The 57,671-nt window shown below is 47.8% G+C and carries 54 protein-coding genes and 1 riboswitch (2 of these 55 cut by a window edge); of the genes, 42 read left to right on the forward strand and 12 right to left on the reverse strand.

The annotated features are described in order from the left end of the window. A protein-coding gene (locus OM416_RS23455; RefSeq protein WP_264933531.1) for a VOC family protein crosses the window boundary here: on the reverse strand, nucleotides 1-233 show its 5' portion. The gene continues 154 nt to the left of window position 1, outside the view; the window shows 233 of its 387 coding nt (coding positions 1-233); its start codon is at nucleotides 231-233; its stop codon lies beyond the left edge, outside the window. 174 nt (nucleotides 234-407) lie between these two features. Between OM416_RS23455 and OM416_RS23460 the strand changes: the two genes are divergently transcribed. Beyond that, nucleotides 408-917: a hypothetical protein gene (locus tag OM416_RS23460; protein WP_413775820.1), complete on the forward strand. Its 510-nt coding sequence runs from the start codon at nucleotides 408-410 to the stop codon at nucleotides 915-917. Nucleotides 918-1,341: 424 nt separating this feature from the next. Here OM416_RS23460 and OM416_RS23465 read toward each other — a convergent pair whose 3' ends face one another. After that, nucleotides 1,342-2,577 (reverse strand): MFS transporter, encoded by a 1,236-nt coding sequence (locus OM416_RS23465; RefSeq protein ID WP_264933533.1) that lies wholly within the window; start codon nucleotides 2,575-2,577, stop codon nucleotides 1,342-1,344. A gap of 388 nt (nucleotides 2,578-2,965) precedes the next feature. Here OM416_RS23465 and serS point away from each other — a divergent pair, with 388 nt between their 5' ends. Then, complete coding sequence (gene serS / locus OM416_RS23470) at nucleotides 2,966-4,264, forward strand: serine--tRNA ligase (protein WP_264933535.1); 1,299 nt, start codon at nucleotides 2,966-2,968, stop codon at nucleotides 4,262-4,264. 230 nt (nucleotides 4,265-4,494) lie between these two features. On the opposite strand, the gene OM416_RS23475 is transcribed toward serS, so the two are convergent. Next, nucleotides 4,495-4,698: a hypothetical protein gene (locus tag OM416_RS23475; protein WP_076253873.1), complete on the reverse strand. Its 204-nt coding sequence runs from the start codon at nucleotides 4,696-4,698 to the stop codon at nucleotides 4,495-4,497. Between the two features lie 180 nt (nucleotides 4,699-4,878). Between OM416_RS23475 and OM416_RS23480 the strand changes: the two genes are divergently transcribed. From OM416_RS23480 to sdaAA, 24 genes are all read left to right on the forward strand, one after another. Beyond that, a complete protein-coding gene (locus tag OM416_RS23480; protein ID WP_264933539.1) occupies nucleotides 4,879-5,985 on the forward strand; it encodes an Ig-like domain-containing protein in 1,107 nt (368 codons plus the stop codon). 160 nt (nucleotides 5,986-6,145) lie between these two features. Then, nucleotides 6,146-6,697 (forward strand): GrpB family protein, encoded by a 552-nt coding sequence (locus OM416_RS23485; protein WP_264933541.1) that lies wholly within the window; start codon nucleotides 6,146-6,148, stop codon nucleotides 6,695-6,697. A 13-nt stretch (nucleotides 6,698-6,710) separates the two neighbouring features. Next, entirely contained in the window at nucleotides 6,711-7,106 is a 396-nt protein-coding gene (locus OM416_RS23490) for a DUF2809 domain-containing protein (protein WP_264933730.1), read from the forward strand. A gap of 32 nt (nucleotides 7,107-7,138) precedes the next feature. Next, the gene (locus tag OM416_RS23495) at nucleotides 7,139-7,696 is read left to right on the forward strand and encodes a GNAT family N-acetyltransferase (RefSeq protein ID WP_264933543.1); all 558 of its coding nucleotides are present in this window, start codon (nucleotides 7,139-7,141) and stop codon (nucleotides 7,694-7,696) included. Between the two features lie 51 nt (nucleotides 7,697-7,747). Then, nucleotides 7,748-8,077, forward strand: a complete 330-nt coding sequence (locus tag OM416_RS23500; RefSeq protein ID WP_264933545.1) for a DUF952 domain-containing protein — start codon at nucleotides 7,748-7,750, stop codon at nucleotides 8,075-8,077. Nucleotides 8,078-8,146: 69 nt separating this feature from the next. Continuing rightward, nucleotides 8,147-8,737: a DUF1572 domain-containing protein gene (locus tag OM416_RS23505; protein ID WP_264933547.1), complete on the forward strand. Its 591-nt coding sequence runs from the start codon at nucleotides 8,147-8,149 to the stop codon at nucleotides 8,735-8,737. Continuing rightward, on the forward strand, nucleotides 8,734-9,327 hold the full coding sequence (locus OM416_RS23510) for a histidine phosphatase family protein (RefSeq protein ID WP_264933549.1): 594 nt from the start codon (nucleotides 8,734-8,736) through the stop codon (nucleotides 9,325-9,327). Before OM416_RS23505 ends, OM416_RS23510 begins: the two co-directional genes overlap by 4 nt. Then, a complete protein-coding gene (locus OM416_RS23515; protein WP_264933551.1) occupies nucleotides 9,328-10,161 on the forward strand; it encodes a DUF2785 domain-containing protein in 834 nt (277 codons plus the stop codon). Between the two features lie 44 nt (nucleotides 10,162-10,205). After that, on the forward strand, nucleotides 10,206-10,922 hold the full coding sequence (gene pxpB / locus OM416_RS23520) for a 5-oxoprolinase subunit PxpB (RefSeq protein ID WP_264933553.1): 717 nt from the start codon (nucleotides 10,206-10,208) through the stop codon (nucleotides 10,920-10,922). Further along, a complete protein-coding gene (locus tag OM416_RS23525) occupies nucleotides 10,919-11,950 on the forward strand; it encodes a biotin-dependent carboxyltransferase family protein (RefSeq protein WP_264933555.1) in 1,032 nt (343 codons plus the stop codon). Before pxpB ends, OM416_RS23525 begins: the two co-directional genes overlap by 4 nt. Then, a complete protein-coding gene (locus tag OM416_RS23530; protein WP_264933557.1) occupies nucleotides 11,950-12,738 on the forward strand; it encodes a LamB/YcsF family protein in 789 nt (262 codons plus the stop codon). The genes OM416_RS23525 and OM416_RS23530 overlap by 1 nt, the downstream gene beginning before the upstream one ends. 5 nt (nucleotides 12,739-12,743) lie before the next feature. After that, a complete protein-coding gene (locus OM416_RS23535) occupies nucleotides 12,744-13,202 on the forward strand; it encodes an NUDIX domain-containing protein (RefSeq protein ID WP_264933559.1) in 459 nt (152 codons plus the stop codon). 650 nt (nucleotides 13,203-13,852) lie between these two features. Next, complete coding sequence (locus OM416_RS23540; RefSeq protein ID WP_062837223.1) at nucleotides 13,853-14,269, forward strand: pyridoxamine 5'-phosphate oxidase family protein; 417 nt, start codon at nucleotides 13,853-13,855, stop codon at nucleotides 14,267-14,269. A gap of 479 nt (nucleotides 14,270-14,748) precedes the next feature. After that, on the forward strand, nucleotides 14,749-16,998 hold the full coding sequence (locus OM416_RS23545) for a bifunctional 2',3'-cyclic-nucleotide 2'-phosphodiesterase/3'-nucleotidase (RefSeq protein ID WP_413775821.1): 2,250 nt from the start codon (nucleotides 14,749-14,751) through the stop codon (nucleotides 16,996-16,998). A 216-nt stretch (nucleotides 16,999-17,214) separates the two neighbouring features. Next, nucleotides 17,215-18,252 carry an EAL domain-containing protein gene (locus tag OM416_RS23550; RefSeq protein ID WP_264933562.1) on the forward strand — a complete coding sequence of 346 codons (1,038 nt, stop codon included), beginning with the start codon at nucleotides 17,215-17,217 and terminating at the stop codon, nucleotides 18,250-18,252. Nucleotides 18,253-18,447: 195 nt separating this feature from the next. Beyond that, the gene (locus OM416_RS23555) at nucleotides 18,448-20,544 is read left to right on the forward strand and encodes a methyl-accepting chemotaxis protein (protein ID WP_264933564.1); all 2,097 of its coding nucleotides are present in this window, start codon (nucleotides 18,448-18,450) and stop codon (nucleotides 20,542-20,544) included. A 360-nt stretch (nucleotides 20,545-20,904) separates the two neighbouring features. Continuing rightward, complete coding sequence (locus tag OM416_RS23560; protein ID WP_264933566.1) at nucleotides 20,905-22,197, forward strand: arsenic transporter; 1,293 nt, start codon at nucleotides 20,905-20,907, stop codon at nucleotides 22,195-22,197. A gap of 563 nt (nucleotides 22,198-22,760) precedes the next feature. Continuing rightward, nucleotides 22,761-23,687, forward strand: a complete 927-nt coding sequence (locus OM416_RS23565) for a phosphate ABC transporter substrate-binding protein (RefSeq protein WP_264933568.1) — start codon at nucleotides 22,761-22,763, stop codon at nucleotides 23,685-23,687. Nucleotides 23,688-23,828: 141 nt separating this feature from the next. After that, nucleotides 23,829-24,737: a phosphate ABC transporter permease subunit PstC gene (gene pstC, locus OM416_RS23570; RefSeq protein ID WP_264933570.1), complete on the forward strand. Its 909-nt coding sequence runs from the start codon at nucleotides 23,829-23,831 to the stop codon at nucleotides 24,735-24,737. A gap of 2 nt (nucleotides 24,738-24,739) precedes the next feature. Beyond that, the gene (gene pstA / locus OM416_RS23575) at nucleotides 24,740-25,627 is read left to right on the forward strand and encodes a phosphate ABC transporter permease PstA (RefSeq protein ID WP_264933733.1); all 888 of its coding nucleotides are present in this window, start codon (nucleotides 24,740-24,742) and stop codon (nucleotides 25,625-25,627) included. 12 nt (nucleotides 25,628-25,639) lie between these two features. Next, nucleotides 25,640-26,395, forward strand: a complete 756-nt coding sequence (pstB, locus tag OM416_RS23580; protein WP_264933573.1) for a phosphate ABC transporter ATP-binding protein PstB — start codon at nucleotides 25,640-25,642, stop codon at nucleotides 26,393-26,395. A gap of 193 nt (nucleotides 26,396-26,588) precedes the next feature. Beyond that, a complete protein-coding gene (locus OM416_RS23585; protein ID WP_264933575.1) occupies nucleotides 26,589-27,644 on the forward strand; it encodes a phosphotransferase enzyme family protein in 1,056 nt (351 codons plus the stop codon). 362 nt (nucleotides 27,645-28,006) lie between these two features. After that, a riboswitch (glycine riboswitch) is annotated at nucleotides 28,007-28,130 on the forward strand. Nucleotides 28,131-28,382: 252 nt separating this feature from the next. Beyond that, entirely contained in the window at nucleotides 28,383-29,072 is a 690-nt protein-coding gene (sdaAB, locus tag OM416_RS23590) for an L-serine ammonia-lyase, iron-sulfur-dependent subunit beta (RefSeq protein ID WP_264933577.1), read from the forward strand. After that, the gene (gene sdaAA / locus OM416_RS23595; protein ID WP_264933579.1) at nucleotides 29,062-30,027 is read left to right on the forward strand and encodes an L-serine ammonia-lyase, iron-sulfur-dependent, subunit alpha; all 966 of its coding nucleotides are present in this window, start codon (nucleotides 29,062-29,064) and stop codon (nucleotides 30,025-30,027) included. Before sdaAB ends, sdaAA begins: the two co-directional genes overlap by 11 nt. A 168-nt stretch (nucleotides 30,028-30,195) precedes the next feature. On the opposite strand, the gene OM416_RS23600 is transcribed toward sdaAA, so the two are convergent. Further along, complete coding sequence (locus OM416_RS23600; protein WP_264933581.1) at nucleotides 30,196-31,962, reverse strand: alpha-glycosidase; 1,767 nt, start codon at nucleotides 31,960-31,962, stop codon at nucleotides 30,196-30,198. Nucleotides 31,963-32,187: 225 nt separating this feature from the next. Between OM416_RS23600 and OM416_RS23605 the strand changes: the two genes are divergently transcribed. From OM416_RS23605 to OM416_RS23625, 5 genes are all read left to right on the forward strand, one after another. After that, nucleotides 32,188-32,871: a response regulator transcription factor gene (locus OM416_RS23605; RefSeq protein ID WP_264933583.1), complete on the forward strand. Its 684-nt coding sequence runs from the start codon at nucleotides 32,188-32,190 to the stop codon at nucleotides 32,869-32,871. Nucleotides 32,872-32,927: 56 nt separating this feature from the next. Beyond that, a complete protein-coding gene (locus OM416_RS23610) occupies nucleotides 32,928-34,433 on the forward strand; it encodes a sensor histidine kinase (protein WP_264933585.1) in 1,506 nt (501 codons plus the stop codon). Nucleotides 34,434-34,519: 86 nt separating this feature from the next. After that, the gene (locus OM416_RS23615) at nucleotides 34,520-35,434 is read left to right on the forward strand and encodes an ABC transporter ATP-binding protein (RefSeq protein WP_264933587.1); all 915 of its coding nucleotides are present in this window, start codon (nucleotides 34,520-34,522) and stop codon (nucleotides 35,432-35,434) included. Further along, the gene (locus tag OM416_RS23620) at nucleotides 35,431-36,147 is read left to right on the forward strand and encodes an ABC transporter permease (RefSeq protein WP_264933589.1); all 717 of its coding nucleotides are present in this window, start codon (nucleotides 35,431-35,433) and stop codon (nucleotides 36,145-36,147) included. The genes OM416_RS23615 and OM416_RS23620 overlap by 4 nt, the downstream gene beginning before the upstream one ends. Nucleotide 36,148: 1 nt before the next feature. Continuing rightward, a complete protein-coding gene (locus OM416_RS23625; protein WP_264933591.1) occupies nucleotides 36,149-36,883 on the forward strand; it encodes an ABC transporter permease in 735 nt (244 codons plus the stop codon). A 92-nt stretch (nucleotides 36,884-36,975) separates the two neighbouring features. Here OM416_RS23625 and OM416_RS23630 read toward each other — a convergent pair whose 3' ends face one another. Further along, nucleotides 36,976-37,536 (reverse strand): acyltransferase, encoded by a 561-nt coding sequence (locus OM416_RS23630; RefSeq protein ID WP_152682940.1) that lies wholly within the window; start codon nucleotides 37,534-37,536, stop codon nucleotides 36,976-36,978. 300 nt (nucleotides 37,537-37,836) lie between these two features. On the opposite strand from OM416_RS23630, the gene OM416_RS23635 reads away from it, so the two are divergent. Beyond that, nucleotides 37,837-40,545 (forward strand): PAS domain S-box protein, encoded by a 2,709-nt coding sequence (locus OM416_RS23635; protein WP_264933596.1) that lies wholly within the window; start codon nucleotides 37,837-37,839, stop codon nucleotides 40,543-40,545. A gap of 138 nt (nucleotides 40,546-40,683) precedes the next feature. Here OM416_RS23635 and OM416_RS23640 read toward each other — a convergent pair whose 3' ends face one another. Next, nucleotides 40,684-41,637: an L-lactate dehydrogenase gene (locus OM416_RS23640; protein WP_145325640.1), complete on the reverse strand. Its 954-nt coding sequence runs from the start codon at nucleotides 41,635-41,637 to the stop codon at nucleotides 40,684-40,686. A 542-nt stretch (nucleotides 41,638-42,179) separates the two neighbouring features. Between OM416_RS23640 and OM416_RS23645 the strand changes: the two genes are divergently transcribed. Both OM416_RS23645 and OM416_RS23650 read left to right on the forward strand, forming a co-directional pair. Next, complete coding sequence (locus OM416_RS23645; RefSeq protein WP_264933599.1) at nucleotides 42,180-42,866, forward strand: hypothetical protein; 687 nt, start codon at nucleotides 42,180-42,182, stop codon at nucleotides 42,864-42,866. 63 nt (nucleotides 42,867-42,929) lie between these two features. Beyond that, nucleotides 42,930-43,820, forward strand: coding sequence for a serine/threonine protein kinase (locus OM416_RS23650; RefSeq protein WP_264933600.1), 891 nt, complete (start codon nucleotides 42,930-42,932; stop codon nucleotides 43,818-43,820). 217 nt (nucleotides 43,821-44,037) lie between these two features. Here OM416_RS23650 and OM416_RS23655 read toward each other — a convergent pair whose 3' ends face one another. Continuing rightward, nucleotides 44,038-44,247 (reverse strand): hypothetical protein, encoded by a 210-nt coding sequence (locus OM416_RS23655; protein ID WP_074093270.1) that lies wholly within the window; start codon nucleotides 44,245-44,247, stop codon nucleotides 44,038-44,040. Between the two features lie 208 nt (nucleotides 44,248-44,455). Between OM416_RS23655 and map the strand changes: the two genes are divergently transcribed. Further along, nucleotides 44,456-45,202, forward strand: a complete 747-nt coding sequence (gene map / locus OM416_RS23660) for a type I methionyl aminopeptidase (RefSeq protein ID WP_062837247.1) — start codon at nucleotides 44,456-44,458, stop codon at nucleotides 45,200-45,202. 174 nt (nucleotides 45,203-45,376) lie between these two features. Continuing rightward, on the forward strand, nucleotides 45,377-46,390 hold the full coding sequence (locus OM416_RS23665) for an NADP-dependent oxidoreductase (protein WP_264933605.1): 1,014 nt from the start codon (nucleotides 45,377-45,379) through the stop codon (nucleotides 46,388-46,390). Between the two features lie 123 nt (nucleotides 46,391-46,513). Here OM416_RS23665 and OM416_RS23670 read toward each other — a convergent pair whose 3' ends face one another. After that, the gene (locus OM416_RS23670) at nucleotides 46,514-46,999 is read right to left on the reverse strand and encodes a CcdC family protein (RefSeq protein WP_264933607.1); all 486 of its coding nucleotides are present in this window, start codon (nucleotides 46,997-46,999) and stop codon (nucleotides 46,514-46,516) included. A gap of 217 nt (nucleotides 47,000-47,216) precedes the next feature. On the opposite strand from OM416_RS23670, the gene OM416_RS23675 reads away from it, so the two are divergent. The 3 genes from OM416_RS23675 to OM416_RS23685 are packed head-to-tail and all read left to right on the forward strand — an operon-like array spanning nucleotide 47,217 to nucleotide 50,988. Further along, a complete protein-coding gene (locus tag OM416_RS23675) occupies nucleotides 47,217-48,371 on the forward strand; it encodes a HEAT repeat domain-containing protein (RefSeq protein WP_264933609.1) in 1,155 nt (384 codons plus the stop codon). Then, nucleotides 48,352-49,803, forward strand: a complete 1,452-nt coding sequence (locus OM416_RS23680) for a glycosyltransferase family 2 protein (RefSeq protein WP_264933611.1) — start codon at nucleotides 48,352-48,354, stop codon at nucleotides 49,801-49,803. The genes OM416_RS23675 and OM416_RS23680 overlap by 20 nt, the downstream gene beginning before the upstream one ends. 54 nt (nucleotides 49,804-49,857) lie before the next feature. After that, nucleotides 49,858-50,988 (forward strand): hypothetical protein, encoded by a 1,131-nt coding sequence (locus OM416_RS23685; RefSeq protein WP_264933613.1) that lies wholly within the window; start codon nucleotides 49,858-49,860, stop codon nucleotides 50,986-50,988. A gap of 610 nt (nucleotides 50,989-51,598) precedes the next feature. On the opposite strand, the gene OM416_RS23690 is transcribed toward OM416_RS23685, so the two are convergent. Both OM416_RS23690 and OM416_RS23695 read right to left on the reverse strand, forming a co-directional pair. Continuing rightward, nucleotides 51,599-52,171: a TetR/AcrR family transcriptional regulator gene (locus OM416_RS23690; RefSeq protein WP_264933614.1), complete on the reverse strand. Its 573-nt coding sequence runs from the start codon at nucleotides 52,169-52,171 to the stop codon at nucleotides 51,599-51,601. Continuing rightward, the gene (locus OM416_RS23695; RefSeq protein ID WP_264933616.1) at nucleotides 52,168-52,899 is read right to left on the reverse strand and encodes an MBL fold metallo-hydrolase; all 732 of its coding nucleotides are present in this window, start codon (nucleotides 52,897-52,899) and stop codon (nucleotides 52,168-52,170) included. Before OM416_RS23695 ends, OM416_RS23690 begins: the two co-directional genes overlap by 4 nt. Nucleotides 52,900-53,329: 430 nt before the next feature. Here OM416_RS23695 and OM416_RS23700 point away from each other — a divergent pair, with 430 nt between their 5' ends. After that, nucleotides 53,330-53,794 carry an RrF2 family transcriptional regulator gene (locus OM416_RS23700; protein WP_264933618.1) on the forward strand — a complete coding sequence of 155 codons (465 nt, stop codon included), beginning with the start codon at nucleotides 53,330-53,332 and terminating at the stop codon, nucleotides 53,792-53,794. A gap of 262 nt (nucleotides 53,795-54,056) precedes the next feature. Then, nucleotides 54,057-54,683, forward strand: coding sequence for a nitroreductase family protein (locus OM416_RS23705; RefSeq protein ID WP_169480937.1), 627 nt, complete (start codon nucleotides 54,057-54,059; stop codon nucleotides 54,681-54,683). A 155-nt stretch (nucleotides 54,684-54,838) separates the two neighbouring features. On the opposite strand, the gene OM416_RS23710 is transcribed toward OM416_RS23705, so the two are convergent. Then, entirely contained in the window at nucleotides 54,839-55,522 is a 684-nt protein-coding gene (locus OM416_RS23710) for an S-layer homology domain-containing protein (protein WP_264933620.1), read from the reverse strand. A gap of 158 nt (nucleotides 55,523-55,680) precedes the next feature. Next, nucleotides 55,681-56,541, reverse strand: coding sequence for an AraC family transcriptional regulator (locus OM416_RS23715; RefSeq protein ID WP_264933622.1), 861 nt, complete (start codon nucleotides 56,539-56,541; stop codon nucleotides 55,681-55,683). 234 nt (nucleotides 56,542-56,775) lie between these two features. On the opposite strand from OM416_RS23715, the gene OM416_RS23720 reads away from it, so the two are divergent. Next, nucleotides 56,776-57,671: the 5' portion of a lactonase family protein gene (locus OM416_RS23720; protein ID WP_264933624.1), read on the forward strand. It continues 160 nt past the right edge of the window; 896 of the gene's 1,056 nt are visible here — the first part of the coding sequence; the start codon lies at nucleotides 56,776-56,778; its stop codon lies off the right edge, out of view.

Here is a 57,671-nt window from a genome sequence, read left to right on the forward strand (position 1 = left end):
GCAAAATGGTGCACGGTTCCTTCGGCCGGCAGCTTGTCGCTGTATCCTTGAATTAACTCAATTTCCGTCTCATGGCTACCATTGAAGCCGAGAAAGGCAAGCTGAATGACGCCGTTGGTATGCGTCACCCGGTCTTTCAATTCCAATCCAACAACCTCCGTATAGAAACGGAGTGTGGTCTCCAGATCACGAACGGCAATGCCGACGTGGTCAATGCGTTTTTGAAAACTCATAATCCAATTCCTCCTTATGTATTGAATGTTTCTACCATTTTAAGGGATATCATATGGCTGTATTACGGGGTTGTCAAATATAGTTTTAAATTGGAAAAATCACAATTGTTCACAGAATGTTCACTTATGTGGAGGGTTTCGTCATCTCTATAATTACGAAGGTAAACAGAGAGGATGAGAGAATTGCCAACCAGCAAGAAGGAACAAATTATTTTCGGATTAATGATGTGTACAGGAATGGTCTTGGTCATGATGTTCTTCAATCTATGGCACAGTGGGTTACTCGGCAAGATGTCCCCGCTTGAGATACTGCTTCAATTCATATTATGTTTTGTCATCGCGTTTCTGGTGGAATCCTTCATTGTTGGCCCTGTAGCGAGAAAGATTGCTTTTTCCTTGCCCTATGACAAGTCCAACAAGATTTTGGGTGTACTCGCCATGTCATTTTTCATGGTGATTGGCATGGTTCTGATCATGTCCTTGTATGGAATGATTTCAGCATATCTTGCAGACCAATTAAGTGGGGTATCCGTACTCCGTACGTACCTTCATACAATCGCTCGTAACTTCAGCCTGGCGCTTCCATATCAATTGATCATTTTGGGACCCCTCGTACGATATGTATTCGGTAAATTCATCAAGGATAACGGGCCCGTAATGCCTGTCGTTAACAAAAATGTGTGATGCAACTGAGCCCAGAGTATTTCCTGGGCAATCTTGTGCAATTGAATAGATTGTATTCTCACCTTTAATGAAAGGTGATCAGAGAGGCAAAGATAGTGTACTTGCCACCATGATTACATGGCTAACGAATCGAGGACACCTTATTAGGCCAGTTCTTAGAAATTGAAAAATCTAACGAATCTCAGCGGCGTTATTATGCAAAAAACCTCCGAAAAGGCATTTAATTGAAGCTAATTATCTATAATAACGTCTCTAGGATTCGTTAGATTTCAAATATGCGGAAATGGAGGGGAATAGCGTGTGCTAGGTTCGTTAGAACAGAATAATGCTACAAAAAGATGTCCACTGTCAGGTCATGACAGTGGACATCTCGATTTCTTTAATAGGTAATTCTAATCCTCAGGACTGGATCGACACAGAACTGTTAAGTCGCAGAATTCGCTATATGTTTGTTCTGCCATTGATACGTAATTACGCTAATGACAAGCAGGCCAACCGCAAAGATGGCAAGCATCCATGCAGACTGATTAACCGCCAGATGATCAAGACTCCACCCCGTCGTCAAAGGCAGAATGGCACCGCCAACCCCGCCTGAGGCAATCAAAATGCTGGGTGTGGATTCTTCTGTTCCAGGCAGCAGTTTACTGGCGAAGACAAGGGCGATGGAGAAAATTCCCGACATCGCAAGTCCAAGCAGTAAGATAATGAGAAATGCAGACCAGATTTGGTTTGTAAATGGGAATACCATTAACAAAAGAACAGCCGCGAGACAACTGTACAGGACATACACGCGGTATTGGAATTTCTCTGCGATATACCCGGCGAAGAGTCGTCCCACAGACATAGCAATCCAGAAACAGGTTACGCTAAGCGCTGCTCCGGCTTCCTTCATGTTCATTTTCTCAATCAGGATCGCTGGCATGAAGTTTGCAAGACTCATCTCCGTGCCGACATAAAGGAAGAAGAACAGGACGAATAGGACCAGAAGAGTCAGGTTACGACCACGATAGGTTGGACCAGATGTGCTGGTTGCTGCGGAATGCAGTTCACCTGATATCCCAGCAGTGTGTGTATCTACTGGAGCATGAATTGAACCCCGTCTATCCAGCATGTGGTCTAGCTCACCGAATGATCCTTTTGCCCAGAATATAAAGGTCAGCGCTGCGCAGATCGCAACAACGAGAAATGACAGGCGCCAGTAGCCGGCAGCAATCAGACCGCTGGCCATGAGGGGCATGACCATCGCCCCGATCCCGAATAACACTTCCAGTCGACTCATGGCAACGGCGGTATTGTCTTTGATTGCAGCGATGATAATGGTGCCAATGACAGCTTCAACCATTCCGAATCCGAAGCCGGCTGCGGGTGCGATGACGAACATCCAACCCCACGGTGGCAACAGCATGTAGGATAATTCTGCAATGCAGAGCAATGCTGTGGCGATTAACAGACCTCCCCGTTTACCGTAGCGTCTGTTCAGCCATGGAGATAACAATACACCACCCAGGAATCCGGCAAATTGAGCGAAGATCAGCGTTCCGCCATGGCTATAATCTTTCCCGTAATGTTCAAGTGCAACCGGCAGAATGGAGCCGAGTACAACGTGGGCAAGTCCAATCAGGAAATAGGACAGACATCCGATCCACAGTAATTTTTTCATAACGAACTCCTTCTACTTATATACATAAATTGAGGATCACAATAAAGCGCAATCTTGAAGACAAAGTCTATCATAACAGGACATGTTAAGTTGTGCCATGAATTCCTGATCGATACAGAAGGTTGCAATTTGGTCTGACGTTCGTATATACTGAGACACAACAATTACAGATCGGACCATGCCGTTGAAGAGCATCCAACTCGGAGGCGTTTTCGCCAGGGGAGCGATATTTCCCCAAGTTAACCGGAACCGCCCGTTATCGCGGACCAAGAGGCTGGAAGCAGGATTTCCTGATTCAGCAAGTTGGGTGGCACCGCGAGCAGAGCGCTCCTCGTCCCAAGGGATGAGGGCGCTCTTTGTATTTTTACAGCCAAAGGAGACGGTGACCATGTTGGAAATGAAGTGGATTCGGGCACATGCAGAAGAGGTTCAGGCCGCAGCAGACGGGAAAAAAATCAAGATTAACATTTGTACATTATTAGAGCGGGATGAAGAACGCAGAGCGCTTTTGCAGGAATCGGAAGAAGGACGCAGATTGCGCAATACGTTATCCGCGGACATTGGCAGACTCATGCAAGCCGGGAATCGGGAAGAGGCCGAGGGTTTGCGGGCCCAGGTGAAACAGCTCAATGAACAGTTGGAACATGTGGAAGCTAGGCTTGCCCCTGTGCAGGAGGAAGTAACCAAGCTGCAATGGCTGGTGCCCAATATCGTATCCCCGGATACCCCAAATGGCACGTCGGACGCGGATAATGTGGAGTTGCGACGTGTGGGAGAGGTGCCAACGTTCGAGTATAACGCCAAAGATCACGTGGAAATTGGGGAGTTGCATGATCTGATTGATATTCCCCGTGGAGTTAAGATTGGCGGTACGCGAAGCTATGTATTAAAAGGCGCTGGCCTGTTATTACATCGGGCAGTACAGCAACTTGCGCTGGACCTGCTGCTGAAGCACGGGTTTACACCGATGGAGGTACCGCTGATGGTCAGGGAGGATGCATTGGTGAACACCGGATTCTTCCCAACCGGTCGAGATCAGGTCTACGAACTCGAAGGGGAGAACAAATGGCTGGTGGGGACTTCTGAAGTGCCGCTAGTTTCGTATTATGCGGATGAGATTGTCGATGTTAAGGGTCCGGTGAAACTGGCCGCGGTATCAACGTGTTTCCGCAGTGAAGTTGGCTCCGGCGGACGTGATGTACGCGGATTGTATCGTGTGCACCAATTTGCCAAAGTGGAGCAGGTCATCCTCTGTGCCCCTGATGCAGCAGAATCGGAGCGTATGCTGCAAGAGATTACGGGACACGCAGAGGAATTGCTGCAATTACTTGAACTGCCGTATCGTGTTGTTGCCGTATGTACCGGGGATATGTCGCAGAAAACGTACAAACAGTATGACATAGAGACCTGGATGCCGAGCAGAGGTGCATATGGAGAAACCCATTCGTCGTCGAATCTGCATGATTTTCAGGCCCGCCGTTCGAATATTCGTTGCCTGGATGCCGAAGGCAAGTTGGCCTATTGTCACACGCTCAATAATACGGCGGTGGCGTCGCCGCGCATTCTGATTCCTTTGCTTGAGAATCATCAGCAGGAGGATGGAAGCATCCGCATTCCGGCAGCACTGCGGCCCTATATGGGCGGGGCCGAGAGCTTGATTTTGCCGGAACAGGATGAAATGAAGTAGAGAGGTTATGTGACTCTTTAGGAAGTAGAAAAGGGGATGTTCCACACGTCATGTTGCATGTGACGATGGACATCCCCTTTTAAACGGTAACACTATTTAACGAACCGATCTCCTACTATGTTGGGCTAAATTTTAACTGGTCTGGTTAGTGCTTGGATCTAAGATATAGCTTACTGCCTTGATCACAAATTTCTTCTCTTATGTAAATAAATAAAATTATTTCTTACATGTTAACGCAGCTTCCATTCACGCTCGTTAATGATTTCAATTTGTCCAGATTCAAGGGCTTTTTTAAAACGATTGCGGGCTGTTTTCATCAATAGAACCATCTCGTCTTCAGGACGAATCTTGGTGGATGTCGAAGTGACAATAGCTTTCATACGTTTACGGTTATTTTTAGGTGAAACCATATCAAGCAAATTCTTTTCGATCATACATATCCCACCCCCATCTTTTAGGTTTATTAAAACAGTATTACGCGACCTTCCCATATTATACAATGAAAATCATGAATTGTTCCAAGACTCCCACTTACGTTATTCAACTTTATGCAATTCGTATCCGATATAATATAATAGAAGTAAAATATTGGATTATGGGAGATGGAGATAGAAATGAATAGAATCAAACTGGCGCTTCGAGGCACGCTTGCCCTCATTATGGCATTAACAATATTGGTCCCCTCGTTGGCCTTGGCGGCTACAGGTGATGTGACATTGATTGAAATAACCAATAGCAGTCCGCAGAAGATGAGTGTCTCCGAAACAGCTACGCTTCAGGTGATGGCAACAGTAGAAGGTTTTGATAACAAGCAGGATGTTACCGAAGGTGTGACATGGTCCACCAGTAACGCAACAGTTGCGACGATGGTGAAGGGCAAAGTCAAGGCTGTGGCCGCGGGCGAAGCAACCATTTTTGCAGAGGTAGACGGGGCTAAAGCCCAGTTGGTTGTGCAGGTGCAGGAGAAGATCAAAAGCATCAAAGCTTCACCGAACTCCTATAATTTCGTTAAAGGCAGTGAAAGTACCCTTCCCAAAGTAAGCATTATCCGTGCGAACGGCAAGGAAGAGGATGTGACGTCTGAGATTGTGTGGTCCGTATCCACTTCTTCGGCTGTGCTGGAAAACGGTAAAATCAAAGGCGTTACACCCGGCAGAGTATTGCTGCAAGGCAAATACGGAACAACGGTTGTGAAAGTCCCCGTTGCTGTGACGGATGAGATTACCAAAGTTGAGGTTACCCCTGCCACAATGCAGCTGAACATCAAGAAATCCAAAGCGTTGAAGGTCATCGGCACCTACGCGAATGGTAAAACCATTAACCTTTCTAAACAAGTGATATGGACCTCTTCCAATACGAATGTAGCTATCGTGAAAAATGGAGCAGTCAAGACACTGACAGAAGGACAAGCCACCTTGACAGGAACTTATCAAAATCAGACAATAAAGGCAGAGGTTACCGTTGTGCCTTTGCTCAAAAAGCTGATTACAGGCCAGAAAAATCTGGTCTTGTCCCCACAAGGAAGTACAACGCTGAGTGTTATGGCCCAGTATGATACAGGCAAAACAACTGTTGTGACCAACAGTGCGGTGTGGAGCAGCACGAAGCCGGGCGTAGCAACAGTAACGAATGGCAAGATCGTGGCTGTAGGCAAAGGTAAAACGTCCATCACGGCCAAATGGGGCAACAAAAAAGTGACGATACCTGTTACGGTAAAATAAATCTTCATATAATGAAGCGATTTGCATCAATAAATTAATTCAGTACATGACATATTAAATTTCATCAATATTATCAAGGTAACAGACAAACAAGGGGCGTAGACATACGCTCCTTTTTGGATATATAGAAATCTGACGAAATCAAGGAGGGAGCTTGTTAATGACAGATCCATTGCAACCGGAAAACTGGCCTGCCTGGGCGACAGAGTCGGTAGAGATTGCTCCGGCCAACCCCAATTGGGGCGCACAGGCTCAGGAAGAAATCCGGCAACTCAAACTTCTTCTACAGCAGTTTAACATCCATCAATTCGAACAAATCGGAAGCACATCCATTTCAGGGTTACCCGCCAAACCAATCATTGATCTGATGGCAGAGGTACATTCATGGGATGACATGGATCTGATTGCCGATCAGCTGAATCCGGTGGGCTGGAACTACGTTCCGCCTGAACTGGATGGACGGGAATACAGACGATTCTGGGTCAGGGTTAAGGATGGCAAGCGAGCTGTACACCTTCATCTTATGCGCCCAGGAGAGGAACGTTGGGATCGTCAAATTCGGTTTCGGGATGTACTGAGAAAACGCCCAGATCTGGTGGAAGCTTACGCTGTCCTTAAGACGAAGCTCGCTGATGAGAATAAAGAAGATAGGGAATCGTATACCGCTGCCAAAACGCAATTTATTTTACAAGTGCTTGATGAAGGCGTGTAATCAATTGAAAAACATGCTCATCAAAGACAGACTGATCTATTTCTTCGCAGTCATGATGACCATGGCGGCAGGACTCGCCTCCAGACACTTTGGTGACCGACTACCCAATTGGGTGCATGAACATTCCGGAGACGCATTATGGGCAGGCATGGTTTATTTCGGAGTACGCATGGTGTGGCCTTGGCGCAGCCTGGTATGGGCGATGTGTTTGAGCTGGATATTCAGCTGGTTGATTGAGTTCTCACAGTTGATTCAGACGCCTTGGCTGATTGAGATACGCTCAACCGTATGGGGTGCGCTTATCTTAGGGCATGGTTTTCTGGTGATCGATCTGATTCGATATACGGTCGGTATTCTGTGCATGGTTATAATAGATCGTTATTTCCTGAGAAATAAGATGGTTCGATGATGTACTCAATTTGAATCATGGAGGTGCTCTGAGTGAATGTAGAGAAACTTTTTGCCGAATCGCCCGAATTCGAAACACAACGGCTGAAGCTGAGACGCCTTGCGATGCATGATCTTGATGAATATTATGCGTTTGCCTCTGATCCGCGAGTGAGTCAGCAAAGCTTGTGGAAATGCCATGAGACGACGGAGGATTCGATTCAATATATTCAGCGCGTACTGGATAATTATGAACGGAAAACGGTACATATCTGGGCTTTTATTTTAAAGGAAACAGGGACCTTGATCGGGAGGGGTGGCATCTTTCATATCAACGAACCCATGCAGAGTGCTGAACTGGGATACGCGATAGCCAGCAGTCAATGGGGCAAGGGTCTCGCAGCAGAAGCGATGCAACCCATCGTGGATTATTGCTTTCGGGAAATGGACTGCAATCGGTTGGAGGGGAAATGTAATGCAGGCAACATAGGCTCTGAACGCGTAATGGAGAAGCTGGGCATGTCTTACGAAGGTTTGCTACGCAAACAGTTGAAGATCAAAGGTGTATTTACTGATCAAAAAGTGTACTCCCGTATCCGGGATGATCTATAATACTTCCAATGACGCTTAGGGTACATCGCAGAAATTGAAGGAGGCGGAACCATGATCTACAGTATTATTTCCCGTTCTTTGTGGGAGCAAGTGTCGAAGGGGACTGAGTACGCACCAGATAGCCTGGAGACGGACGGATTCATTCATTGTTCCACCAAGGAACAGATTCCATGGGTAGCCGGGCAATATTATGCAGGTCGAACGGATCTGTTATTGCTCAGTATTGATGAGAAGGCGTTAAAGCCTGAACTGGTGTATGAGGATCTGTACGAATTGAATGAACTATTTCCACATATCTATGGAGAGCTGAATCTGGATGCTGTTCGCAAAGTCATTCCATTTGAACCGAATGCAGACGGTACATTCTCATTTCCTGAATAAAATAACATGTGACGTATCTGTCTGAACGTGATCAGGGGTTATATTACTTTTCCGAAGGGCGGTTAACGAATGGATATGAATCAGGTTTTTCTGGAAACAGCGGAGAAGCAATTTCTGTATTATAAGCAGCTCGGGGAAAAAGCTATGGCACAACTGGATTCCGAGCAATTATTCCAATCCTGGAATGAGGACGCGAACAGCATTGCGGTTATCGTAAAACATCTATGGGGCAATATGCTGTCCCGTTGGACCGATGTACTGACAACAGATGGTGAGAAACCGTGGCGTGAACGGGACGCCGAGTTCGTGAATGATATTTCTTCCCGGGAAGAGTTGCTCTCCAAATGGGAGGAAGGCTGGAATTGTCTACTCGAAGCCATTCGTTCGTTTACTCCGGAACAATTGTCTCATATCATATATATTCGGAATGAAGGTCATACCGTGATGGAGGCCATTATTCGGCAATTGGCACATTATCCGTATCATGTCGGGCAGATTGTATTTGCTGCGAAAATGCTCAAAGAAACAGCTTGGGACAGTCTCTCCATTCCGAGAAACGGGTCAGATCAATATAACGGCGGCAAATTTGCCAAGCCGAAGGCGCGCAAACATTTTACAGAAGATGAACTTCATATAGAAAAAGGTGAGGAACAACAATGACTCAAATCGCATTGATTCGCCATGGAAGCACAGCGTGGAATAAGGAAAAACGTTCGCAGGGACAGACGGATAATCCGCTGGATCAGGATGGAAGGGAACAGGCGGTATTACTTGCTGCGAGACTGGCCGAGGAATCCTGGGATGCCATCTATGCAAGTGACTTGGAGCGTGCAAGTGAGACGGCTCGCATCATCAGTGAACGCTTGGGCATTCAGGAGATTCATCTGGACCCTAGGCTTCGCGAGATGGGCGGGGGACAGGTCGAAGGAACGACGGAAGAGGAGCGTATAGCCAAGTGGGGAGCGGACTGGAGTACCCTGGATCTGGGACGGGAGCTTGCAGATGCAGGGACTGTTCGAGGCAGTGCGGTGCTGGAGGATATTGTACAGCAGCACCCCGCTGGAAGAGTGATCGTTGTCAGTCACGGAGCCGTTCTGCGGAATACGCTGCGAGGTCTTGTGCCTGAGCTTGATATCAGAGTGAAGCTGTCCAACACATCCATTACCCGGATCGCAAAGAATGAGAATGCATGGCAATGCGAACTGTACAATTGCAGTGTGCATTTGGATTCGTCCAGGGAGTCTCAATAGTTGGATGCTCTGACATTAAAACAAAGATTGCAGCATATCCAGTCCGTTAATCTATCCATCGATCACGTGGAACAGCCTTATGAATTGGCGCTGTATATGATGAAGCATATTGGCAGTCCTGATCCTGTTCTGCGAGATGAATTGATCTATGTTACGTTTGCGACCTGGATTGGGCAGGGGGTATTTTCGGAGGATCAGCTAAGGCATGTGTTGCAGTTGGCGCTGGACGATCAGCACCTTTTCTATGGGATCGGAGAGCAGGGAACAGATAGTGTGTTTACGCGGACGTTCTCCGTGTTGTTACTGCCTCCAATTCTGAGTGTGGATCGTGAGCAGTCTTTCCTGAACAAGGAGGATATCGCAGGGATTCATCATCGCTTGACTACATATCTGGAATGTGAAAAAGATGTTCGCGGCTACGCCGATGATAAGGGCTGGGCGCATGCCCCCGCACACGCGGCGGATGCGGTTGAAGATCTGGCACAGTCGCCATATCTGGAGCGGACGGATCTGCTGGAACTTCTACATGCACTCGCTGTGAAAATAGCTGAACCAAGTGTGGTTTATATCCATGATGAGGATCAACGAATAGCACATGCCGTAATTACTATTCTCCGTCGAAATCTGTTGGAGCTGAAGGATATTACGATATGGATCGATTCCCTTCATCAAGGAGATAAGGCAGAGAACAGATCACTTCTTGAAACCAGTCAGAAGAGCCTGAATGTGCGTCTGTTTTTGCAAACACTATATCTTGCGATACGTACAGAAGAAGCCGAACCGTTTCCGGCGGTTCGCACGATGGTATTGCAGGCATTAGGAAGAGAAAAGTAACCGGATACTAGATATATAGGTGTGGGAAAAAGGGGAGGTGGCACATGAGCGAATTGTCGTATTCATGGACGGAGGAGATTCTATCTCCATTGGGTGAGACAGCTGTTATCATCCATTGCGGGGAGCACTTGTCTGAAGCGGTGCAGCAGAGAGTGATGTCTGTATGTGCATTGCTGGAAAAAAGCACTTTGCCAGCCGTGATCGAATGGGTACCTTCATACACGTCCGTTACGCTGTTCTATGATCCGTTCATCTCCCCGTACCCCGAGTTCTGCCGGATTCTGCTTCAGCAGTTGAATCAAATGAAGGAATCCGCACAAGACAAGCCCAGAACAGTCACGATTCCCGTATGTTATGGTGGCGAGTGGGGGCCTGATCTGGACTACGTTGCCAGTGAGCATGGACTGATCGCAGAGGAAGTCATTGCGATTCATACATCCGGGGATTATCTCGTACATATGATTGGGTTTGCACCGGGTTTTCCGTATCTTGGCGGGTTATCCGAACGGATTGCTACGCCCAGACGGGCAACGCCAAGGCTTCGGGTAGAGGCCGGTACAGTAGGTATTGGTGGCAAACAGACGGGAATCTATTCGGTGGACACACCCGGAGGATGGCAATGTATTGGACGAACGCCACTCCGGTTGTTTCGGCCGAGTGAGAACGTACCGAGTGTGCTGGCAGCAGGTGATCGGGTTCGATTTGAACAGATTACGATGCAGGACTATCTGGCGTTGAAGCGGAAGGAGGGCGAACGATGAGCATTGAAGTGATTCGCCCCGGTCTGTTATCTACCGTTCAGGATGAAGGCAGAATCGGTTATCGCCGGTATGGTATCCATCCTGGCGGGGTCATGGATACCTTCGCAGCCAGAGCAGCCAATATGCTTGTGGGCAACTCCCGCCATGCGGCAGTGCTGGAGTTGACGATGACGGGGCCGGAGCTTCGATTTCAGGAGAGCCAGCTCATCTCATTATGTGGGGCCGATCTGACGGCAACGGTGGATCATCTGCCCGTACCTTTGTGGCGTCCTGTGCTGGTGCGGGCTGGAAGTGTACTGAAGTTTGGCCCATGTCGTCATGGCTTGCGCGGTTATCTGGCGTTTGCGGGTGGAATAGCTGTGCCTGAAGTGATGGGCAGTCGAAGTACAGACCTCAAGACAGGTCTTGGCGGTTTGGAAGGAAGAGCCTTGTGTGTGGCAGATCTGTTATCTACGGGTGAACCTTCTGACGAAGCGCAAGGTTGGATACAGCGTATGGAAAAGCACGCAGAGAAGAGTGAGCGGGATCACCGAATATTGGCGCCTACGTGGTTTTTATCTGAACGTGAAAGACCTGACTATTATGGGAGATCTGTTATTCGTGTGATGGAGAGCAAGGATAGTTCACTGTTCAGCGAGGCAATTCTGGGACAATTCTATGCCGAAAAATACGTGATCTCTCCGCAATCCGATCGGATGGGCTATCGCTTGCAAGGCTCCAGACTGGAGCTGGATCAGCCTCTCGATAAGCTGTCTGAAGCCGTTACCTATGGCACGGTGCAGGTGCCACCGGATGGTCAGCCCATCATCCTGATGGCAGACCATCAGACGATTGGAGGTTATCCTGTCATTGCACAGGTAGCTCGGGTGGATATGCCAATCCTGGTTCAAGCTAAGCCAGGAACCCGAATTACTTTTAAACAGATTACGCAGAATCAAGCCCGTCAGTTGTACATGGCACAGGAACGCAACATGCAGCTCATGGATAAGTTGATACGTAGAAGAATGGCAGGAAGGGGGGGCGCTTAATGAATACCTCGAAAACCTTGGATATCAATTGTGATCTGGGCGAAAGTTATGGTATATATCGCACGCTATCGGACGAAGCCATTCTACCCTTGATTACATCAGCCAATATTGCCTGCGGATTTCATGCAGGGGACCCGGCTACGATGCGGATGACGGTGGAGGGCGCATTGGAGCATCAGGTGACCATTGGAGCCCACCCCGGGTTGCCGGATTTGCAAGGGTTTGGCCGAAGACGTATGGACATTACGCCACGGGAAGCATATGACATGGTGGTATATCAGATCGGTGCGCTGGATGCCTTTGTCCGGGCAAGTGGAGGGCGAATGCATCACGTGAAACCGCACGGTGCCTTATATAATATGGCCGCAGAAGATGCAAAGCTTGCTGAAGCTATTGCCGAGGCGATCTATCAAGTACAGCCTGATCTGTATTTGTATGGTCTGGCGGGCAGTGAGCTGATTCACGCTGCGGATCGCATCGGTCTGCGCAGCGTGAGTGAGGTATTTGCGGATCGAACCTATGGGGCGAATGGGAAGCTAACCCCTCGCAGCCAAGCCGGAGCCGTCATTGAAGAGTCGGGACAAGCGATTGCGCAAGTGCTTCGGATGGTAAAAGACGGAGCCGTTGTATCCACGGATGGTACGCTGGTCCCTATTAAGGCAGAGACAGTCTGTATCCACGGTGACGGAGCGAACGCGTTGACATTTGCGCAAGAGATTCGTCGCGTACTGGAATCGGAAGGTATTAAGCTCTCTGCGCATAATTTTGGAATGACAAGGAGTGAATGAACAGAATGAAACCCATACGCAACTCGGCGAAGGCCGTTATTGTGCAGGATGGACGATTGCTGGTGATTCGACTGGAAGATCAATATGGTACCGCTTATGTGTTCCCGGGTGGAGGACAGGAGAAGGGTGAAGAGCTCAAGGATGCGGTCGCGCGCGAATGTCTGGAGGAGATTGGTCAGGCTGTGAACGTGGGAGAGCTGTTACATATCCGAGAGTATATCGGAAAAAATCATGAATTCGCCGAGTGGGATGCAGATATCCACCAGGTTGAATTTTATTTTGCGTGCAGCCTGATCGATCCGGAGGCAATCGTTTTTGAAGGCTCCAATCCTGACAATAATCAAGTCGCGGTGGAGTGGATTGCCCTTGAAGATCTGTCTCAGATTCGTTTATATCCAAAAACAATCGGCGAATTGCTGCTTAAATCGGGTTCTTCCTCAATCTATCTTGGAGATCTAAATTAAATCAGTCATGAAGAAATATCGTGCTAACCCCTTTATGTAAACATTTCTATAAAGAACTTTTCCAATTTTGTCACGTTAGCGTATCGGTTCATGGATTCACCATAGGTGAGGTGGGTACACTATAAGTACAGGCGTATTACTACTAACGTAAGTTGACTGTACTTATACACAACAATGGAGCGGACATAACCTAAAGAAGCGAAACCTGCAAAGTTAAGTACAGGTTTCTGTTCGAACTTTAGCCTACCCACTCCTCAAATTGGAAGAACGGTAGACGTAGTGGAGGGGACGAAATCGATTCTGAGGAAGCGAAGTGTCTGCTGGTATCCTGGATTTTCACTTGTATATCCATTGAATTAAACATTTACACGATAACGGAGAGGACAGAAGAAACCTGAAAAAGCGAAGCGGTCGCCTTTATCACCGGATTTTTCCCTTGAGAAAAGGGATTCAAAAAAATCTGGGGATAACAGCGATTGGAAGGTTATTCTGTCATCGTAGTGTTAGTGTAAATCGTCTTTAATCCAATGTATACGATGAAGAGATCAGGATCATTGCGAGATAACAGCGATCCAAAGAACGATCCGTACCCGGAACGGCTTTCTACAAGAGTCCCCCCAATATCCCCCAAACCGAAAGGAGCACTTCCCATGAACCAGACTGAATTGGAACAAAACATTGTAAAAGCTTTGGAAAATAACCCTTTTTGCAGCTTCTCCACAGTGGAGGATGGTAAACCGAAATCCCGCTATATGGCGCTTTTCAACGATGGACTGAACATTCATCTGGCAACGAACCGCCGTACACACAAAGTAGAGGAACTGGAGAATAATCCGAATGTTAGCCTACTACTTGGTTATGAGGCTGGTGGCTCCAAGGAAGTGGTTGAGATCGAAGGAACTTGTGAAGTGACGAAGAACGAAGGTTTGCGTGAGCAAGTGTGGAACGACGAACTGAAGGCCTGGTTCGATGGACCTAACGATCCGAATTATGTCATTCTGGACATCACACCGGCTCGTATTGAGTATACGGGCAAAGACCATGAACACCACGTGTGGGAACAATAAGCCGAAATATGAAAATAACCTCTGCCAAGTAGCATTCTTATGCGGAAAACCGCGCAGAGTTTAATTCAACCGTGAAAGCCATCTAGGCTTCACGGTTTTTGTTATGAATGAAGAACGCTGAACTGGATATAGTTGTAAGGTTTATGTAATATACGTATTTTGAAACAAACAAGCACTAAATACCTACTAAAATGTTGAAAAAAATGTCGAAATCACGCATGATAATGTAAACTCGGTCTGGTATGTGCGGGTAATGTAAAAAAATAATGCTTTTCAATGGCTGAACATTGCGTTATGATTTGGAATGTAAACGACAAGCACAGACATAAATAGATGTTCATGTGAGATAAACTTACCTGAAATTCCGATGCATGTCATCAGAGCGTCAGTACGCACAACCCATGAAATCTATCTTTTTTCTGCGCTCTTCGTTTGCCCATTAATGCATGATTCAATGTACATAACCGGGAGGGGTTATTTTGAAAATGAGAAAAAAAGTATTATCAAGCCTGACTGCCGCTTTGTTTGCATTAAACGTGCTTGCGGTATTTCCGGTACCTGTGTCGGCTGCGGATGCTGCCAAAGTGAAACTGCGGATCATGGAAACCACAGATATTCATACTAATCTGGTTAACTATGATTATTATTCCGACAAAGAGACAGACCAATATGGACTCGCCAAAACAGCAACACTGATTAAGAAAGCCCGTGACGAAGCGAAGAACAGCCTGCTGTTTGATAACGGGGATCTGATTCAGGGAAATCCGCTGGGAGACTACGCTGCCAAAATTGATCCACTGAAAAAGGGTGAGACTCACCCTGTATATAAAGCGATGAATCTGCTCGATTATGATGCAGGGAACATCGGTAACCATGAGTTCAACTATGGTCTGGATTTCCTGGACATGACGCTGGAGGGAGCGAACTTCCCTTACATTAATGCCAATGTCTATGTAGACGATGGTGATGATGACGAGACGAACGACAAGAACTACTTCACACCGTATGAGATTTTGGATAAGAAAGTAACGGACGAAACGGGTAAGGAACATACGATCAAAGTGGGTGTAATCGGATTCGTACCACCACAAATCATGCAATGGGACAGCGCTAATCTTGAAGGTAAAGTAATCGCCAAAGATATTATCGCTACTGCAAAAAAATTCATTCCTGAGATGAAAGCAAAAGGTGCCGACATTATTGTAGCTATTCCTCACTCCGGATTTGAGGAAATTCCTCAAACGGATCTGATGGAAAACTCCGTATTGTATCTGAGCCAAGTTGAAGGTATTAATGCCATTTTGTTTGGACATGCCCACAAAGTGTTCCCGAGTGCTGATTTTGCTGGCAAAAAAGGGGTAGACCTGGAGAAGGGTACCATTAATGGCGTTCCTGCTGTAGAGCCAGGATTCTGGGGGGATCACCTGGGGATTATTGATCTGGATCTAGAACAAGTGGATGGCAAATGGAAAGTGGTGGATTCCAAAACGGAAGCACGCCCAATCTATGACACAGCCAACAAAAAACCACTGGTAGAAGCCGATCAGGACATCATTGATGCGGTTCACGAAGAGCATGAAGGCACATTGGAGTATGTTCGTGGTCCGGTGGGCGAAACGACTGCACCAATCAACAGCTTCTTCGCTCTGGTTCAGGATGATCCATCCATTCAGATCGTAACGAATGCACAGAAATGGTATGTTGAAAAACATATGCAAGGTACGGAATATGAGAAAATTCCTGTATTGTCCGCAGGTGCTCCATTCAAAGCAGGTGGACGTTCAGGCGCTTCGTATTACACGAATATTCCTACTGGCACCATTGCGATCAAAAACGTTGCTGACTTGTACGTGTATCCAAATACGGTACATGCTGTAATGGTTAACGGCGCAGAACTGAAAGAATGGCTGGAATGGTCTGCAGGCCAATTCAACCAGATCGACCCGGCTAAAGGTGGACAACAACAACTGATCAACAATGACTTCCCAACGTATAACTTCGATGTTATCGATGGCGTAACGTATCAGATTGATGTGACCCAACCAGCCAAATACGATAGCAAAGCTACGATTGTTAATGCATCCGCAAGCCGGATCAAAGATCTGAGCTTTAACGGCAAAGCGATTGACCCAGCGCAAAAATTCATTGTAGCGACGAATAACTACCGTGCTTCTTCATCCAAACTGGCTAACCCGGACGGCAAACGCATCGTTCTGGCTGCACCGGATGAGAATCGTCAAGTAATCATCGACTACATCCGTGAGAATAAAACGATTAATCCGGCAGCGGACGGCAACTGGTCCCTGGCACCAATTAAACCGTCTGCTGGTGTAACTGCAGCAGCGCTGAACGATCTTGAAGTTGTGTTTGCTTCTTCCCCGGATGCGAAAGATCTGGTTGAAGCGAATCCGGCAATGTCATTCATTGGTACGAACAAAGAAGGTTTTGCAGAGTATGGCTTGAAACTGACAGGTGAAGCAACGACAACACCTGAAACAGGTGTGGAGCCAGCTCCGACGCCTAAACCAACACCAACGCCGACACCTAAGCCACAACCTGAGAAACCAGCGACCAACAACAAGGTTGTATATGTGGTGAAAAAAGGGGATAACCTGTACCGCATCGGATTGAAATATGGTGTGGACTGGCGCAAACTTGCGACAGCTAACAAAATCTCAAATGTGCATAACCTGAAAGTTGGACAGAAAATCGTGATTCCCGCTTCTTAAAGTTTAATAAGCGGTGAGGAGGAGACCGACAGTCATCAGACTGTCGGTCTTTTTTTCTGCAATTATGAATATATCTGTTTCAATAACCGTCATATAGGAAGTCATCAAAACAGTAGAGATTAATTTCAAGACCCATGATATAATATTTACAAACTTTGGGTATATACCAGTGAACATTAATGGACATGGCATCATAAATTGGCAAGGGGGTCCTACATGAATTGCAGTGGCTGCAGTCCAATCTATCCTATAGAGGATCAAGGTACCTTGTACCTACGTCCCATTTCCCCCGCTTTGCTGGAAGCGCTGCAAACGCCGGGAAGACATTTCGTGACGTCGGATGACATGATGTGGATGCATTTTGCGAATCTTGAGGCGGTTCAGAGCTTATTAGAAGAGATCGGCGAAGTTGATCCGACTTTACGTGATTCCCTAACCGTTCAGATTACACCTTTATACGAACAGGCTAGTGAAGATAGCTGGATCAGCATGTACATGCAGGAGTCTCGCTTCAAGCATGCAGAACTCGTTTCCATTATTTTGGAGCATCAATTTAGCAGTCATATGCAACCCATCGTTGACGCATCGGAGCAGATTATCGGATACGAGTTTTTGCTTCGTCCTGCGGAGAATGGAAAACCCTTCAGTTCCTATGAATTATTTGAAGTTGCGCGCGAGACCGGATTGCACTCTTTCCTGGATCGAACGGCGCGTATTACCGCCATTGAGACCAGTGCCCTTTTTCTGCCGCATGGTGTCAAACGCTTCGTGAATTTTCTGCCTTCCTCCATATATAATCCCGAATATTGTCTGACACATACGTTTGAAGCGATTGAACGTCTTGCGCTTGACCCTAAAGATTTTGTGTTTGAAGTCGTGGAAACAGAGCAGATTCAGCATATGTCCATCTTACAGCACATATTTGAGGTGTATCGTTCACGCGGAATGTCGGTTGCGTTGGATGATGTGGGTGCCGGATATTCGACAATAGAGCTGATGAGTCGGTTAGAACCGGATTTTGTCAAAATAGATCGAAGTCTTATTGACCGTTGTGATCAGGATTCGACCAAACAACAGAAGATTCTTCATATTGTTGAGATGTCGAGTCGATTTGGGGGCCAAGTACTTGCCGAGGGCATTGAACGAATGGAAGAGTTTGAATTCTGTCGTTCCATCGGAATTGAGCTTGCACAAGGTTACTATTTCGGTAAACCCACGGCACAACCTCCAGACGGCTCGTATTCCAACACTTGACCTAAATTCATGGAATAATTAGTAACGAGTACCCTGTACAAGTCACTTCTGATCAGAGGTGGCTTGTTTGGCGTGGTTGCACATTTTTCTATCAAATAAATACCCTCATTCAGCCGATATATAAGATAAGCCTTTTAGATTGATCCATACATAAAAAGAAAGAGGGCATTTTTACATTTTGAGGGGGAGAAAGCGATGAGTGAAGCTCAGGGTAATAAACCAATGAAAGCAGCGAAACCTGCCAAACTAAAACAAAATAAAAATAAAAAGAAGAATAAAAAGAAAGGTCTTGTCTGGAATATAAGAAACAAACTATTGGTCTCCTTTCTGGCAGTTTTGCTTCTGCCAAGTTTAGCAGTTGGCTTAATCACACTAAAGATGGCTGAAGAGGGCGTACAAGGACAATTGGTGGATAGTGCCCTGCAAAGTGTGAGTACTGCCAATACCATTGTAGAAAGCCAAGTGAATTACAAGATTCATGACATTAACTATTTTGCGGATGCACTTGATCCGAGCCTGATTAAAGGGGAGAACGACAGTCCTGAGCTTCAGGTGAAGCTGGAGCAATATCTGGGCTTGCATCCGGATGCCATGAACATCTTTGTGGGAACGACAGATGGAGTCATGGTTCGGGGTAAAGCAACAGCGAGCAGCACACGGGGAGATGCATATGATCCACGGGAGCGGGAGTGGTACAAGCTTGCAATAGAGAAGCCGGGTACGACTGTCGTGTCACCTGTATCCATTAATACGGATGGCGTTGCCGTTGTGTTTATTTCCAAAACATTAAAGGATCAATCCGGTGTAATCGGTTTATCTCTGGATCTGACAGACTTGCAAGAGCAGGCCTCCATTAAGGTAGGAAAAGAAGGCTACGTCATTATTATGGATGCGAACAAAAATTATGTCGTGTCACCTGTAGCAGATGCAGGCACACAGGAAGCTAGTGGCTTGCTGGATGAAATGTATGAGGGTCAAGAAGGTCAATTCGATTACGTATTTAACGATCAGCCGAAGATGATGATTTTCTCAACAAATGAAGCAACGGGTTGGAAAATTGCCGGCACGATGTTCAAGAGTGAAATAACCAGTGCGAGCAAGGACATTCGCATGATTACATTTATAGTGATTCTCGCGGCTACCTTCCTTACCCTAATCTTTATTATTTGGTTTACACGCTCCATGCTGCGTCCGATCAAACGACTGCAGGAATCTGCGAGAGCTGTAAGTAAAGGTGACCTGACCGTGAAAATGGAAACAGGGCGTAAAGATGAAGTCGGTGATCTGGCGAAGTATTTCGAGCGTATGGTGGATAACCTGCGAATGATGATTCTGGGTGTACAGGAAACGACAGAGCAGGTATCCGCTTCTTCTCAAGAATTGTCTGCCAGTGCAGAACAAACCACTAAAGCGATTGAACATTCAACACTGGCCATTCAGGAACTGGCTGAAGGTGCAGAGCAACAAGTGAACAGTGTGAAAGACGGATCTGGACAGATGAGCCGAATGGCAGAAGATGTTCGAATGATGTCGGAGCGTGTGCAATCGATCACGGCGAATATGCGGAATACATCTGGTGCGGCTTCTTCGGGTAATGAGGCAGCAGGACAAGCGGTAGAGCAGATGAACAGCATCCAGGAAACGGTGGAGCAGCTGGGAACGGTGGTTCAATCTCTGAATGCCCGTTCGGTAGAGATTGGCAGCATGGTTGATGTCATTGCTTCCATCTCCAAACAAACGAACTTGCTCGCATTGAATGCTTCCATTGAAGCGGCAAGAGCGGGTGATGCGGGTCGTGGATTTGCCGTCGTAGCGGGAGAAGTACGTAAACTGGCAGAGGAATCCGGTAGCTCGGCAGCACAGATCGGTGAGGTGGTTCACAATATCCGTCAGGATATGGATGCCGCTCTAATTGCCATGAATGCCGCTCAGACTCGGGTGGGAGAAGGAATTCAGGCCGTGAATACGTCCGGACAATCGTTTGCCCAGATTCGGGAGGCGGTGGAAGATGCTGTTCATACATTGGATGACTTGTCCGAAACAACGAAGCAACTGGAGAGCGGTGCATCCCACGTTGCCAAAGCGATGAGCGATATTTCGAATGTGACCCAGGAATCGGCTGCAAATACAGAATCCGTGTCTGCATCTTCGCAAGAACAACTGGCATCAGTAGAGGAGATTGCATCATCCTCGGCACATCTGAATAGCATGGCAGAACAATTACAAGGACTGCTCGGCATGTTCAAGATGGTGGAGGATACACCGAAGGATAAGGGTAACGATAAATCCTAACGTTGGGACAGCAAAACCGACTATATAAATTGAACTAAACGTTTACACGAACGGAGAGGACAGAAAGAACCTGAAGAAGCGGAGCGTTCGCCTTTATCCCCGGATTTACCCCTTATATAAGGAATCAAAAAAATCTGGGGATAACAGCGATCGGAAGGTTGTTCTGTCATCGGAGTGTCCAGTGTAAATATTTTTAGTTCAACTTATATAGATATATAAGAAAATAAAGATAGACATTGCTCCTGCGGCCCTGTATAAATATATCGTCTGGTTCTTCCGCGCATCGTGCGGTGTAATCTTACAATATAATGATGGAATGAACGATACAATATATCGAGACAGGGTACAGCAGGAGGCTCTATGGTATACGTAGCAATATTGATTTTTGCAGTAACAATCACTTTGGTGATTTGGCAACCTCGTGGATTGGGTATCGGTTGGACTGCCTCAGGTGGGGCGTTGCTTGCCCTGCTATGTGGAGTCGTCAGCTTGAACGACGCCTCGAATGTGGCATCCATTGTATGGAATGCAACGTTGGCTTTTGTCGGCATTATAATGATTTCTCTCATTCTTGACGAGACGGGTTTCTTCGAATGGGCTGCCCTTCACATGGCAAGGCTTGCTGGAGGAGATGGTCGCAGACTGTTCTTCTACTCCATTTTGCTGGGTGCCGCAGTATCTGCCCTGTTCGCGAATGACGGTGCGGCACTCATTCTGACGCCAATTGTACTGGCAATGGTACGTGCATTGAAGTTCGATGAGCGGATGGTGCTGGCTTTTGTAATGGCGAGTGGATTTATCGCGGATACCACATCGTTGCCGCTCGTCGTCAGCAATCTGGTTAATATTGTGTCCGCTGATTTCTTTGGTATTACATTTGTGGAATATGCGGTGCGCATGGTTGTACCGAATCTGTTCTCGATCGTAGCGAGTACGGGCATGCTGTTCTTGTTCTATCGCAAAAGCATACCCCGTCGCTACGACATCTCCGCGGCACGCGACCCGAAGGAAGCGATACGTGATCCCCGGATGTTCCGAATCGCCTGGTTTATGCTCGGGCTATTACTGGTGGCCTACGCATCGAGTGAGTTTCTGCCGATTCCCGTGTCGGTTATCGTTGGCTCCGTTGCGCTGCTGTTCGCTTTACTGGCACGCAAGAGCGAGGCTGTTGATCTGAAACGGGTAATCAAGGAAGCACCGTGGTCAATTGTGGTGTTCTCGGTGGGCATGTACATCGTCGTATATGGACTGCGGAATGCAGGGTTAACAGATCATCTGAGCCGCTGGCTGGATGCCATAGCAGAGCATGGTCTGCTAGCTGCTTCGCTCGGGATGGGCATCATAGCGGCCGTATTATCATCCGTCATGAATAACCTGCCGACCGTGTTGATTAACCTGCTAGCCATCCAGGGCGCACATACCGAAGGTATCATTCAAGAGGCATTGATCTATGCCAATGTCATCGGTTCTGATCTGGGGCCCAAAATGACCCCGATTGGATCACTTGCCACATTGCTGTGGCTGCACGTGTTATCCCGTAAAGGTGTGAAGATCACATGGGGGTATTATTTCAAGGCAGGTATCATCCTGACGATTCCGACATTGTTAATTACCCTAGCCGGGTTGGCATTGTGGTTATGGATTCTGGGCTAGTAAAATTAGATTTTACATTAGGAACATCTTAATCATTCAATGTATTGTAAAAAGGCTGCTCTCACAACTGGTGCTAAGCACTGGCAGTGAGGCAGTTTTTTTGTTTCCTGCTTTTGTACCTTCTATAGAAGAAACAGATTTTCTTTATCATCAAATAATTTATTTACACAAGGTCAGCCTATTATAGGGCTGGCCTTCTTTGCCTACACCCCCCAGGCAGGAGATTGAAATGCCTGAGGCCTAACAAGCGCTGACACAGCGAAGGGAACGGAACGATTGTGGAAAAGCGAAGCGTTCGCCTTTATCCCCGGATGTATTCCATAGAAAAAGTAAATCATATAAATCTGGGGATAACAGCGATTGAAACAACGTCCGTTCCCGTAGCGACCACTTCAGCGCAATTTCTCTCAGATAAATTTCAAAATGCTGTCTATATTTTTAACATTGCGTTTACAAAACACTGATTTTAAGATGACATACCGAAACTACAATGAGTAAAGAGTTGATGGTGAACAAACAAATTCACAAAACGCCATCACCACATTGGGGGAGGAAAACAAAACATGTTTAAAAAGTTGCCGTTTATTTTGATGACCTTAACGTTCGTACTGGTGCTCGCTGCATGCGGATCGAAAAATGACGCTGGTACAGAGGGTGCCGCAAGCAATGGATCAGGAGAAGCTGCTACTGAGCTTAGCGGTAACATCCTGGCAGTCGGATCGACAGCATTGCTACCTCTGGTAGAACAAGCTGGACAGAAATTTATGGCAGTTGATGAATATAAGAACGTAACGGTTCAAGTTCAAGGTGGCGGTAGTGGTACTGGTTTGACACAAGTATCTGACGGACAAGCTACAATCGGTAACTCTGATGTATTTGCAGAAGAGAAGCTGGAGGACGAAGCCAAAGTAAAAGAACTGGTTGACCATCAGGTAGCTGTAGTAGCTATGGCGCCAGTTAGCAACAAAGACACAGGTGTGGAAGATTTGACGAAGCAACAGCTGATCGACATCTTCTCTGGTAAAGTTACGAACTGGAAAGACGTTGGCGGTGCAGATCAAGCAATCGTTATTGTAAACCGTCCAAGTAGTTCAGGTACTCGTGCAACTTTCGAGAAGTATGCACTTGGTGCAAAAATGGATGATATCGCAGGTTCAATTCAAGAAGATTCTTCAGGTAACGTAAGAAAATTGGTAGCTGAAACACCAGGCGCTATTGGTTACCTGGCCTTGTCTTACCTGGATGACAGCTTGACGGTTCTGAAATATGACGGTGTAGAAGCGACTGTTGAGAATGTGGAAGCAGGAACTTATCCAGTATGGGCTTACGAGCACATGTACACAAAAGGTGAGCCGGATGCAGCAACCAAAGCATTCCTGGACTTCATCATGAGTGACGAAGTTCAACTGAATGACGTAACTGAACTTGGATACATTCCAATGTCAGGTATGAAAGTAAAACGCGATGCAGCAGGTAATGTGGTTCAATAATCTTTGACTTGCGCATACAGCGAAAGAGGCGGACTTAGGTCCCGCCTCTTTACGCGGTTTGCTCTGAAATAATCCCATATTTTGCACTAATTCTACTATAGAAGGATGGTTGTTATGGAACAGACCGAAGGGGGAACGGTAATGAATAACAAGTTGAAACCGCGCCGGCCCTTAAAAGAGAAACATTATTGGGAAGAGTGGACGGGACGGATATATACGTCGATTTGTGTCGTTTTCCTGATCGTTGTCATGTTTTCCATTGTTTATTTTGTAGCGTCCAAGGGACTATCAACATTTTTCCAAAATGGAATAAGCATAAGCGACTTCCTTGGTGGGAAAACGTGGAATCCAACGGGGGAACCTGCGTTCTACGGGGCATTGCCGTTCATTACAGGTTCTTTCATTACAACCTTGCTTGCAGCACTGATCGCAAGTCCGCTTGGTCTGTGTGCAGCACTCTTCATGACAGAGATTGTACCTGGTAAAGGGAAAAAGATATTGCAGCCTGCCATTGAGCTCTTATCCGGTATTCCGTCCGTTGTGTACGGATTTATCGGTCTGAGTGTCATCGTACCTTTGCTGCGCAGTATCTTTGGTGGAACAGGCGTCGGGATTGCAGCCGGATGTCTTGTTCTCGCGGTAATGATTCTTCCTACGGTCACAAGTATTATGGCAGATGCATTGTCCGCGTTGCCTAAAGGATTGCGTGAATCCTCCTACGCACTCGGTGCCACTCGCTGGCAAACCATCTACCGTGTCATTATTCCAACGACTTTGCCAGCTTTGTTGACAGGTGTCGTATTGGGTATGGCCCGTGCTTTTGGTGAGGCACTCGCTGTGCAGATGGTTATCGGTAATGCACCGCATGTTCCAACATCCTTGCTTGAATCAGCTTCAACATTAACAAGTGTAATTACACTCAGCATGGGTAACACCACGATGGGTTCTGTTCATAACAATGCACTGTGGAGTATGGCGCTTGTCCTGCTGGTGATGACATTTGTCTTCGTCATTCTGGTTCGCCTGCTTGAAAGGAGGAACCGGGTATGAAAATGAAGGCAAAGACGGTAGATAAGATTGCAACATCCGTTATCGTTGTATTGGCTCTATTCATTGTTATTTTATTGCTCGGTCTACTTGGATTCATCATGTTTAGAGGCATTGGACATATTAGCTGGAACTTCTTGACGAGCGCACCACAGTTACTTAAGGGTGGCGGCGGGATTGGTCCACAGCTTTTTAACTCCGTATTTTTGCTTGTCTTGACCTTGATTGTTACCATTCCACTCGGATGGGGTGGCGGAATTTACATGGCGGAATACGCCAAGCCAGGCAAGATTACCAGCTTCATTCGTCTGGTCGTTGAAGTATTGTCATCATTCCCATCCATCGTTATCGGTTTGTTTGGTCTCTTGCTGCTAGTAAATCAATTTGGTCTTGGTTTCTCCCTGATCTCGGGTGCCTTGGCTCTGGCGATCTTTAACTTGCCACTGATGGTACGGACAACGGAGCAGGCCTTCCGGGCCGTTCCAAAGGAACAAAAGGAAGCAGGTCTGGCGCTTGGACTGTCCAAGTGGAAGATTATCACTTCCATTCTACTACCTGTGGCATTGCCGAGCTTGATTACGGGTACGATCCTGGCATCGGGCCGGATCTTCGGTGAAGCAGCCGCGCTGATGTTCACCGCAGGTATGAGTAGTCCACCATTGGACTTTACAGATTGGAATCCGACGAGTCCAAGATCACCGCTTAATCCTTTCCGTCCGGCAGAGACACTTGCTGTCCATATCTGGAAAGTAAATAGTGAAGGCATTGGGCCAGATTCCAAAGAAGTGGCAGCAGGGGCATCCGCCGTGCTTGTCATTCTCGTGCTGGCGTTCAATCTAAGTGCACGCTGGATCGGTCGGGTTGTATTCCGCCGCATGACAGCTTCGAAATAAGGAGGAACCAACATGGCCATACCTTTTGGTACGGAACAGTTAAGCATATATTATGGACATTTCCAGGCGGTCAAGCAGATCAGTCTGACGTTTCCTGAAGCAAGCGTAACGGCTCTTATTGGGCCGTCGGGTTGCGGTAAATCCACGTTCCTCCGGTCGCTGAACCGGATGAATGACGAGATTGCCGGGTCCCGTACAGAGGGACATATCTGGATGGATGGTAACGATCTAAATGAGCCTGGAACCGATGTAATCAAGCTTCGTCAGAAGATTGGCATGGTGTGGCAGAAGCCGAATCCTTTTCATAAGTCCATCTACAACAATATCGCGTTTGGCCCCCGCTACCGCGGTACGAAGAGTAAGAAGGCACTGGATGAAATTGTGGAAAAAAGCTTGCGCCGTGCTGCGCTCTGGGACGAAGTGAAAGACAGACTGCATGAGTCAGCTCTGTCTCTCTCGGGTGGACAACAGCAGCGACTTTGTATTGCCCGTGCCCTCTCGGTTGATCCCCAGATTTTGCTGCTCGACGAGCCGGCATCTGCACTTGACCCGGTATCTTCGGGTAAGGTTGAGGAATTGATTACCGAGCTTAAGAAAGATCTGCGGATCGTCATTGTTACCCATAATATGCAGCAGGCGGCACGCATCTCGGATTACACGGCATATTTCTATCTGGGCACTATGGTTGAGCACGGGGATACGGAGCACATTTTCACGAACCCCGACAATCGTCTGACGCAAGAATACATTATGGGTCGTTTTGGTTAATTGGATCATGGAGTGTCACATAGAGCAACAGATAGAGAGATAAAGAAATAAAATAGAGACAAGAAAGCACAGTACCTGAACGATTGTTCGGGGGTTGTGCTTTTTTATTTGATTTTGGAAGAATTTGCTGTATATAAATGAATCATGCTACGATAATCAGTAATAAGAAATCGTTTACATAACTACGAAGGAGATGGTGATAATCACTACGGATCAGATGTCTTACGACCATATGGCAGCTCAGATTATTCAGAACTATTGCATGGAGAAACCTGTCGTTTCCTATATTCGGCACAATGAGAATCTGACGTATCATGTCGTTGATGAAGCAAGCGGGCAGAAGTATCTGTTACGGATACACCAGGCTGCATATGCAAGTATGACAGGCATTCAGCATACGCCCTCTGCGCTGGAGGCGGAGATGAACCTGCTTTATGAATTAAATGCAACGACAGCATTGCGCGTGCAGCATCCGGTACGGAATGTATCGGGAGATTGGGTCACGGTATGGATAAGTGAAGCGGGTAAAGAAATCTGCTGTACGGTACTGGAGTGGATTGAAGGAAGAGATATCCAGCAGGGAGAACGCCTGACAACAGAGCAGATCTATGATCTTGGTGCTCAACTGCAGATGCTTCATCAATATGGACGTGTACAGGTGGATGGCAACGATCATCAGTGGACAGGAAGAGAGATGAGCCAGCTAGATCGATCGAAGGTACGGCCGACATATGGAAGCGTCCAAGAAAATCTGGTCATGTTGGAGCAGCTGAGGGAAGGCGTCAGACTTGGAATTTTTACAACGGAAGACTTTGATCTGCTTCGAGAGACGTTCGAGAACATTAATGAGCAACTGGAAACATACCCGCACGATGCGAAGACATGGGGAGTCATCCATGGGGATATTACACGCAACAATCTGCTGATAACGGACAAGGGAATCTCTATGATTGATTTTTGTCTACAGGGTTATGGTTACTATCTTTTCGATGCCGGAGGGGCAGCACTTATGTTCAATCGGGAGGAACGTGACATATTTTTATCCGGTTACACGAAAAAGACCGCACCACTGACGGATCGTGATATCCGATTAATGGAAGGGTTCATGTTGATCTTTACACTAGGTTATTATGCTTTTCAGATGGCGAATGAGTCGAGACATGAATGGATGAAAGATCGCATGCCGAAGCTATGCAGCAAGTATTGCAGACCTTATGTACAGAACGAGAGTATCTTCTACGAACTGTGAATTATAGTCCAGATGTACAGACTCAGATGGGCTACTAAGCAGTGTGGTTTGAAGATTTTGGTTGCCTGAATACCCGAACGTTTTCGTGGACAACATCATAAATAGTAGTAAGCACATCATGGCATTAATTGAAGGAAAACAGAAATGAGCTTTTCTAAAAGCTCTTTTTACCGCATTAATGTAATGAAAGCTGACAAAATATTCTGGATATCATCGGTTCAATCGAAAATAAAGGAAATATACCCAAAGAAATCGTTAAGTTTGTTGACACTGATCTTCCGGTCGATTAATCTTAATGAAGAAGAAATCAACGACTTCCATCACTGTTCTGACATAAGCTCAGAATGGTTCCATACAGCGGATGATAACGAGCGGGAGAGACCTGATCAGACGAGCCAAATGGCTAGTGTTCAGGCACCGAAGGAGCAAGCTGCTGCGCACCCGGCGCAGTGGTTAATCTCTCAGGTAAATGTACCATCGTTGGACGCAACTCTGGAGAGTGCGCGAACTGCGCCACCCAAGGGGTATATGATCAGTCAGTTCGGTTACCTTGTCTGTAATTGCAGGCAATGTACCTTGTCGTGAGACACTGCTGATCGTGAAACTCTCAGGTATCGAGGACAGAGAGAGGGCCTGAGGCCTTCTTCTGTCCTTTTTTGATGTCATCATTCAGTAAATAAGGAACAATATGGATTTGATTCTGGATGGAAATGACGAATACAATTGGAGGGTTACAAGGTGCGATTTAAAGATGTTTTCTCAATTATTGGTCCGTCCATGACAGGTCCTTCAAGTTCACATACAGCTGGAGCGGCAAGGTTAGGAAGAATTGCTCGTCAGTGGCTGGGATGTACGCCAGAACGTGCCCGGCTGACGCTGTACGGTTCGTTCGCGGACACGTATCAGGGGCACGGCACGGATCTGGCATTGATCGGCGGTCTGCTGGACTATGTCACAGACGATCCGCGTATCCCGGATGCAGAGCAATATGCAGAGGAAGCAGGCATGGAGGTTGAGTTTTATACAAGCGGCCTGCCTGCTCCTCACCCGAATACCGTCAAGATTGAGTTGTGGCATGGAGAGCGTGCCTGCTCCTTGATTGGTGCTTCTATTGGTGGCGGCAGTGTATCGGTGCATGCGATGAATGATTTTCGCGTTCAGATCAGTGGTGAATTTCCTACACTCGTTTTGCGTCATGCGGATAAAGCGGGCGTGCTCGCCTCAGTGACGTCTACAATCAGTTCATCGGGGGTTAACATCGGGTATATGCAAGTAGATCGGAAAGCCCGGGATGGCGAAGCGCTGACTGCGATGGAGATGGACGGTGTGCCGAATCCTGATATGCTGAAGCGTCTGCGTTCGCTCGACCATGTGCTGGACATTCGTGTCATTGATTTGAAGAGAGGAGTTTATTCGGATGCGGTTTAAACATTTGCACGAACTGAATACGATCTGTACAGCAGAATCCAAAACCATTGCTCAGCTGATGATCGAGGAACAGGTTCAGGAGACCAATACGCCGGAAGCGGATGTTGTGAAGCAGATGTCGGACTATTATCAGGTGATGAAGGAAGCGGTACACAAAGGATTAACAGAAGATACCACTTCACGCAGTGGATTAACGGGCGGAGACGGCAAAAAAATGGCCGAGTACATTCGCAAGGGTGAGACTTGCTCTGGTGATGCTTCTGCACTTGCCATGGCGTATGCTCTATGTGTATCTGAAGTGAATGCCTCCATGGGCCGGATCGTGGCAACGCCAACAGCCGGTTCCTGCGGTATCATCCCTGGTGTGTTTATCAGTTCACAGGAGCGGTTTGGTTGGACGGACGAACATTTGGTGAACGGGTTGTTCTGTGCAGGAGCGATTGGTTATGTTATCGCAAACAATTCATTTATCTCCGGTGCCGAAGGTGGATGTCAGGCGGAAGTGGGTTCCGCGATCGGCATGGCTGCGGGTGCCATGGTTGAGCTGCGTGGTGGTACACCGGAGCAGGTCGTTCATGCCGTTGGTCTGGCGTTAAAAAATACACTGGGCCTGATCTGCGATCCGGTCGCAGGTCTCGTTGAAATTCCGTGCATCGTCCGTAACGGACTAGGTGCCGTCACGGCACTGGCTGCGGCCGACATGGCATTGGCCGGAGTGCGTAGTGCCATTCCGTCAGACGAAGTCATCGACGTTATGCTGGAAGTAGGTAGTGCGATGCCGAGCCGTCACCGGGAGACAGCCCAAGGCGGACTGGCCCAGACGCCAACCGGTCGCAAAATGATGCAGAAGCTGGCTAAACCGAAGGCGAAGCGTGCCGAGCCTGAGACGGGAACACAGGGTTCTAACACAACTGGCGCAAACACAACGGGGGCAGATACGGATTCTCAGGTTTAATATACAAACAGGTCCTTCCGAGAAACGAGTCTGCGACCTTATGCATAACGGAAAATACACCAAATAAGCGTCCGCAACCCTGAAATTCAGGTCTGCAGGACGCTTATTTGGTTGTTGCTAAGTGAAGCTAAGCTTGATTCTTTAAATGTGACTCTTGATGTATGCGTATTAAGATGATCTTTGATTCACACCTGTACTCAGTACGGCATATCCATACGCAGGCAGTTCAATGGCGAGCACGCCATCTTCCTTGGCGGTACGATGGTTTCCGCCGAATAACTCGGTCCATTGCTCTTCACCAGCCTCCAGCTCGACAATAGCCGTCTCTTCCGAGCGATTGAACAGGATCAGAATGCGTTCCTCCTCATTTTGCCGTTCGAACACCAGTTGGCTGCCATCGGGCCGAGCCTGCAGGAAACGAATGGTGCCTTCCGCACGCAGGGCGGGATGAGCATGACGCAGGGAGATTAGTTTCTGATAAAAGTCGAGCAGCTCACGGTCCTGCTTCGCTTCATCCCATTCCATGCATTTACGGCAGCCTGGATCATGCTCTCCATCCATGCCAATCTCGTCTCCGTAATAGATGCACGGCGCGCCCATGTAACTGAACTGGAATAACGCAGCCAGCTTCATCTTGCGCTGGTCGCCTTCACACAGTGTGAGCAGCCGCGGTGTATCGTGGCTGTCCAGCAAGTTGAACGCTACTTCGCTGGCCTGTAGCGGATAACGGGATAACTGTCGCCCGATGGAGTTTGCGAACTGTTCGGCGTGCATTGTATTTTTTACAAAGAAAGCATTCACGGCATCGGTAAATGGATAGTTCATGGACGCATCGAACTGGTCGCCTTGCAGCCAGGAGGAGGATTCGTTCCATACTTCGCCCAGAATGTAGGCATCCGGATTAGCGGCCTTGACTACACGGCGGAAATCACGCCAGAATGCATCATCCACTTCATCTGCCACATCCAGTCGCCAGCCGTCCGCACCCACTTCTTTGATCCAGTACTCGGCAACCTCCAGCAGGTAGGCCTTTACCTCGGAATTCTCCGTATTCAGCTTCGGCATGTGCGCTTCGAATCCGAAGGTCTCATACGTAGGAATGCCGTCCTTCACGTCCAGCGGGTATTCATGTACATGAAACCAGTCCTTGTATTTGGAGTCTTCCCCGTTCTTCTGCACATCCACAAACGGCGCAAATGTCTTCCCGGAATGGTTGAACACGGCATCCAGCAGTACGCGAATGCCGCGCGCATGGCACAGCTCGACCAGTCGTTTCACGGTATCTGCATCGCCAAAGTGCCGGTCTACCCGCAGGTAGTCTTCGGTATCGTATTTGTGATTGGTGGTGGCTTCAAAAATGGGTGTGAAGTAGATCGCATTAATGCCAAGATCACTGATGTAATCCAGATGGTCAATTACGCCCTGAAGGTCACCGCCGAAGAAATTGAAAGGGGTTGGCTCACCGCCCCAGGGTTCTACGTTGTCCGGATTAATATCCGGGTTGCCATTGGCGAATCGTTCGGGGAAAATCTGATAGAACACCGCATCCTTAACCCATGCAGGGGGTGTGAACACAGCACCGGTATGAATATAGGGGAACTGGAACATACGACCTGGGTCGTCCGGTTCTTCTTTCTGGAAGTCCGTCTCGGTCATCCAGATCTGTTCGTCTCCGTTTTTGAGTAGAAAAGAGTACTTCAGTCGGTGGTAGGGAGGTTTCACTTCACCCTCGTAGTAATCGAACATGGAGTCAGAGGTAAACTTGGTTAAGGGAACCCGCGCTTTGGTTGCATCCCAAGCATATTTGTCACCGGTCAGGGCATGTACCTCGGTCAGATCATTCTTTTTGGCACGCAGGCGCAGATGGATTGTATCTTGGTCATAGGCATAGGCCCAGTTGCGTTTCGGTTGATGATAGATGGCTTCCAACAGCATAATGAAATTCCTCCCGTCAGGTGTAGGTATAATATGTACTTGGTAGACTTAATGGATATGACATTACCCAAGGTAATGGATAAGCTATAATTAGAAATGCGTGCTAACGTGAGACTTCAACATGTTCAACAAGACATGAATCCATATGTTATAGACAGCTTTTGTCATGATGATGCTCAGATATATCATTAACCCAATGGGGGCGGAAAGGAAACGAATATTCGGATGAAAACCAAACTGTTATACATTGAAGATGATACGGAAATCGCGACATGGGTCAGAGCCGATCTGGAGGAACGTGGTTATGAAGTGCAATGGCTGGGAAGTGGTGAAGGTGCAGCGGAGGCTGCTGTTGGTTGCTCCCTCATTATTCTGGATGTCATGTTGCCAGGACTGGATGGATTTACGGTGGGCCAGCGACTGAAAAAAGAATATTCCGCTGTGCCCATTGTCATGCTCTCGGCCAGAACATCCATTGACGACAAGCTGCATGGTCTTGATTTTGCCGATGACTATGTGACCAAACCATTTCACCCCGATGAATTGGCTGCCCGGATTGAGGTCCAACTGCGTAAGGCGGGAACCGCGGTCTCATCGGATACAGCTCTGAAGCTGGATCATCTTTCCATCTATGAGAAGGACAACCGGATCGTCAATGAGGAGACGGGGGAGGAGATTATTTTATCGGGAAAACAGTTTCACATCTTCGCTTACCTGCTACGACATATGGGCATGATTCGAACCAAAGAGCAGATCTATGAAGCTGTCTGGAATGAGCCCTATCTGGATGGGGACAAGACTTTAATGGTACATATTCGGCATCTACGCGAAAAGCTGGAGCTTGATCCGGCCAATCCTGTTGTTATTCAGACGGTCCGTGGTGTGGGATATCGCGTGAAGAAGCCATGATCCGGCGGTTCAGAGAACGAAGAACCATGAAGGGAGAACGGAGGGGGGAGCGAAGCATGGGTCAAAAGCAATCTGGGCGGCGCAAGCTTCGCTTTGGGCGGTCCTTGATGTCCAGATACATTATCCTGATCTTGGCGGCAGTATTATTCGTCCCCGTCGTTCTTCCGATCATATCCATCATTTATGTGGTGGTGGTGAATAACACGAATTCGAATCAAGCGGCACCATACGGTGACGTTACCCGGATCAGTAACCTGTGGTCGCGTGAAGCGGAGAACCTGGATGGTGCTTCGGATGGAGAGGTTAAGGCCAGGTTAGAGCAATTACATGGCTCGTATCCCAAATCTTCCATGTATCGTGTGAATGTGAGCGGTGAGACCCTCTTTATTCTCGGTGGTGAAGATGTACAGCTGGTGAAATCCACATTAGCGGATGGCCAAACAGACACGATATTGAAGTGGTCATTGGATTCCGGGAAAACAGCAGAGACCCGAATTCCAGACGAATGGAATGTGAACAATACGGTGCAATTCATGAAAAAAGCTTCCTTTCGTGATCCGTTGACCGTAGTTTCGTATATCGGCGGGGGTGAGCAGAACAGAGGACAGGGCTTCATGATCATTGAAGTGCCGCGATCGCTTTTGCAAAAGACACAAAATAATCTGCCGATGGAACTCTTGTATCTTGGCATTGTCATGATCATCATCTTCATGATTTTCATCATCATGTCGATTCTCTTCTTTGCACGTATTCGCAAGCGACTTATTCGTCTGCAGACGGCGATGATGACCCCAGGCAAGGAAGGCATCCCGCTTCCGGTGGATATCCGCCGGTCAGATGAGATAGGTCAGCTGGAGGAATCCTTCAATCAGATGGTGCATCAACTGTCCGACAGCCGCTATCGTGAACGCGAGGAAGAACAATTGCGTAAACGTCTCGTTGCCGGGCTTTCCCACGATCTGCGTACCCCGCTAACAGTGATTCGTGGACATATGCATGCCTTACACAAGGAAGCGCTCAGCGAGCAAGGAGACCGTTCATTACATCGCATGGAAGCGAAGATGGAGGATCTCGGCGGGCTCATCGACAACATGTTATCCTACAATCTGCTCACGAGTGGGAAATATACGTTGAAGCTGGAAGAGAAAGATATGCTGCGGATCGTCAGGGAAACGGCAGCGGCCTGGTACCCAGTCTGGGAGAAAGAGCAATTCGACATTGATATCGACCTGCCGGAGGAACCGCTGATCTGGCATATGGATGAACAGGGCATGCGCCGTATTCTCGATAACCTGTTTCAGAACGTGATCCGTCATGCCGCGAGCGGGAAGTACATTGGTATATCAACCCAGAAGATTCAGGGCGAGACAGCCATCGTGATTCAGGATCGGGGTCCAGGAATACAGCAGGATTCCGACACGAAGGGCACTGGTCTGGGCTTATCCATTGTAGACCTGTTAATTCGTGAGATGGGACTGCGCAAACGGGTAGACAGCTCCGATGCGGGTGTCCGGACATATATCTATAGTGGTAAGGGAAACAGGGAAATACCAAACCGATGAAATCTCTTTTTTTAAACTAAACTTAAACTGGAGACTACCTTGGCTTTAACCTTGAAAGGTTACAATAGTTTCGAGGTGATCAGACAGTGAGTGAAAATATTATTCAAACGTCGAATTTATGGAAAACATACCGGGACCGTGCAGCGGTCCGTGAACTTGATCTGCATATTAAAAAGGGAGATATCTACGGCTTCCTCGGTCCCAATGGTGCCGGCAAAACAACTACGATTCGCATGCTTCTCGGCTTAATTAAACCAACCAAAGGTGTGATCCGGGTCTTCGACAAGGATATCCGCAAGGATCGCATGGATATTCTGCGCCGTGTAGGCTCTCTGGTCGAATATCCGTCCTATTACGGACATCTGAATGCGGTGGAGAATCTGGAGACCTTGCGCCGCATTATCAATGTACCGAAATCGAGAATTGCTGAAGTGCTGTCCATTGTAGATCTGACGAAGGATGCCAAACGTTCGGTGAAGGGATATTCCCTTGGGATGAAGCAGCGTCTGGGGATTGCCAGCGCTTTGCTGGGTGAGCCGGAGCTATTGATTCTGGACGAACCGACAAATGGGCTTGATCCTGCCGGTATTCAGGAGATTCGGGAATTGATCAAACGCATGCCTCTGGAACATGGCATTACTGTTCTGGTGTCCAGCCACTTACTGAGTGAAGTTGAACAGATGGCAAGTCGCGTCGGTATTATCCGTGAAGGCAAGATGGTGCTTCAGGATACCATTGCGAGTCTGCATAGTCAGACGGGCAGCTCTATCCGGTTAACGGTTTCGGAGCCGGAAGAGGCCATGAAGCTGGCCAGAGAACAGGGCCAATATGGTCAGCGGCAGGGTTCTGCGTTAACGTTCCCTTATATGGATAACCCTTCGGTGGCACTGCTTGTGCGCCGATTAATTGAGCAGGATCATGATGTGTATCGTGTGGAGGAACAGCGTCAGTCTCTGGAAGATCTGTTCATGCGGGTCATCGGCGAGGGGGCATCCATATGACCGGGCGTGCATTATCATCGGATTGGCTCAAGATTCGGGGGAAGGGGATCTGGTTTCTCGTCTTCCTGGCTCCGATTGGATTGATAGCCATGCAGGCGCTTAATTTTGGGTTACGGCTGGACTATCTGAAAGAACAGTACGCCGATAATCTGTGGGGCGGGCTGTTGGGCAATGTGGTTATCTTTGTGCCTCTGTCTCTGATGCTGGGAGCAACCATTCTCAGCTCCATGATCGCCAATGTTGAGCATGAACAGGGATCGTGGAAACAGCTGCTCGCCATGCCGATCCCCAGACCGGCTGTGTATCTGGCTAAGTTCCTGCTTGCCTGTCTGCTGTTGGTGATTTCCTGCCTGCTGTTAACCGCTGGAATTGTGGGTCTGGGACTGATACTCGGATTCCATGCCAGTGAGATTCCTTGGATGCAGGCGATCAAGTTGGGGTTGCTACCTTTGGCTGGTGCGCTTCCCGTGTTGTCACTGGAGTTATGGCTCACGATGGTAAACAAAAATCAGGCGCTTCCGGTCACCCTGGGTATTGTGCTCGCGATAACCGGCATGTTCGCACTTAGTATCTCGCCGAATTTTCCGCTCGCTTGGGCACAGATGGCTTGGAATGGACCTAATCCATATCTGTATGCAGGCATGGGTGCAGGTCTGGGACTATTGATCCTGTTGCTGGGTATGGGGCACTTTAGCCGGAAGGATGTGGCCTGATATGAGCTTTGCGACAACGTATTTCCGAATATTGTCCGCTGAACGATTGAAAATGGGTAAATCCCCTATCTGGCTCCTGATCCTGCTAAGCCCGCTCATTGCGCTGCTTATCGGACTGTTGTCCACGCCTTCGGGGAATTGGCAGGTATTGATGGGCACCATGGTCTTTCTACATGGATTGCTCCTGTTGCCGATGCTGACTGGGGTGTTTACGTCCTTTGTCTGCCGTTTTGAACATGCAGGAGGAGGGTGGAAGCAGATGCTGGTTCTACCGCTCACACGTTCAGGTGTATATGCAGGCAAACTGACGATTGTACTCCTGCTTCTGGCGGGTACACAAGTACTGTTGCTGATGTCCATTCTGCTGGCAGGGTTGATTCATGGCATTACGATGCCAGTGCCTTGGGGATTTTTGGTTGGCAAATTGCTACTAGGGTTGTTGGCCTGTGTACCACTGGCTGCACTGCAAATGTTCGTTTCATTGGTGTGGAGCAGCTTTGCTGCACCACTCGCACTAAATTTTGCACTGACTGTACCGAATATTATCATCGTGAACTCGGCTACATATGGACCGTATTATCCATGGGCCCAACCGATGATTCTGATGACGCCAATGGATGGCGGAGGTTTCGGAGCTTATAATGTTCCACTGATGACGATGCTGGCGGTTGTTGGAGGCAGTGCTGTCATTTTCATTGGAATCGGCATGATGTATTTTGCGAAAAAAGAAATCTGAATAAAACGTTACACATCTGGTTATCGTAGATCAAGATCCTTCTTAAGCTAAACATGCAAACTCCATTGTATGTAGGCTTGAGAGGGATTTTTCTAATGTCTGACCCACCCATCATGAATGGTTAATTCCCGAATGATTTTGGCTGGCGCCCCGGCTACAAGTGTATTCTCAGGTACATCTTTGGTCACCGTACTTCCGGCAGCCACGACTGCATTTCTGCCAATGGTCACTCCGGGTAGAATCAGCGCACCCGTACCAATCCAGGCATTATCCTGAATGACGATCCTTTTGGCGGTCTGGCTTCCGTCATCCAGCGAGTCAATTCGGTGATAGGCACTGTCAAATATACTTGTTCGAGGACCAATCATAACGTTATTACCGATGGTCACTTCAACGTTAGCCGCAATCCCAACACCTGCATTAATCATGACGTCATCGCCAATCGTTAATCGCGCCCCTTTGACCACGGTTAACTGGGTTCCCCAAGGTTTGCCTATGATGTTAAGCCGTTTTCCTACCTGCAAATCACCCAATTTATTTAGATAAACTTTACCCCTGATTCGTGGCAGCAGCCCCATTGAGGGCTGGATTTTACCGAAGATGGCCAAGCCTCGTAGTTTGCCGTAAACAATTTTAACTCTGTTGGGCAGCATGATTCATCCGTCCTCTCCGTAGTCAAATAACGCTTTTTAACGATTATATCTTTTATGATACAATTTGTATCGTTAATTTTCTGAAGTATAATAAATTGAAAATTAAATTCCAACTATTACATCACACTTCAAGTGAATTGAATCATAGATTGTAAGCAAAAGGACGCGAGAATCTGGTAAAATAAAAAAAGCTGTTTCTAGGCAGGCTTACATGGTTATTCGAGGGTAGGCCCATTTCTACGGAAATAATTAATTCCTGTTGTTAGATGAAGATATTGGCTGAGAAAAGAGGGGTAAGCCTTGGATATTAATAAAACGGAAACCCTGAAGCGCATTATTTCTGAGGGAAGTTCTTACCAATCATTGTTTTTTAACCACCCGGATGCCATTTATGTGATGGACATCCATGGAAACTATATTGATGCTAATCCCTCGGTAGAGCGGATATCAGGGCATACACTCGATGACTTGATTCGTGTGAATCGGAATCAACTCTGTCCTCCTGATAGTGAAAATTCACGTAAAGAATATATTAAAGAGGTACTGGCTGGACGTTCAGTCAGTAATTCCATTACTTTTTATCATAAAGACGGATCTTTGAAACACGCAGAGATAACGTATGTGCCCATCACTGAGGGTGAAGAAGTTGTTGGCATATATGGTATTGCCAAGGATGTTACCGAAACGTTAGAAGTGGAACGTGAGCTTCGGGAGACACAAGAGAAATATCAGGTGCTCGCTGACCATGCACAAGATCTGATTACGACCTGTGCTACGAATGGCGAGTTGTTATACGTATCACCTTCTGTCTATACCTTACTGGGTTATAAGCCGGAGGAAGTTACAGGAAAGTCCTTCAAGGATTATTGTTATCCGGGAGATTATCCTGATCCCATGGATCTTTCCGAGATTGGCAATGGCTGCAAGATGCGTGTGTTACACAAAAAGGGACACTATATCTGGATGGAGACATTGGCGAAGCCTGTGGCTGGAGAGCGGGGCAAGACAACCCAGATTGTCAGCATCAGCAGGGATATTACTCAGCATAAGGATGCGGATAGACGTCTTCGAGAAAGTCGTCAGCGATATAGATCGCTGTTCGAACATAATCCGGCAGCCGTGTATTCATTGAATATGCAAGGCCAATATAGTGCGGTGAACAGCAAGCTGGTGCAAATGCTGGATGTTCCACGCAATAAGCTTATTGGTAAATCGTTTTTATCCAATCTGGATAAACGCGAAGTGCAATACGGCCAAACGAATTTTGAAATGGTGAAGCAGGGCGAACCGCAATATTATGAGACCCGAATCGTCAATTCAAGTGGTCGGAAGATCGAAGTATCCGTTACGAATGTGCCTATTATTGTGGATAAAGAAGTGGTAGGTGTCTATGGAATCGTGTCTGATATTACCGAGCGTAAGGAATATACGGAACGGATTCAGGAGCTTAGCAAGCAACATGAGCTGATTCTTAACACGGTTACGGAAGGAATCTATGGTTTGGATGCGGATGGAATCACCATGTTTATGAATCCTGCAGCAGCTTCGATGTTCGGTTATGAACCGAAAGAATTCATTGGCAAAAACTCACATCCCATTATCCATCACACCCGTGCGGACGGAAGTCATTTCCCAAAAGAAGAGTGCCCGATCCACATGACCGTGTTGGATGGACAGAGACGCTCAATCAAGGAAGATGTGTTTTGGCGTAAAGATGGCAGCAGCTTTCTGGTGCAGTATCAGGTGACGCCGATTATTGAACAGGGACAGATTCAGGGCGCGGTGGTCGTGTTCAATGATGTGACTGGCGAACGTGAAATTGTACGTGCCAAAGAGACAGCTGAGCTCGCAGCTCAGGCCAAGTCAGAATTTCTGTCAATGGTCAGCCATGAGATCCGGACACCCATGAACGGGATCGTGGGCATGACCGAGTTGTTGATCGGTACCGATTTATCGGAGGAACAGCGAGAATATGCCGAGATTATTCAAGATAGCGGCGATGCTCTGCTGAACATCCTTAATGATATTTTGGACTTCAGTAAGCTGGAATCCGGGAAAATGGCGCTGGCTTATGAACCATTTGCATTACGCAAGATGCTGGAACAGGTGGCCGAACTGTTTAAATCCCGTGCAGATGAGAAACATCTGGAGATCAGGTATCGTCTCAATCCAAGTATCCCTGAGTTCATGGTAGGCGACTCCATACGTATCCGACAGATTCTGGTGAACCTGGTTGGCAATGCGCTCAAGTTTACAGACCGGGGAAGTATTGATGTCACCGTAGATATTATCAAGGGCAGAAAGCCCGAAGACAGCGTTCTTGATTTTGCAGTGCAAGATACGGGGATCGGCATCCCCGCTGACAAGCTGGATCAGTTGTTCCAATCCTTCTCTCAGCTGCATCCGGTGATTAACCGGAAGTATGGTGGTACTGGCTTGGGCCTGGTCATCTCCAAGCGACTCGTAGAGATCATGGGAGGTAGTATCAGTGTCGAGAGTATAGAAGGAGAAGGTTCGACCTTCCGGTTTGCTGTGCCTGCGACGAGTGTAGAAGCTTCAGCGGAACAGACAGCAAGTCAGTTCCATCATGATCGCACACGTCAAAGTGACAAGGTCGCCATGCGTATTCTGGTGGCGGAAGATCATCCGGTAAACCGGAAGATTCTGCGAGAATATCTGGAGAAGCTCGGATACCAGGCAGATGTGTGTACCAATGGTGTAGAGGCGATTGATGCCATCTCTCAGAATGCTTATGATATTGTCCTGATGGATATTCATATGCCTGTGATGGATGGATTGAAGGCGACAGACCTTTTGCACCGCCTAATTCCACAGGATCGCATACCGCCCATCATTGCAGTTACAGGCAATGCCAAACGTGAAGACAAGGAAGCTTGTCTGGAGATGGGGATGCGTGACTTTATTAGTAAGCCGGTTATGCTGAGTGAGTTGAAGCGGGTGTTACAGCAATGGGGACCAAGGGACGAACCTCGGCTTGCACCGAATTGAACAATAGTTCGACCGTGAAAAATAATAAACGCAAACACGCCAATATTCCTCCTCGCATGGAGTGTTATTGGCGTGTTTGCGTTGGCAGGCTTTTGAAGTTGAACTGAAGCATGCAAAGTAGAGCTGTATTCGAATGGGTTATGCCAGTGTCAGACGATTGATGTTACCTGATAGGATTTCACAGGAATTGTTAAATTTCTCACGTTCCGTTGCATCCAGATTCAATTCGATAATCTCCTGAATGCCATTTCCGCCGATAATTGCAGGAACACCGACGCAGACGTTATGTTGCTCATACTCTCCGTCCAGAATAGCCGATACGGCGATGATTTTGTGTTCGTCATTGAGGATGGAACGGGTGATGTGCGCCAGAGCGTTGCCGATCCCGAATTGGGTAGAGCCTTTGCGAGTAAAGATCTCCCAGCCAGCATCCTTCGTTTTGCGTGCGATATCGTCCAGATCCAGATGTTTGAAGCGCTCCTTGTGCTGATCCATGATGTGCATAATTGGTTTACCACCGATGGTCACATGCGACCAGGCCACGAACTGGGATTCTCCATGCTCTCCGAGAGCATAACCGTGCACACTGCGAGGATCGATGGAGAAGACTTCAGATAGCAGCGTTTTGAGTCTTGAGGAGTCAATGGACGTCCCTGTACCGATGACGTGCTCGCGCGGGAGGCCGGATAATTTCCATACCATATAAGTTACTATGTCAACCGGATTGGCAGCGACGACAAAAATCCCGTTAAATCCACTGTTCATGATGGGAACCACGATGTCTTTGGCAATCGACTCCGCTTCCTCCAAAATATCCAGCCGAGTCTGTCCTGGCTTGGGATTCGCACCAGCGGTTAAGATAATCACATCCATATTGCCACAATCGGCATACGTTCCTGCATATACTTTGGTGCGGTTATGTGTGAAGTCCATACAATGGGAAAAATCCAGTGCCTGTGCTACAGCACGGTCATACGTCCGGTCCACCATCATAATTTCCCTGCATATCGATTGATTAATCATGGAATACGCACAACTCGAACCGACAAGACCTGCCCCGATCACCGCTACTTTACCTGATTTGCCTAACACTGCCGTTCAGCCCCCATTACATTGATATTTATCCTGACTTACGCGTCCTATGTTAAGTATAGTCCTTTATTTTATGCTGAAATGTACTTCTACGTTACATAAGATAACACATAAAAAAGCTGTGCAGCAATGATATCCGCTATCGCGGGAGCGTATTGGAGTAAAGGAGTTAACAAAATTGACATGAATAATTCACAATCAGTTGATTTGACGGCATTTGCACCTGTCGTATTCGACATGACAGCATTCATGCTCGTTGTCGGATCAAGGGTTATTTGTGCGAATCATATACCTGACAAAAGTTCTTAGGAATCCGCAGAAACAGAACAAAACCGCCAAAGGGATCTGCCGAGAAGCTGACGAATACATACGGACAAGCAAAAGATAAGCATACATGATCATGAGACAGGTTGCCCCGATCCGATGACGGTTCCATAAAGGAACGCTGAAGCCATAATGTTTTTATCCAAGAATTAATTTCATAACTCACTAAAGGTATTATGAAATTGATTCCCAAAAGACTTCATTCCGGGAGGGAATTAATGATGATTGAAGAAGCAGGAGCAACGACGGAAACGGCCAAGAGCCTGGGCATAGGTGCCAGTACTCTTCGTAAATATGCGGCGGCACTGGAAGAGCAGGGATACCGGTTCGAACGTTCCGCCAACAAATCCAGACTATTCAAATCAGACGACATCGAGTGCATTGAACGCTTGATGACCGAACTTAGAGAGCATAATCTGCCATTAGCTGATGCTGTGGTGACTGTATTGGCTCCAGACGTACCTGTCGTAGAAGTAAATGTAGATGTACCCGTGGTGAGAATCGAAGGTCTGTCAGAGCCGGAATGTGCAGCCACATCGATGTCGTCCGTATTCCCTGAAGAACCTGAAGTAACGGGTAATCTGAGATCCTATGAGGGTCTGGGACAGCTGGTAAGTGAGGTCACTTATGGTGCTGTGGAACAACAGCAGGATGACCGGGTACAGTTGCTGCAACAGCGGGTCGATGAACTGGAGTTGACCCTTCAGCATCTGGCTGATACACATATGGCTCTTCAGGAACAGATGGAAAAACAACGTCTATGGATGAACGAGAAGTTGGAAGAGGAGCGGGATCGTGAACTCGTGACCAATCTGCGCAGCTTTCAGGGAAGAAAACGCAAACCCAAAGGAGTATCACTACGTATGTTGTTCGGGTTGTTGCCCAAGAAGCATAAGGAAGCTTGAGCAACAGGCTTTTGCCCATCGTGATTTTACAGTATCGGCCTGATATAATAAGCTCCATACAACATGAAGACTGGTAACGGATTGCTCGGTATAGAATTAGACCGGGGAGATCTGGAAGCTGGCGTGGGAGGATCTGTGGAGCTGCGACGAAGTTGGCAAAGATTGCTCGGACTATGGACTGACCGTCCTAGGCGTCAGGGGACGACCATTGCTGAGCGTTATACGATACAGGAATTGCTAGGCATGGGGAGCTATGGGCTGACATATCTGTGTACAGATGACCGGACTGGTAATGAAGTAGCGTTGAAGGAGTCCAAGCCCAGCAAGGGCAGACTCGCTACACATCTGTTAGAGCGAGAGGCGGACGTGATGGAACGTCTTCATCATCAGGCGATCCCTGATCTATTGGATGTATTCACATCCGGGAGACGAAGTTATATCGTTATCGAGTATATTCGTGGACAGACGCTGGAAGATTGCATATTTGAGCAAGGTCTTCAATATACGGAGCGGGAATGTCTGGAACTGGCAGGTCAACTGCTGGCTCCGGTGGCTCATGTGCATGAGCAAGGGTATATACATGGAGATGTAAGGATTCCCAATGTTATTTTACGTGAAGGGACGGTGCATCTGATTGACTTTGGCCTGGCAAGACGCTTGGGGGAGCCGTTGTTACCGGAGCTGAAGCGACGTATGCGAGAAGTACCAGAGCCTGAAGATGAACCGGCTACCCCGGATCATGATCTGCAGGATATCGGTCACTTTCTACTATTTATGCTGTATTCCGCTTATGAGCCAGAGAAGGGCCGTGAACCCGCCAGCTGGCAGGAGGAACTTAAGCTTACGCCTGAATTGCACCAGATGCTGGAGCGACTTCTTGGACTCCGTCCAGGTTATGGTGGGGCGACAGAGCTACAGGCAGAGATTGAGAATGTGTTGCTGAAATTACAATGAGATAAGCTATGTAGGCGGACCTATATTTGTTATCCGTGACCTCTTCGTATGATAGCTGTAGGGGTCTTTTTCCTTTTTGCTGGTATAGAAACAATAAAGAGGTGTTCTGCAGGCCGTGTGTACGGCTGTCGAACACCCCTTTGTTACATATTCATGTATTGTAGTGTCCAGTAAGCTGGTGCGATCATTGCTCTTTAAAAGCAGTAGTGAAAGCAGCTTAGCTGGAGCTGTATTTTCTGCTTTTGTAATACCCGGAGCCACTGCGGCTATCCCGATATTTCACATCCGAAGAAGAATAGCGCTTGTAGGAACGCTTGCCTGAGGAGCTGCTGTGACGTTTATAGGAGCGCCTGTCCGAGGAGCTATGACGTTTGCGGTGAGATGAAGATTTCGAATCAATCAGTTTGCCAATAATCTTTTTGAACATGAGCTTTCACCCTTTCGACTTCAACTGTTTTAACCATATACGTGGCCCGATATGAAGGGGTTTCGAGTTTTTCATGGAAAATTATATTCATTGGACAGGAGCTTGGCGTATAATAGGATGTTGCTGATTATACGGAATTTTTTATTTTGAGCGTTTAGCGTTACAATAGAGGACAGGATAAGATTTTAACGGACAAGGAGTAGTTGTTATGATTACGTTGAAGACCAAAGAACAGATTGAATATATGAAAAAAGCCGGAGAAATTCTCGCCGCGTGCCATAGAGAAATTGCCAAAATGATTCGTCCGGGTATCACGACACAGGAGATCGATCAGTTTGCAGAGGCTTTTATGAAGAAAAATGGCGCTACGCCGGAACAAAAGGGATACAACGGCTACCAATATGCGACATGTGCGTCGGTTAATGATGTGATCTGTCACGGGTTCCCGGGAAAATATGCACTGAAAGACGGCGATATCGTTACAATCGACATGGTTGTTAATCTGAATGGCTGGCTGGCCGATTCGGCGTGGTCTTATGCCGTAGGTGAAGTGACTCCGGAAGCACAACATCTGCTGGATGTAACCAAAACCTCTCTGTACAAGGGCATTGAACTTGCCGTGGTTGGCAACCGGATTGGAGATATCTCCCATGCCATTCAAGTGTATGCAGAAGGTGAAGGTCTTTCGGTTGTACGTGAGTTTATTGGACACGGCATTGGTGAGAAGATGCATGAGGAACCACAAGTCCCTCACTATGGTCCGCCACATCGAGGTCCACGTCTTAAGGAAGGTATGGTCATTACGATTGAACCGATGTTGAACATTGGTACGTACCGCAGCAAGCTGGATTCGGATGGATGGACTGCGCGTACTATGGATGGAAGTCTGTCTGCCCAGTATGAACATACGATTGCGATTACAGCAGACGGTCCTGTGATTTTGACAGCACAATAATAGCTAAAAGCAGCTACAATGTGACGATATTTGCATATTTCAAGGCGGCCCACGTTTGTGATCCGCCTGTTTCGGTTTAAACTAATAAGAAGTGATAACACAGAGCCAGTGGTGAGTGATCTCAGCTGACAAGGGTTAACCTTGCGTCCACTTGGCAACAAGGAGGTAATTTTGGTGTCTGTAAATAAACAGATCGTACTTGCGTCTCGTCCCGAAGGTGCCCCATCCAGAGAGAATTTCAACTTCATTGATGCACCTCTTCCTGAACCGGAAGCCGGGCAAGTCCTGGTACGTACATTATATTTGTCGGTCGATCCGTACATGCGGGGCCGCATGAAAGATACAAAGTCCTATGCTGCACCGTACGCGTTGAATGAAGTGATTAAGGGTGGAGCCATTGGACAGGTTGTGGAATCATCGGAACCGAATCTGCGCAAAGGAGATCTCGTGTCCGGCATGTGGGGCTGGCAGCAATATGCCGCAGTGAATACGGGCGACCTTTCGCTGATTGATACGGAAGAGGCACCGATCACGGCTTACCTGGGTGCGCTGGGCCTGACGGGGCTGACGGCTTATTTTGGTATGGAAGACATCGGCAAACCCAAGGACGGCGAAACGGTAGTGGTATCGGGAGCAGCCGGAGCGGTAGGCATGATTGCAGGTCAGATCGGTAAAATCGTAGGAGCACGCGTGGTCGGCATTGCAGGCTCTGACGAGAAATGCGAGTATCTGAAAGAAAAACTGGGCTTCGACGTGGTGTTGAACTATAAGAAGGAGCAGGATATGTCAGCGGCCATTGAACGGGCTTGCCCGTATGGCGTAGACGTCTACTTCGACAATGTGGGCGGTGACATCTCGGATGCAGTGTTACGCCACATTAATCGAAATGCACGTATTCCGTTATGCGGTCAGATCTCGTCTTATAATCTGGAAAAGCCGGATATCGGGATGCGCCCACAGACGCTGCTGTTAACGAATACAGCATTGATGAAAGGTTTCCTGTTGGGTGACTATACGAAATCCTTCAAGGAAGGCCGCGCCAAATTGGCGAAATGGATTAAGGAAGGTCATATCCAGTATGAAGAGAACATTGTGGACGGGTTCGAACAGACACCGGAAGCATTCATGGGTCTTTTCTCGGGAGATAATCTGGGCAAGCAGCTGGTTAAAGTTGCAGATCCTGAATAGTTATCGAATAGTTGTACCTATTATAAATAGGTTGAAAACACAAAAAGACACGTTCTGCACACCAATGGTGCAACAGAACGTGTCTTTTTGTCTGTGAATCCGTGCGTGGTTTGTATACAGTGACTAGTGTTCAGCAACTAGCACTTCTTTGTAATGTTTGTACATATATACACGCCAGCGTACAATCATGCCGAAAGCCAACAGGAAGAACAAACCGCCTGTTTGCGGAATGCTTACATATCGCTGGATGACTTCATGCAGGATCAGGCGTACAGCCAGCAATCCGAGCAGAATGAAAGCAAAGCTGCGGGAACGTGTGGCGAAAATCTCTTCGCCTACTCGTTCAAACCGTGTACTGCGAATGAGGGGATACGAGAAGAGAAACCAGCCCACCAGCAACGCAATGAATGCCCAGAGTAGAGGGACATGTGTCTCCGGTACAACAAACATGAGAAATCCTGTGCTCATGCCGAGCGGAGGAATAAGGATTTTGCGAATAGTCACCGGTCTGTGACTGGCTTTCATGCGGATGAAAATAGCAAGCAGGGCCATGACGAGCATACCCACGGTTGCCCCGATTTGCAGGTAGTACGGACTGATTTGAGCCACGTAGAACTCCCTCTTTCTGGAATAATATATTATCCGGAGATCCGGAACCCAGTACGAATTGCCGGAATTTTCAGTTCCTATTATATCACAAACGCATATAGCCGATAGAAAGCTTAGTGTATCATATACCCGATATGTATTCACAGGGTGTATTTGAAAATTTTGTATTATTGTGCCCGTTGTAAGGCCGTTTATTCGATTAAGGGGAAATCATGCAATGATTGGACAAAAATGGATGTACATTCAGCTCATCGGTTCACATCGTACAGGTTGGCTTGCCAGTAATACAGATTGGTTAGTACATGTGGTCAGCCTGATCTGTGCAAGTGTGCTGTTTCTTTTGCTAGTTATCTACGGTTATATCTTATGGACGAAATATAGCAGCAGACGCAGGGAAAAGCTTAAGACAGCACTGATGCAGGAATTACTTGCAGAGGGCTCAGTTTTACAGCGGTACCTGGATCAAGGAGAAAATGGCGTAGAATTATCAAATATGAGTGGAGATCAACAAAGTGTGTTGCAGCAGCTGTTATTGCAACGACTTTCTCAAGGCCCGGAAGAGCACGAGATCTTGCGAATTCGCCTGTTATCCTGGCAAGTCTTTGGCGGTTCATACCGGTCGGTACTAAAGAATGGAAAGTGGAGCCAACGAGTGAACACGTTGTTATATATTGAACAGTTTCATATGGTGGAGCTTCTACCCAGGTTAGAGGATATGCTGCGGGTTAGATCATGTACGTTACTTGAACGCTTCATCATTTTGCGCATATATGCCAGAACCGGTTATTTCAGAATTGTGAAGGAACTAATGCGTGAGCAATATGTATTATCCGATTCGCAGTATCTTCAGATTCTGCTGTTGCTTACCGAGTCATCCTGGACTCGTCTGAAGGATCATTTCAAAGATGTACCTTATCAGGTCCAGTCTAATATCATCCATGCCATTCGCATTCGGGATGATCAGACGGATGGCGTTGTTGCTCTACTGGAGAAGCTCATTCTTGGAGACGATGCGCTGCTGCGTACCCACTCTTATCAGGCACTGGCGCATGTGGGCAGAGGTCGTGAAGATGTGCTGAAGGAGCTATTGTTGGTGTGGAACGAACATGGGGAGGAAAGGAAGCGCTTTGAACGATTAACAGTGACCCAGCTCATGGGCAATGTTCATGAGGAAGCTTTTATCCCACGTCTGAAGGGGCTGATGGGTGATCCTTCTTTTCAGATCAGGCAGGAAGCAGCGAACTCTCTTGTCCGGTATGAACATGGACTTGAAGAACTTCGGGATACGGCTGTGAATCATCCGGATAAATATGCAAGGCAGATAGCGAAAGAAACGCTGGAAAGGATGCAGTATGGACGAGAGATGGATTGAGATGCTGCGGAGTTTTGTTTTGGCGTGTTATGAGGGAATGTTTATCTATCTGGTGCTAGCGATTGTGATGTGCAGTGTACTGGCTGCTGCAGCCGCTCGGACATTGATGCGCGGGAGGGATCTTGACCCGTTGCAATATCATGAGATGCTAGATGAGGAACTGGCTCCGGCGGTATCCCTGCTTGTTCCGGTGCGGAACAGCGAGGATACGATCGTACAGCGAATTAGCTGTCTACTGGATATTCAATATGCACGCTATGAAGTGATTATCATTAATGATGGGTCAGAGGATGGGACAATGCGGCGTCTAAAGGAAACCTATGATCTGATGCCCATTCAGAGTAAAGTTTATTATTCGAGACTCGGCCAGGAGACGACTCAGGTTGATGGGGTCTACCAATCCAGGCTGCATCATCGCCTGATTGTGATCGACAAGGTGTATGGAGGACGAATGGACTCCTTGAATGTAGGCCTGAATATCTCGCAGTATCCCTACATCGCCTCTGTTGGACCCCGCACAATTCTGGAACGGGATGCATTGGTGAAGATCATGAAACCCGTTATGGATGCTCTCCCGGGAGAAGAGGTCGTAGCTTGCAGTGGACGAGTAGATCTCATGGCACCCGGAAATACGAATCATGCGGATCGTGCGAATTCTGCCGATAACCTTATAGGACGGACGGGAAGAACGTTATTTGTGATGCAGTCCATTGAATATGTGCGTGCTTTTCTAATTAGCGGCGTGGGACTCGTTCGTTACAATATTAATGTGCTTTTATTTACGGCTGAAGTATTCGGTGTATTCAAAAAGAACCGGGTATTGGAAGTTGGGGGTTACAAGCGCGATGACCAGGTCGCTCACATGGAACTGGTGATGCGGTTACAGAAACATATGAAGCAGATCCGGGAACGTGGCCGTATTATATATATTCCCGATCCGATCTGCAGGGTAGAAGTACCCGGTACATGGCGTCAGTTGTGCAGACAGCGTATCGGTTGGCACATGCAGCTTGCAAGCAGTCTATGGACTCAGCGGAGCATGATCTTCAATCCGGCCTATGGCTGGATGGGGATGGTATCCATCCCGTATTTTATTTTGATCGAATTGTTGGGGCCTATGTTGGAACTGGGAGCGATTGTGCTGTTCATTGCAGGCATAGGGCTACAGTTAGTGGATATTAACCTATGCATCATTCTCATTCTGCTGCTGACACTCTATGGTTCCCTGTTGTCCGCGGGCACGGTAATGTTCGAAATATGGTGTTCACGCAAGGCATATACATCCCGAGAGGTGACACGTCTGCTGTTGTATGCATGTACGGAGACGTTCTGGTTCAGACCGCTGAATAACATATCCCGAATATATGGAATGTTGCGGGCGATGGGATTAAGGAAGGCAGAGGAAAAGGACAGCAGACATGGATTAGGGTAATGTACCAACCGATCCTGACAATACCTTGGAACAGAGCAAGGAGGAATACGCTTCATGAAAAAAAGTTACAGGCCAGCCACGATGTGGACGCTGGCTTGTTTTACAGTGGTATCGGTGGTGCTGGTTGTCCCCTGGATTATGTGGCAATCCCAGGCCCCGGTTCCGCTTAACATCATGATTATAGACAAGAGCAGACCGGACGAGTCCCACCAGGGACACAAGGGATTGGTCTGGCTTCTGAATCAGCAAAAGATCGTACAGCAAACCGGGGAACACTATTCCTATGAAGAGGATTATTACGGCTATGATCTTCAGGACGGCCTTCCTCAGATGAAACGATTATTGCCTGATGAGGTGACGGACACGGATCTGATCTATCTGACAGCGAATCGGAGTAGTCTGTCTGCACACAAGAATGAACGGAAACAAGACGGAGTCTATGAAGGACTAACAATATATGATGTGCAGAAGATTCGCGAGGCTGCTTATAAAGGCGTAACGATTGTCGCCGAATACAGCGCATTGGCGAATACAGCTTCCAAGATGACAAGGGAGCAGCTATACCCGATCTTGGGCGTGAACAGTAGCGGTTGGCAGGGCAAATCGGTATCTAATCTGCAAAGTATAGAAGAAGTACCTCGTTGGGTACGGGCGAACTATGAGCAGCGGGAGAAGAAGAAATGGCCTTATCACGGAGCTGGTATGCTGCTGGTTCATGTGGATGGACAGGTTATGGTGCTGGAGAAAGGCCCGGATGTGAAGACAGGCAATTTACAGATTGCATTTACACCGGAAGGCAGGGATTGGAGCGGCATAACCCAGGATATACATTATAGTGGCTGGTTCGATATCATTGTACCGCAAGAGAAGAACTCCATACTGGCTTGGTATAAGACGGATCTGACGGAGACAGGCGAGCAGAAGCTGGTGGATGTAGGGATTCCCGCGGAATTTGCTGCACTTGTCCGATATGACGACTATAATCGGTCGTATTACATGGCAGGCTCCTTTGGAGAGATGAAGCACTATTCTTTCTGGCGCCGAATCCGAGGATGGGAGGTCGTCAGGTCCAAGCTTACGCCTGATCAGAAAGAGATTCCTGACATGTTCTACTGGAAGGTGTACGTGCCCGTGATGAAGCATATTCTAGAGGAAGTGCAGGATGATCGCCAGCAATGGCGGTAGAGTGGGTGTAAAGAAAAACGTTCGGATGAAGCAGACAGTGAAAGACCGTTCTACTGGAATGAGGAACGGGAGATGTACATATTAGAGAAGCGCGTAGATGTTAGGGGCAGGAGTTTTGAGCGGAGCACGATATGTATCAGGTGGAAATCGAATTGCAATGTGTAATGCGATGCCGCTATGGCATCATGAACTGCATGAACTGAAGTAACATATATGTGGCAGGCTCTAACGAACGTAGCACGTCTTATTCGGCCTAATTGGGTACGTTGGTAGATGTAACGAACCACAGACAAGTTAAATGACGGAATATGCTCAGTTTGCCTGTCCCACTGCCAGTTTTCTGCGAAATAGAACGTGTGGAGTTCGTTAGATATTGTTATTCGCTCTAATTGGCGTTATAGCGTGTCCTGGGTTCGTTAGATTTCGATCAGAGGAAGAAATCGTAAAGAACACAATACGATGAAAGATGAATTCAAAGTTAATGTGTTAAAAGTATTTGGCGTAACTTTAACATTATTACTGTCGAATTTATGGGATGTACCAGTACACGAAAACGTAAAAAGGACTGCAGCGAATCTGCAGTCCTTTTTTATGATACAACGCGTGCGTACTAGTTTTCGTGAAGATGCCGGAGTCCGTGCAGGAATGCGGATACGGTCAGACGTAGACTTTCGTCTGGATCAAAGTTCATGCCGAAGCCACCTTGTGCCTCGATGGAGGCAAACCCATGGCAGAGGCTGCGCAATCCACGAACGGCATGCAATGCTTCCGCTTCGGTTAGCGGGTAGGGCTGCAAGCTGTGCAGCAGCAACTCCAGCGTGGCTGTGCTGGCCGCGGCGAGCTGTGGCTCCTCGCGGTCCGGGGCATGAAATGAGGCTTCGTAGAGCCCAGGGTGCTCACGAACGAAGCCAATGTATGCCGCAGCGATGGCCTGAATGGCATCATCGCCAGTGCGGTCAGCGATAGCCGCAGTTAATGCGCGGCTAAGCTGTTGTACGGACATCAGCGCCATTTCCTGGCGAAGCCCGGGCAGTCCGCTGATGTGGTTGTAGAGCGACGGCGAGCGCACATCCAGCCGCTGGGCGAGTGCGGCCAGTGTCAGCGCCTGAAAGCCGTCACTGTCAGCAAGCTGGGTAGCGGCGCTAAGCAGAGCGCCGCGATCCAGCCCTTGCCGGGGGCTCACAGCTGCCCCCCGGCGAGACCAAGCCGCTGCTGTGCATCAGCGGCTGCCGCGCGCATGGCTGCCGCGGGCTGGCGCAGCATCCGACCGTGGCCTACAGCCAGCACGGACGGTTCCAGCTCCGCCAGGCGCTTCGCGCTGGCCAGAGCCGTTTCGCGGTTCCACGTCGCCAGCGCGGGGAACGGGAAGAGCGGGCGCACGCGGCCGGATACAGCGAGGCCGCCTTGCAGCTGATACGCGTCGCCGGCGATGAGCACGCGGCTGCGCGTATCCATGAAGGCCATATGCCCCGGCGTATGGCCTGGTGAGGCAATGGCGACCAGTGAACCAATCTGGTCACCGTCATCCAGCAAGTGGTCCGGCTGGGTGCGCACCGCTTGGGGTTTGGGCACACCGCCGCGTACCGGGGTCTGTGGTTCACCTGAAAGCAGGGAGGTGTCTCCCGCCAATAACCGGGCATCCCGTCTGGAGATGAAGAACTCCGCTTCAGGTAGCGCTTCTTTGAGACCATCCAGTGCACCAATATGGTCGCTATGCGCGTGAGTCAGAATAATTTTGGTAATGGGTTTGCCAAGGGACTGGGCAGATGCCAGAATCCCCTTCAGACTGAACGGCATTCCGGCATCAATCAGGGTTAATCCATCCTTCTCTTCAACAAGATATACGTTCACAGGGAAGAGCTTCGGAAGGAATGTAACTTGGACGACATCAAACTCTCGGGTAATGCGCATCGATAAATCCTCCTTAAAACTAATGATATTAGTATAATAACTAATGGCATTAGTTTTAGCAATACCTATGGTTCATTTTGTTTCAATAAAAAAAATTTTAAATAATGATGCACTTTACAAAAAAAGCGTTTTCAAAATGGGGATTACCGATTATAATAATCACGTAAGCCCTTTCATATGTCTATCTTATTGGAGCCCTTCGCTTAGCGAAAGGCTCACTTTTTTGTTCTTTTTGGGTTAAAATGCAGATGGAATGTGAATCCTGGCTTAATTGTATACAGAGCTGTAAGTATTGGTATAACAGGAAAAATCACGTTTGGTCTCCAGCTTGGGTGAAAGTTGACAAACATAACTGTTATTCATATAATGACAGTTATACTTACCTTGGGTTGAAGTTCATCGGTGTTGTATACCGGGAAGGGAGTAAGTTATGAACAGCGAATTTACCATAGCGGTGCATTGTCTTGTTTTTTTATCGATGAGAGATGAGTGTATGGCCAATAGTGAGGATTTGTCCCAAAGTGTGGGTACGCACCCGGCCAGAGTCCGTAAGGTACTTAGTGTTCTGCGCAAGCATGGTTACCTGACAACCAAGGAAGGTGCTCATGGTGGGTACTTGCTTAGCCGTCCAAGTGAAGAGATCAAGCTTGGAGAATTGTACAGACTGGTAGCTGGTGGTTCGCTCGGTCCGAACTGGTGCTCAGGGGAGTCTGGTTCATCGTGCGTGGTATCTTCCAATATGCAGGATGTGATGGGGAACATTTATAACGGAGGCGAAGAGGCGCTCAGCGCTTATTTTGACCGTATATCTATCCAGGATGTGAAGCAGCGTATAGGTCATGGGGAAGAATGCACTTTGTCGTTGAATGGATTGCATACGAATGAGAAGTCCTGACGATTCCACAACCAATGGTCCTTCATGATATGGCCTTGGTTTAGTCAGGCAGGGTGGGCAGGTTATGGCATGGGCGTATGCTCCGGTGAAAGATCAATTGATGGTTCCAGGCGATTCCGGGCATAACGTGAACACAGATGGGGAGAGATCGTCTGCGCTGATGTTATTTTCGGAAGGTAAGTACTTGGTGGAGTTAACTTCAAGATTGCCTTGCGAACGTAAAAGAAGAACAAACAAAAAAAGAGTTTGGGGAGTGGAACACATGTCAGGCATTGAAAAAAATGAAACACTTCGCGTCATTAGCGAACGCCATGCTGTCAAAAAGTACGAAAAAGGTTTTGTATTGCCTGAAGCTGATCTGAATGCGATCTTGACAGCGGCTTCTGAAGCACCATCTTCATGGAACCTGCAACACTGGAGATTCCTCGTGATTGAATCCGAAGCAGACAAAGCGAAATTGTTGCCAGTTGCTTACGGCCAAAGTCAAATCACAGATAGTTCAGTTACGATTGCTGTTCTTGGTGATCTGGAAGCGAACCGTAACACGGTAATCTACGATCAAGCTGTTGAAGCAGGTGCATTGACTGCTGAGATTCGTGACGCATTGGTTGGACAGATCAACGGTGCTTACCAAAGCGCGCAAACAGCTCGCGATGAAGCGATCCGTAACGCATCCTTTGCTTCCCAGAACATTATGCTTGCTGCACGTTCCCTGGGTTACGACACTTGCCCAATCGGTGGATACAATCCACAACAACTGATCGAAACATTCAACATTCCTGCACGTTTCGTGCCAACGTTGTTGATCACTGTAGGTAAAGCTGCACAGCCAGCCCACCCGTCAGGACGTTTCTCATTGTCCGAGGTTGTTGTTAAGGGTTCTTTCTAAGTTAAAAGTACATCTGATGATTGCATCAGTGATATAGGTATACAAACAGCCGCACTTTCCTGTTGAGGGAAGGTGCGGCTGTTTGGCATATTGGAGTTTGTGCGGAAAAGGCCATTCATTGGGACTCCAATAGATCGGATTCCACCATGGAATGATTACTTCTCAGGTGTTTCAGGGATTTGCGGAGCATGGAATGATTCCAGATACTCGATTGCGTTATACATCATAACAGCTGCTTCGGCACGGGTAATCGTTTGTTTGGGATGGAAGTTGCCATCGGCATCCAGTGCATTAATTTTGAGAACGAGTGAACGTTGAATAGCACCTTGATACTCAGGGGTAAGTTCCTGTTCGTCGGCAATGTCCACAGGTTTGATTTTAATCATCGGCAGATCGCCTTTGGCCTCGATGCCTTGCATCAGGAACAACGTGTATTGTTCACGAGTGAGCGCTTTGGATGGATCGATATCCTGTGACATTTGAATTCCATTAAATTGGGCGCGGATAAATGCATCACTGTACCATACGCCATCTTTTACATTAGAGAAGTAGTCACTTGGCAACGGCTGTTTGATAAAACGAATCGTGTCCAGATTCAGATTCAGTCCATCTGCAATCAGTTGAATGCCCTGAGAGGTATTTAACTCCAGTTCAGGCTTGAACAAGCTGCCGCTCACGCCTTTGATGAATCCATCCTGATGGAGAGATTCAATTTTGTCTGCTCCTGCAATACCTTGAATATCCGTGAATTGGGCCTGCGCAGCGTGGATTGGAACTGCACTTAGAGAAAGCGTGAGCAGAGCTCCCGCAGTTAATGTAGCAAGAATATTTTTCTTCATTTCGAATTCGCCTCACTTTTCCAGGAATGATCCCTTTATATAAAAGTTATTTGCCCCTATAGACGACCCTTCTGTTCAAAAGGTTGCTGTAATTTCCCAATAGAATGGACGACAACAATTTTGAAAGAGGTAAGTGAAGCACTGTGAAGGCACTGCCTCTAACCTTTGGATTTATTTCGATAATCCGTGGGGGAACGGCCCATCATTTTGCTAAACAGACGGGAGAAGTAGTACGGGTCCTTGAATCCAAGCTCGGAACTGATCTGCTTGACGGTCCAATCGGTAAAATCCAGATAGCGGCAGGAATGCTGGATCTTAAGCCGCAGGAAATAATCGATGGGTGAATGCCCGGTAGCTTGTTTGAACAACTGAGAGTAATGGGGGACAGACAGCCGGGCGTGTGCTGCCAGTTCCTTAAGGGTGATTCCGTTCTCCAGGTGCTCCAGCATATATTGAACAGATTGTTCAGCCGCACGTTTACTGCTCACGACCCCACCATCTGTCCCTGTCGTCTCCGGTCCATAAGCGAGCATACCAAGCATATAACTGATAATCTGGGAGGCATATGTCATCGTCTGCATGGAGTAACCCGTCTCTAACGCGCCGTAACATTCATGAAAAAGCTCTAGCCATTTTTGAGCCTTGGCCGGTGGCATGGTAGTAATATGATGGGCTAACAAGGGTTCTATGTAGGATAAAGCGTGTTGCCCGCGCAGATGAATCCAGAAGATGCTCCATGGTTCTGCTGCGTTGGCTCCGTACACATGAGGAACATGTGCAGGCAATATGACGAGATTTCCCGGGCGGACATCATATGTCTTGCCGCCATCCATCGTATACCAGCCTGTGCCTTGGGCACAGTACATCAGAATGTGTGATTCACAACCATCGGGACGGTCACGGTAATGATGTTCTGCTTCGTGAAAGTAACCGATATCGGTAACGTATAACCCGGACGTGACTGGAGAAGCTGCAGTTTCTTGCAGCAGCGGGTCCGGAAGTACAATGAGTTTTTGCATACGAAATCCGTCAGATTTACGCTGTAGGGGTGGTCTGTTGTTAGGTCTCATACTTTGTATTATGGTGAGAGGGGATAAGCGAGTCAATGACAGATATGAGAGCGCTCACTGGGGTTATACTCGATTTAGAAAGCCACGTTACAGGAAGTGAAGCAGTTGCTCGTGAATTGGGTAAGTACATACCAGTGGGAAGAATCAGACCAATGAATATATAGGATAAGGGAGAGATTAGATATGGAAACAGTCACAAACCAGGAAACGCTTTTCTATACAGGCACGTATGCTTCAGCAGATGAACCAGGAATATTCCTATGTGCGTTGAATGCGGATACAGGAGAGATGCGAATCGTCAATCAGATGGAGGGCGTGAGCAACCCTTCATATCTGGCGCTATGTCCGGATGGGAATTGTCTGTATGTGGCGAGTGAGACGGAAGAGGGAGAAGTGCTGGTCTATCGCAGAGATGCGGCAACGAGTGAGCTGCACCTGATGGATCGAAAGCAGACCAGAGGGGCTTCTCCATGTTATGTGTCTGTCTCCAAGGATGGTCAGTGGGTGTTCTCATCCAACTATAGCAGTGGCAGTGTCAATGTATTCCCGGTAGGCGATCAGGGGACGCTCGGTGAGATGAGTGCATGGGTGGAGCACACGGGAAGTGGAATCAACGAAGAACGCCAGGAAGGGCCGCATGCGCACTCCATCCAGCCAGATCCGTCTGGACAGTATGCTGTCGTATGTGACCTCGGTCTGGATCAGATCATTGTGTATCGGTTGGAAGAGGGACGTCTGGTTACCCATCGTGAGACGGATCAGCGACCAGGCGCAGGGCCAAGGCATCTTGTGTTCCATCCCAACTCGAAGTGGGCTTATGTAATCAATGAATTGGACAACACGGTTACGGCATTCCTGTACGATGAGCGTAGAGGGGAATTCACTGCGGTGCAGCACATTTCTACACTTCCAGAGGGGCATAAAGGAGAGGGTACGGCTGCGGACATCCGTGTATCTCCATGTGGTCGTTTCCTGTATGCATCCAATCGGGGAGATGACAGCATCGTGCTCTATCATATTGATCAGGAGAGCGGTGAGTTGGAAGCGGTAGAATGGACGTCCACCATTGGGCAGACACC

The sequence above is a fragment of the Paenibacillus sp. LS1 genome, from assembly GCF_026013365.1.
GTDB lineage: Bacteria > Bacillota > Bacilli > Paenibacillales > Paenibacillaceae > Paenibacillus.

Excerpts from the sequence above, each read along its gene's own strand:
- OM416_RS23535 (WP_264933559.1), top strand. The coding sequence starts at position 12,744 with ATGAAACCCATACGCAACTCGGCGAAGGCCGTTATTGTGCAGGATGGA.
- OM416_RS23705 (WP_169480937.1), top strand. The coding sequence starts at position 54,057 with ATGTCAGGCATTGAAAAAAATGAAACACTTCGCGTCATTAGCGAACGC.
- OM416_RS23550 (WP_264933562.1), top strand. The coding sequence starts at position 17,215 with ATGAATTGCAGTGGCTGCAGTCCAATCTATCCTATAGAGGATCAAGGT.
- OM416_RS23605 (WP_264933583.1), top strand. The coding sequence starts at position 32,188 with ATGAAAACCAAACTGTTATACATTGAAGATGATACGGAAATCGCGACA.
- OM416_RS23530 (WP_264933557.1), top strand. The coding sequence starts at position 11,950 with ATGAATACCTCGAAAACCTTGGATATCAATTGTGATCTGGGCGAAAGT.
- OM416_RS23565 (WP_264933568.1), top strand. The coding sequence starts at position 22,761 with ATGTTTAAAAAGTTGCCGTTTATTTTGATGACCTTAACGTTCGTACTG.
- OM416_RS23460 (WP_413775820.1), top strand. The coding sequence starts at position 408 with ATGAGAGAATTGCCAACCAGCAAGAAGGAACAAATTATTTTCGGATTA.
- OM416_RS23480 (WP_264933539.1), top strand. The coding sequence starts at position 4,879 with ATGAATAGAATCAAACTGGCGCTTCGAGGCACGCTTGCCCTCATTATG.
- OM416_RS23555 (WP_264933564.1), top strand. The coding sequence starts at position 18,448 with ATGAGTGAAGCTCAGGGTAATAAACCAATGAAAGCAGCGAAACCTGCC.
- OM416_RS23700 (WP_264933618.1), top strand. The coding sequence starts at position 53,330 with ATGAACAGCGAATTTACCATAGCGGTGCATTGTCTTGTTTTTTTATCG.
- map (WP_062837247.1), top strand. The coding sequence starts at position 44,456 with ATGATTACGTTGAAGACCAAAGAACAGATTGAATATATGAAAAAAGCC.
- OM416_RS23485 (WP_264933541.1), top strand. The coding sequence starts at position 6,146 with ATGACAGATCCATTGCAACCGGAAAACTGGCCTGCCTGGGCGACAGAG.
- OM416_RS23585 (WP_264933575.1), top strand. The coding sequence starts at position 26,589 with ATGGTGATAATCACTACGGATCAGATGTCTTACGACCATATGGCAGCT.
- OM416_RS23625 (WP_264933591.1), top strand. The coding sequence starts at position 36,149 with ATGAGCTTTGCGACAACGTATTTCCGAATATTGTCCGCTGAACGATTG.
- OM416_RS23600 (WP_264933581.1), bottom strand. The coding sequence starts at position 31,962 with ATGCTGTTGGAAGCCATCTATCATCAACCGAAACGCAACTGGGCCTAT.
- OM416_RS23655 (WP_074093270.1), bottom strand. The coding sequence starts at position 44,247 with ATGTTCAAAAAGATTATTGGCAAACTGATTGATTCGAAATCTTCATCT.
- OM416_RS23510 (WP_264933549.1), top strand. The coding sequence starts at position 8,734 with ATGACTCAAATCGCATTGATTCGCCATGGAAGCACAGCGTGGAATAAG.
- OM416_RS23630 (WP_152682940.1), bottom strand. The coding sequence starts at position 37,536 with ATGCTGCCCAACAGAGTTAAAATTGTTTACGGCAAACTACGAGGCTTG.
- pstB (WP_264933573.1), top strand. The coding sequence starts at position 25,640 with ATGGCCATACCTTTTGGTACGGAACAGTTAAGCATATATTATGGACAT.
- OM416_RS23650 (WP_264933600.1), top strand. The coding sequence starts at position 42,930 with ATGAAGACTGGTAACGGATTGCTCGGTATAGAATTAGACCGGGGAGAT.
- OM416_RS23645 (WP_264933599.1), top strand. The coding sequence starts at position 42,180 with ATGATGATTGAAGAAGCAGGAGCAACGACGGAAACGGCCAAGAGCCTG.
- OM416_RS23540 (WP_062837223.1), top strand. The coding sequence starts at position 13,853 with ATGAACCAGACTGAATTGGAACAAAACATTGTAAAAGCTTTGGAAAAT.
- OM416_RS23710 (WP_264933620.1), bottom strand. The coding sequence starts at position 55,522 with ATGAAGAAAAATATTCTTGCTACATTAACTGCGGGAGCTCTGCTCACG.
- OM416_RS23610 (WP_264933585.1), top strand. The coding sequence starts at position 32,928 with ATGGGTCAAAAGCAATCTGGGCGGCGCAAGCTTCGCTTTGGGCGGTCC.
- OM416_RS23500 (WP_264933545.1), top strand. The coding sequence starts at position 7,748 with ATGATCTACAGTATTATTTCCCGTTCTTTGTGGGAGCAAGTGTCGAAG.
- OM416_RS23685 (WP_264933613.1), top strand. The coding sequence starts at position 49,858 with ATGAAAAAAAGTTACAGGCCAGCCACGATGTGGACGCTGGCTTGTTTT.
- OM416_RS23490 (WP_264933730.1), top strand. The coding sequence starts at position 6,711 with ATGCTCATCAAAGACAGACTGATCTATTTCTTCGCAGTCATGATGACC.
- pstC (WP_264933570.1), top strand. The coding sequence starts at position 23,829 with ATGAATAACAAGTTGAAACCGCGCCGGCCCTTAAAAGAGAAACATTAT.
- OM416_RS23505 (WP_264933547.1), top strand. The coding sequence starts at position 8,147 with ATGGATATGAATCAGGTTTTTCTGGAAACAGCGGAGAAGCAATTTCTG.
- pstA (WP_264933733.1), top strand. The coding sequence starts at position 24,740 with ATGAAGGCAAAGACGGTAGATAAGATTGCAACATCCGTTATCGTTGTA.
- OM416_RS23695 (WP_264933616.1), bottom strand. The coding sequence starts at position 52,899 with ATGCGCATTACCCGAGAGTTTGATGTCGTCCAAGTTACATTCCTTCCG.
- OM416_RS23675 (WP_264933609.1), top strand. The coding sequence starts at position 47,217 with ATGATTGGACAAAAATGGATGTACATTCAGCTCATCGGTTCACATCGT.
- pxpB (WP_264933553.1), top strand. The coding sequence starts at position 10,206 with ATGAGCGAATTGTCGTATTCATGGACGGAGGAGATTCTATCTCCATTG.
- serS (WP_264933535.1), top strand. The coding sequence starts at position 2,966 with ATGTTGGAAATGAAGTGGATTCGGGCACATGCAGAAGAGGTTCAGGCC.
- OM416_RS23620 (WP_264933589.1), top strand. The coding sequence starts at position 35,431 with ATGACCGGGCGTGCATTATCATCGGATTGGCTCAAGATTCGGGGGAAG.
- OM416_RS23465 (WP_264933533.1), bottom strand. The coding sequence starts at position 2,577 with ATGAAAAAATTACTGTGGATCGGATGTCTGTCCTATTTCCTGATTGGA.
- OM416_RS23525 (WP_264933555.1), top strand. The coding sequence starts at position 10,919 with ATGAGCATTGAAGTGATTCGCCCCGGTCTGTTATCTACCGTTCAGGAT.
- sdaAA (WP_264933579.1), top strand. The coding sequence starts at position 29,062 with ATGCGGTTTAAACATTTGCACGAACTGAATACGATCTGTACAGCAGAA.
- OM416_RS23475 (WP_076253873.1), bottom strand. The coding sequence starts at position 4,698 with ATGATCGAAAAGAATTTGCTTGATATGGTTTCACCTAAAAATAACCGT.
- OM416_RS23715 (WP_264933622.1), bottom strand. The coding sequence starts at position 56,541 with ATGCAAAAACTCATTGTACTTCCGGACCCGCTGCTGCAAGAAACTGCA.
- OM416_RS23680 (WP_264933611.1), top strand. The coding sequence starts at position 48,352 with ATGGACGAGAGATGGATTGAGATGCTGCGGAGTTTTGTTTTGGCGTGT.
- OM416_RS23560 (WP_264933566.1), top strand. The coding sequence starts at position 20,905 with ATGGTATACGTAGCAATATTGATTTTTGCAGTAACAATCACTTTGGTG.